Consider the following 50,493-nt stretch of genomic DNA (forward strand, 5'->3'; position numbering starts at 1 on the left):
GGACAATCAAGATCAAGATCAAGATCAAGAGCAAAGGCAAGAGCAAGAGCAAGAGCAAGAGCAAGAGCAAGAGCAAGAGCAAGAGCAAGAGCAAGAACAACGGCGGTGCTGGGGATGGGTTGTTCAATCGCCAAAAACAAAACACCCCGCCGAAGCGGGGTGTCCTGTCAATGCATCAGCACTCAACCAAGCAACTGCAAACCTGCATGCTGCACCAGGTCCAGCAACGGCTGCGGATAAACACCCAGCACGAACGCCAGAATCGCAATCGCCAGCAACATCACGCCACCGGTACGCTGCTCCCAGTTCAACGGCGCATCGTGACGACGCAGGTTCGGCTCGATCAGGTACAGGGTGACCATCACGCGCAGGTAGTAGAACACCCCGATCGCACTACCGATCACCAAGGCACCCACCAGCCACCATAGCTGCGACTCGACGCCGGTAGCAATGATGTAGAACTTGCCGATGAAGCCCGCAGTCAGCGGAATACCCGCCAGCGACAGCATCATCACGGTCAGTACCGCCGTCAGGTACGGACGACGCCAGAACAGGCCGCGGTACTCGTACAGGGCATCGGCATCACGGCCCTTGTAAGGCGAGGACATCAGGGTGATGACGCCAAACGCGCCCAGGCTGGTGATCACGTAGGTCACCAGGTACACGCCAATGGCTTCCACCGCCATGCCCTTGCTCGCCACCAGCGCAATCAGCAGGTAACCGAAGTGGGCAATCGAGGAGTAACCCAGCAGACGCTTGAGGTTGCTCTGGGTCAGCGCCAGCAGGTTGCCGACCAGAATCGAGGCCACTGCAATCATCGACAGCACGGTGGTCAGCACGCCGCTGCTGGCAGCAGGGGAGAGCATGAACAGGCGTACCACAACAGCGAATACAGCCACCTTGCTCGCGGTGGCCAGGAACGCGGCGACCGGCGCCGGAGCACCTTCGTATACGTCCGGGGTCCACAGGTGGAACGGTACCAGCGACAGCTTGAACGCCAGGCCGACCAGCATCATGCCCAGGCCCAGCTGGGCAATCAGGCTTGGCAGGCTGGTGGTGGCCAGGGCCTTGCCGATGCCGTCGAAGCTCAGGCTGCCGGCGTCGGCATACAGCAGCGCCATGCCGAACAGCAGGAACGCGGAACCGGCTGCCGACAGCACCATGTACTTGATGCCGGCTTCCAGCGAACGCTTGTTGAAGAACGCATACGCCACCAGGCCATACACCGGTACCGAGAGCAGCTCCAGGCCGATGAACAGGCCGGCCAGGTGTTGCGCGCAGACCAGCACCAGGCCGCCCAGGGCCGCCATCAGGATCAGCAGGTAGAGCTCTTCGCGGTTGCCCGGGTAGCCCTTGCCGCCGTCACCCAGGTAGGCATGCGCCAGGGTCACGCAGGCCAGGGTGGCGACCAGGATCAACGCCATGTACAGGCACGCGAAGCTGTCGACGGTCAGCAATGGGGTGACCGCCAGCGGGGCCACCTTGAGGGTCGGGATGATCGACAGCAGGGCCAGGTTCAGCCCCACGGTCGACAGCAGGAAGGTTTGCGAGTGATTGCGGCGCCAGGCGATGGCCAGCATCACCACGACGATGGTGATACTGGTGATCAGCAGTGGCGCAAGCGCAATAAAGTGTTGAATCGTCAGGTCCATAGCGCTCTTACCGGGCCGAAGCGAGTTGAGTGAAAGCGGAGCCGAGCCACTGCTGCACACCACTCATGGTGGCGGCGGAGGTATCCAGGAACGGCTGCGGGTAAACGCCCAGCACAATCAGCAGTACCGCCAGGCCCAGCACCATGATCAGTTCGCGGTTGTCCATGCCGGCCAGTACTTCGTCGGACTTGGCCGGGCCGAAGTAGGCGCGGTGGATCATGATCAGCGAGTACACCGAGCCGAACACCAGGCCGGAGGTGGCAATCGCGGTGACCCACGGGGCACTGACGAAGCTGCCGATCAGGATCAGGAACTCGCCGACGAAGTTGCCGGTACCCGGCAAGCCCAGCGAGGCCGCGGCGAAGAACAGGCTGATGGCCGGCAGGTAGGCGATGCGCGACCACAGGCCACCCATCTGACGCATGTCACGGGTGTGCAGACGCTCGTACAGCTGGCCGCTGAGGATGAACAGTGCCGCTGCCGACAGGCCGTGGGCCAGCATCTGGATCACCGCGCCCTGCAGGGCCTGCTGGCTGCCGGAGTAGATGCCGATCAGCACGAAGCCCATGTGCGAGACGCTGGAGAACGCGATCAGGCGCTTGATGTCGGTTTGCGCGAAGGCCAGGAATGCACCGTAGAAGATCCCGATCAGACCCAGGGTCATGGCGATCGGCGCGAACTCGGCCGAGGCATTCGGGAACAGCGGCAGGGCAAAACGCAGCAGGCCGTAGGCCGCGGTCTTCAGCAGGATACCGGCCAGGTCGACGGAACCGGCAGTCGGCGCCTGGGCGTGGGCATCAGGCAGCCAGGAGTGGAACGGTACCACCGGCAGCTTGACCGCGAAGGCGATGAAGAAGCCCAGCATCAGCAGGTATTCGGTACCCGCCGGCAGGTCGGCCTTGAGCAACTGGGTGTAGTCGAAGGTGATCACACCGGTGTTGCCGTAGTTGACCAGTACCAGGCCCAGGATCGCCACCAGCATGATCAGGCCGCTGGCCTGGGTGAAGATGAAGAACTTGGTGGCTGCGTAGATCCGGGTCTTCTTGCCGTCCGAGGAGCTGTGACCCCAGAGCGCGATGAGGAAATACATCGGCACCAGCATCATTTCCCAGAAGAAGAAGAACAGGAACAGGTCCAGGGCCAGGAACACACCGACCACGCCGCCCAGGATCCACATCAGGTTGAGGTGGAAGAAGCCGACGTGGCGCTGGATCTCTTTCCAGGAACACAGTACCGAGAGCACACCGAGCAGGCCGGTGAGCAGGATCATCAGCAGCGACAGGCCGTCCAGGGCCAGGTGCAGGCTGATGCCGAAGCGCTCGATCCACAGCACTTTGAACTCGTAGGCCCACTGTGGCGCGGCACCCGGCGCAGGCGCCAGGGTGTAGTCGCCGTTGGCCCACAGCCAGAGGCCGATACCAAGCAGCAGGGACATGGTCAGCAGCGCGATGTAGCGCGGCAGGGTGGCGCCGAAGCGCTCACCCAGCCAGCACAGCAGGCCGCCGATAAAGGGGATCAGGATCAGCCAAGGCAAAATCATGACGGGCTCAATTCCTTTCGCAAAGTCGCAAGGTTCATATCAGACCGCAGCCACAACAACGGCACCGAGCACAAGCACGGCACCAATGGCGATCGAGGCGGTGTACCAGCGCAGCTGACCGGTTTCGGTTTTGCTCATGGCGGCATGACCGCCCTTGGCCAAACGCGGAATCAGGCCGATGCTGCGGTCAACCGGATCCTTGCGCAGGATGTGGCTGATCAGCAGGTAAGGTTTGACGAACAGCTTGTCGTAGATCCAGTCGAAGCCCCAGGCGGCGAACCACCAGGCCGACAGCACACGACCGATACCGCTGTTGGCGATCGCGGTAACCAGGCGACGCTTGCCCAGGAACAGCATGGCGGCCAGCAGGATACCGGCGATGGCGATGGCACCCGAGGCGATTTCCAGGCTGTGCTTGGCTTCGCCACCGGCATGCCCGACGCTCTGCGGCAGCACGCCGGCCAGCGGTGGGTGGATCCAGGCGCCGACGAAGGTCGACAGCACGATCAGCACGCCCAGCGGCAGCCAGTGCGAGATGCCGTGGCCAGCGTGGGCTTCGGTCTTGGCTTCGCCGTGGAAGGCGATGAAGATCAGGCGGAAGGTGTACAGCGAGGTCATGAACGCACCCACCAGGCCGGCGTACAGCAAGCCGCTGTAGCCGCTGGCGAAGGCTTCCCAGAGGATCTCGTCCTTGGAGTAGAAGCCGGCGGTCAGCAGCGGCAGGGCAGCCAGGGCGGCACCACCGACGATGAAGCTGGCGTAGGCCAGTGGCAGTTTCTTCCACAGGCCGCCCATCTTGAAGATGTTCTGCTCGTGGTGGCAGGCAACGATCACCGCACCGGAGGCAAGGAACAGCAGGGCCTTGAAGAAGGCGTGGGTCATCAGGTGGAAGATCGCGCCGTCGAAGGCGCCCACGCCCAGGGCCAGGAACATGTAGCCGATCTGGCTCATGGTCGAGTAGGCCAGGATACGCTTGATGTCGGTCTGTACCAGCGCGGCAAAGCCGGCCAGCACCAGGGTCACGCCGCCGACCACACCCACCAGGTGCAGCACGTCGGGTGCCAGGGCGAACAGGCCGTGGGTACGTGCGATCAGGTAGACACCGGCGGTCACCATGGTGGCGGCGTGGATCAGTGCCGATACCGGAGTAGGGCCGGCCATCGCGTCTGCAAGCCAGGTCTGCAGCGGCAGCTGGGCCGATTTGCCCACGGCGCCGCCCAGCAGCATCAGGGTTGCCAGCACGATCCAGAAATCACCGGCCTGGAACTTCTGCGGCGCCAGCACCAGCAGTTGCTGGATGTTCAGGGTGCCCAGTTGCTGGAACAGGATGAACAGGCCGATGGCCATGAACACGTCGCCGATACGGGTGACGATGAAGGCCTTGAGCGCCGCGTTGCCGTTGTTGCGGTTGCTGTAGTAGAAACCGATCAACAGGTACGAGCACAGGCCCACGCCTTCCCAACCGAAGTAGATGAACAGCAGGTCGTCGCCCAGGATCAGGAACAGCATGCTGGCAATGAACAGGTTGGTGTAGGCGAAGAAGCGCGAGTAGCCGGCTTCACCACGCATGTACCACGAGGCGAACAGGTGGATCAGGAAGCCCACGCCGACCACCACGCCGAGCATGGTCACCGACAGGCCGTCCAGGTACAGGGTGAAGTTGGGCTTGAAGTCGCCCACCTGCATCCACTGCCACAGCAGCTGGCTGTACGCGCCGCCTTCAGGCGGGGCGACGTTGAACTGCCAGATCACGTAGGCGGCCACGATGGCCGAGAGGCCGATCGAACCGACACCGATCAGCGCCGACAGGTTCTCCGAGAACCGCCCGCGCGAGAACGACAGCAGCACAAAGCCGATCAGGGGGAAGACGAAGGTCAGAAAGAGTAGGTTCATCCGCGCATCTCACTGGCAGCATCGATATCGAGAGTGTGGAAGCGGCGATACAGCTGCAGCAGGATCGCCAGGCCGATACTGGCCTCGGCGGCGGCCAGGCTGATCACCAGGATGAACATGATCTGCCCGTCCGGTTGCGCCCAGCGGCTGCCCGCCACGATGAATGCCAGTGCCGAGGCGTTCATCATGATTTCCAGGCTCATCAGTACGAACAGAATGTTGCGGCGCACCATCAGCCCGACCAGGCCGAGGCAGAACAGGATGCCGGCGACGGCCAGGCCGTGTTCGAGAGGAATTGCTGACATGATTTACTCCTTCGCCTCGTTGCGGCCGAGGTGGAACGCCGTCACTGCTGCAGCCAGCAGCAGCATCGAGGCCAGTTCCACCACCAGCAGGTAAGGGCCGAACAGGCTGATGCCCACGGCCTTGGCGTCAACGGTGGTATGACCGATGGCGGCGCCGCTCGGCTGCACGAACAGCACGTACAGCAGTTCGGCCAGCAGCAGGACGGCGAGGAACACCGGCCCGCCCCAGATGCCGGGCTTGAGCCAGCCGCGCTCCTGGGCGACCGAGGCCGGCCCCAGGTTGAGCATCATCACCACGAACACGAACAGCACCATGATGGCGCCAGCGTAGGCGATCACTTCGAGCACGCCGGCAAACGGCGCGCCGAGGGCGAAGAAGGTCATCGCCACGGAAATCAGCGAAATGATCAGGTAGAGCAGGGCATGCACCGGGTTGGTGTTGGTGATCACCCGCAGGGTGGACACCACGGCGACACCGGATGCGAAATAGAAAGCGAATTCCATCTTTCTTCCTTAAGGGAGCAAGCTCTTCACGTTGATCGGCTCGGCTTCGTTCTGCGCGGCGCCCTTCGGCTTGCCGGCAACGGCCATACCTGCAACACGGTAGAAGTTGTAATCAGGGTTCTTGCCGGGGCCGGAGATCAGCAGATCTTCTTTCTCGTACACCAGGTCCTGACGTTTGAACTCGGCCATTTCGAAATCCGGGGTGAGCTGGATCGCGGTGGTCGGGCAGGCTTCCTCGCAGAGGCCGCAGAAAATGCAGCGCGAGAAGTTGATGCGGAAGAACTCGGGGTACCAGCGACCGTCTTCGGTCTCGGCCTTCTGCAGCGAGATGCAACCCACCGGGCAGGCCACGGCGCACAGGTTGCAGGCCACGCAGCGCTCCTCGCCGTCGGGGTCGCGGGTCAGCACGATGCGGCCGCGGTAGCGCGGCGGCAGGTAGACCGGCTCTTCGGGGTATTGCAGGGTGTCGCGTTTGCGGAACCCGTGGGAGAACACCATCACCAGGCTGCGCAGCTGGGTGCCAGTGCCCTTAACGATGTCGCCAATATACTTGAACATGGGTCAAATCCTCACTGGGCCGCAACAGCTGGCGTGTTGAGCAACACGAGCGCAGCGGTCACCAGCAAATTGATCAGGGTCAGCGGCAGGCAGAACTTCCAGCTGAAGTCCATCACCTGGTCATAGCGCGGGCGCGGGATCGAGGCGCGCAGCAGGATGAACAGCATGATGAAGAACGCGGTCTTCAGGGCGAACCACACGAACGACAGTTGCGGCAGGATGCCGAACGGCCCGTGCCAGCCACCGAAGAACAGGGTTACCAGCAGCGCCGAGATCAGGATGATGCCGATGTACTCGCCCACGAAGAACATGCCCCATTTCATGCCGGCATATTCGATGTGGTAGCCGTCGGCCAGTTCCTGTTCCGCTTCCGGCTGGTCGAAGGGGTGACGGTGAGTCACGGCCACGCCAGCGATGAAGAAGGTACAGAAGCCGAAGAACTGCGGAATGATGAACCACAGGTTCTGCGCCTGGTATTCGACGATGTCGCGCATGTTGAACGAGCCGACCTGGGCCACGATGCCCATCAGCGCCAGGCCCATGAACACTTCGTACGACACGGTCTGGGCCGAGGCCCGCAGGCTGCCGAGCAGGGCGTACTTGTTGTTCGACGACCAGCCGGCGAACAGGACGGCGTACACCGACAGGCCGGCCATGGCGAAGAAGAACAGCAGGCCGATGTTCAGGTCCGCGACACCCCAGGTCGGGGTGATCGGGATGATCGCGAAGGCGATCAGCAAGGCGCTCATGGCCACCACCGGTGCCAGGGTGAAGATCACCTTGTCGACGAAGGGCGGGTTCCAGTCTTCCTTGAAGAACATCTTCAGCATGTCGGCGGCAATCTGGAACATGCCGAACGGGCCGACGCGGTTAGGACCGTAACGGTCCTGCCACCAGCCCAGCAGGCGACGCTCGACGAAGCTGAGCAGCGCACCGCAGACCACCACCGCCAGCAACACCACGATGGCCTTGATGACAGTGAGGATCACATCGATCACTTCAGGGGTGAACCAGGTCATTGTGCTGCCTCCTGCAAGCCTTCGACGGATGCACCGAAGATGGCAGGCGGGATGCCGGCCAGGCCTTTGGGCAATGCAACCAGGCCTGCGCCCAGTTCCTCATTGATGCGCAGCGGCAGACGCAGGGTCTGGCCGGCCACGTTCAGGCTCAGCAGTGCGCCGTCGTTGACGCCCAGGCGGTCGGCTTCGGACTTGGCCAGTGCCACGTAGGCCTGCGGGATGCGCTCCTGCACCGGGGCGGCGCGCGAAGAGTTCTCTTCACTGCCGAACAGGTGGTAGAACGGCACGGCCTGCCAGGTGCCACGGGCCGGCGAGAACGCCGCCGGAACGCTGGCGAACCAGTTCAGCCTGTCGCCCTGGGTCTCGATCAGGCGGGTGCCCGGGTCGCCTGCACGCAGGTGACCACCGACCTCGTCCTGGAACTTGTTCCAGGCCTGCGGCGAGTTCCAGCCCGGCGACCAGGCGAACGGCACCTGCTGGCGTGGTTCGGCGGAGCCCGAGTAGCCTTCCATGGAGAAGGCGAACGCGGTGTCCGGGTCTTGCGGGGTACGTGGCTCGTGCACGCTGATGTTGGCGCGCATGGCGGTACGGCCCGAGTAGCGCAGCGGCTCGCGGGCCAGTTTCATGCCCTTGATGCGGAACGCGGCCGATGGCGCGGCGTTGACGATGCCGGCCAGTTGCGGCACCACGCCAGCCACGGCGTGGGTCACGTGGTCCAGCTGGGTCCAGTCGATCGGCTTGTTGAGCAGGGTGGCACGCAGTGCGTGCATCCAGCGCCAGCCTTCGTGCACCAGGATGCTGCTGTCCAGGTACTGCGGGTCGAACACCTGGAAGAAGCGCTGGGCGCGGCCTTCCTGGCTGACCAGGGTACCGTCGCCCTCGGCGAAGGTGGCGGCCGGCAGCACCAGGTGCGCGCGGTCGGTGGTCGGGGTTTTCTGGTGGTCGGCAACGATCACCACCTTGGCCGCGGCCAGGGCAGCGTCGACCTTGGCAGCCGGTACGCGGCTGTACAGGTCGTTTTCCAGCACCACGATGGCGTCGGCCTTGCCGGCGATCACGGCGTCCAGCGCCGCATCGATCGACTCGCCACCGAGCATGGCCAGGCCCAGGCTGTTGGCTTCGGGCACCACCAGGCTCAGCGAGCCGTTCTTCTCGCGCAGCTTGAGTGCCTTGGCGATGTTGGCGGCAGCTTCGATCAGAGCCCTGGAGGCCAGCGAAGTACCGGCAACCACCAGTGGGCGATTGGCCGCGACCAGGGCGTCGGCGATGCGCTTGGCCAGGTCCAGGGCTTCGGCGTCCAGGCCTTCGACGGCTGGGGCGCTCGGGTCGATGGCGTGGGCCACGGCGAAACCGATGCGGGCCAGGTCGTCCGGCGCGGCGTGCACGCACTCTTGCGCCACGTCGTCGAGCTTGGTCTCGCTCAGGCTGGCAATGAACAGCGGGTACATGGCGTGCTGGCCGATGTTCTTCACCGCGGCATCGAGCCACGGCTGAACGCGCATGGCATCGGCCATCGCCTCGGCCTTGCCCTTGACCGACTGACGCAGGGCCAGGGCCACGCGGGCAGCGGTCTGGGTCAGGTCTTCGCCAAGCACGAACACCGCGTCATGGTCTTCCATGTCGCGCAGGGTCGGCACCGGCAGCGGGCTGTCGTTGAGCACCTGCAAAGCCAGGCGCACGCGCTCCAGCTCACCGGCTTCCATGCCTGCATAGAAGTGTTCGGCACCCACCAGCTCGCGCAGGCCGTAGTTGCTCTCCAGGCTTGCACGGGGCGAACCGATACCCACGATGTTGCGCCCGCGCAGCATGTCGGCGGCCTTGTCCAGCGCGGCGTCCAGGCCCAGTTTCTGGCCGTCCTGGAGCAGTGGCTGGCGTGGGCGGTCGGTACGGTTGACGTAGCCGTAGCCGAAGCGGCCACGGTCGCACAGGAAGTACTGGTTCACCGAGCCGTTGAAACGGTTCTCGATGCGGCGCAGTTCACCGTAGCGCTCGCCCGGGCTGATGTTGCAGCCGCTGGAGCAGCCATGGCAGATGCTCGGGGCGAACTGCATGTCCCACTTGCGGTTGTAGCGCTCGGAGTGGGTCTTGTCGGTGAACACACCGGTCGGGCAGACCTCGGTCAGGTTGCCGGAGAACTCGCTCTCCAGGACACCGTCCTCGACGCGGCCGAAATACACGTTGTCGTGCGCACCGAACACGCCCAGGTCGGTACCGCCGGCGTAGTCCTTGTAGTAGCGCACGCAGCGGTAGCAGGCGATGCAGCGGTTCATCTCGTGGGAGATGAACGGGCCGAGCTCCTGGTTCTGGTGGGTACGCTTGGTGAAACGGTAGCGGCGCTCGTTGTGGCCGGTCATCACCGTCATGTCTTGCAGGTGGCAGTGACCGCCTTCCTCGCACACCGGGCAGTCGTGCGGGTGGTTGGTCATCAGCCATTCGACGACGCTGGCGCGGAACACGCGCGCTTCTTCGTCTTCGATGGAAATCCAGCTGCCATCGGTGGCAGGGGTCATGCAGGACATGACGATGCGACCACGGGTGTCGTTCTCGTCGGTGTACTGCTTGACCGCACACTGGCGGCAGGCACCGACGCTACCGAGCGCCGGGTGCCAGCAGAAATAGGGGATGTCGAGGCCTAGCGACAGACACGCCTGTAACAGGTTGTCTGCACCGTTGACTTCGAGCTCTTTGCCGTCTACGTGGATAGTGGCCATGGTTCAAAGTTCTTCGTTGGCCCGCGTCTGCGGGCGTGGCTAATGGAAAGCTGTATGCCTGCGGTTCGCCGTCATCCGGGCGAGCATCGCGGGCAACGGGCGGCACGGACCGCCCGTCTTCTTGTTCGTTATGCGCCAACCACAACGGGTTTGGCCAAGTCCGGGCGCGGTGCAGCAGTGGCTGCGATGCCGGCTTCGAACTCGGGGCGGAAGTATTTGATGGCACTGCCCAGCGGCTCGACCGCACCGGGTGCGTGAGCGCAGAAGGTCTTGCCTGGGCCGAGGAAACCAACCAGCCCCAGCAGCGTCTCGATGTCGCCTGGCTGACCCTGGCCTTTCTCGATGGCGCGCAGCAGCTTGACGCTCCACGGCAGGCCGTCGCGGCACGGGGTGCAGAAGCCGCACGATTCGCGGGCAAAGAACTCTTCCATGTTGCGCAGCAGCGAGACCATGTTGACGCTGTCGTCAACGGCCATGGCCAGGCCCGTACCCATCCGGGTACCGACCTTGGCGATGCCGCCGGCGTACATCTGGGCGTCGAGGTGCTCGGGCAGCAAAAAGCCGGTACCGGCGCCGCCTGGCTGCCAGCACTTGAGCTTGAAGCCGTCGCGCATGCCGCCGGCGTAGTCTTCGAACAGCTCGCGGGCGGTGACACCGAAGGGCAGTTCCCACAGGCCAGGGTTCTTCACCTTGCCGGAGAAGCCCATCAGCTTGGTGCCGTGGTCTTCGCTGCCTTCGCGGGCCAGCGACTTGTACCAGTCGATGCCGTTGCCGACGATGGCCGGCACGTTGCACAGGGTCTCGACGTTGTTCACGCAGGTCGGCTTGCCCCACACGCCCACGGCGGCAGGGAAGGGCGGCTTGGAACGCGGGTTGGCGCGGCGGCCTTCGAGGGAGTTGATCAGTGCGGTTTCTTCACCGCAGATGTAACGCCCGGCGCCGGTGTGCACGAACAGCTCGAAATCGAAACCGCTGCCCAGGATGTTCTTGCCCAGCAGGCCGGCAGCCTTGGCTTCCTCGACCGCACGGGTGAGGTTGCGCGCGGCGGTGGTGTATTCGCCACGCAGGAAGATGTAGCCGCGGTAGGCCTTGAGCGCGCGGGCACTGATCAGCATGCCTTCGATCAGCAGATGGGGCTGTTGCTCCATCAGCATGCGGTCCTTCCAGGTGTTGGGCTCCATTTCGTCCGCGTTGCACAGCAGGTAGCGGATGTTCATGGATTCGTCTTTGGGCATCAGGCCCCATTTGACGCCCGTCGGGAAGCCCGCACCGCCACGGCCCTTGAGGCCGGAGTCCTTGACGGTCTGCACGATGTCGTCCTGCGACATCTGCGCCAGTGCCTTGCGGGCAGCGGTGTAGCCGTCCTTGGCCTGGTACTCGTCGAGCCACAGTGGCTCGCCGTCGTCGCGCAGGCGCCAGGTCAGCGGATGGGTTTCGGCGGCGCGCGCGATGCGGTTGGCCGGGCCGAAGGAAGTGATGGTCATACGTAACCCTCCAGCAGTTTGGAAACGCCGGCAGGTTGCACGTCGCCAAAGGTGTCGTCGTCGATCATCAGGGCCGGGGCCTTGTCGCAGTTGCCCAGGCAGCACACCGGCAGCAGGGTGAAACGCCCGTCTGCAGTGGTCTGGCCCAGGCCGATGCCCAGCTCGCTCTGGATCTGGCTGACCACCGACTCGTGGCCGCCGATGTAGCAGACCATGCTGTCGCACACACGGATGATGTGGCGGCCGACCGGCTGGCGGAAGATCTGGCTGTAGAAGGTGGCCACGCCTTCGACGTCGCTGGCAGGGATGCCCAGCACTTCGCCGATGGCGTACACGGCGCCGTCCGGCACCCAGCCGCGTTCCTTCTGAACGATCTTCAGGGCTTCGATGGACGCCGCGCGCGGGTCCTCGTAGTGGTGCATCTCGTGCTCGATGGCCGAGCGCTCGGTTTCGCTCAGGGCGAAACGGTCGGTTTGGATAAGCGTGTTATTCATGCTTAGCGGTCCACGTCAGCCATAACGAAGTCGATACTGCCCAGGTACGCAATCAGGTCCGCGACCATGCTGCCGCGGATCACCGAAGGGATCTGCTGCAGGTGCGGGTAGCTCGGAGTGCGGATCCGGGTGCGGTAGCTCATGGTGCCGCCGTCGCTCGTCAGGTAGTAACTGTTGATGCCCTTGGTCGCTTCGATCATCTGGAAGGACTCGTTGGCCGGCATGACCGGGCCCCACGAAACCTGCAGGAAGTGCGTGATCAGGGTCTCGATGTGCTGCAGGGTGCGCTCTTTTGGCGGCGGCGTGGTCAGCGGGTGATCCGCCTTGTACGGGCCTTCCGGCATGTTGCGCATGCACTGGTCGATGATCTTGATGCTCTGGCGCATTTCTTCCACGCGCACCATGCAGCGGTCATAGGCATCGCCATTGCTGGCCAGCGGCACTTCGAACTCGAAGTTCTCGTAGCCCGAGTACGGGCGTGCCTTGCGCAGGTCGAAGTCGCAACCGGTCGAACGCAGGCCGGCACCGGTGACGCCCCATTCCAGGGCTTCCTTGGTGTTGTAGGCAGCCACGCCGATGGTACGGCCCTTGAGGATGCTGTTCTGCAGGGCGGCCTTGGTGTACTCGTCGAGGCGCTTGGGCAGCCAGTCGACGAAGTCCTTGACCAGTTTTTCCCAGCCGCGCGGCAGGTCGTGGGCCACGCCACCGATACGGTACCAGGCCGGGTGCAGACGGAAACCGGTGATGGCTTCGATCACGGTGTAGGCGCGCTGACGGTCGGTGAAGGTGAAGAACACCGGGGTCATGGCGCCGACGTCCTGGATGTAGGTACCCAGGAACAGCAGGTGGCTGGTGATGCGGAAGAACTCGGCCATCATGATGCGGATGGTGTCGACCTTCTGCGGAACCTTGATGCCGGCCAGCTTCTCGACCGCGAGCACGTAGGGCAGGTTGTTCATCACCCCGCCCAGGTAGTCGATGCGGTCGGTGTAGGGGATGAAGCTGTGCCAGGACTGGCGCTCGGCCATCTTCTCGGCACCACGGTGGTGGTAGCCGATGTCCGGGACGCAGTCGACGATCTCTTCACCGTCCAGCTGCAGCACGATACGGAACGCACCGTGAGCCGAAGGGTGGTTGGGGCCAAGGTTGAGGAACATGTAGTCCTCGTTGGCACCGGAACGCTTCATGCCCCAGGCTTCGGGGTTGAAGCGTGCGGCTTCTTCCTCGAGCTGCTGCTTGGCCAGGTTCAGGCTGTAGGGGTCGAACTCGGTGGCGCGCGCCGGGAAGTCCTTGCGCAGCGGATGGCCTTCCCAGGTGGGCGGCATCATGATGCGGGTCAGGTGCGGGTGGCCGGCAAAGTCGATGCCGAACATGTCCCAGACTTCGCGCTCGTACCAGTTGGCGTTGGGCCAGATACCGGTGACGGTGGGCAGGTTCAGGTCACCTTCGTTCAGTGCCACCTTGATCATCACGTCGCTGTTACGCTCGACGGACAGCAGGTGGTAGAACACGGTGAAGTCGGCGCCCGGCAGGCCGCGACGCTGGGTGCGCAGGCGCTCGTCCACGCCGTGCAGGTCGTACAGCATGCTGTACGGCTTGGCCACGTTGCGCAGGAAGGTCAGCACTTCTATCAGCTTGGCGCGGGCAACCCAAAGCACCGGCATGCCGGTGCGGGTGTCCTGGGCGGTGAACGCCTCGGGGCCAAAACGATTGTTCAATTCGACGACCACATCCTGGTCGTCAGCCTTGTAAGGCGGGATGTAAATAGCGGTGTCCGCTGTCATGGTCTCGATCGCTTTCGGTCAACGTAGAGAATGAAGCCAGGCCGCCTGCTCGAATGAACAGGCGGCAGGTCGCTGGATCAGACTTCGTCGGGGCTGCGCAGGTGGGTAACCTGGATACGCTGTTCACGACGCTGCTCTTTCTGCGACGGCATCTCGGCGCGGTACACGCCTTGATCGCCGACGACCCACGAAAGAGGACGCCGCTCCTTGCCGATCGATTCCTGCAGCAGCATCAGGCCTTGCAGGAACGCTTCGGGGCGAGGCGGGCAGCCAGGCACGTAGACATCCACGGGGAGGAACTTGTCGACCCCCTGAACGACCGAGTAGATGTCGTACATGCCACCGGAGTTGGCGCACGAACCCATGGAGATGACCCATTTGGGTTCGAGCATCTGCTCGTACAGGCGCTGGATGATCGGCGCCATCTTGATGAAGCAGGTGCCGGCGATGACCATGAAGTCGGCCTGACGCGGCGATGCCCGGATGACCTCGGCGCCGAAGCGGGCGATGTCGTGGGGCGCCGTGAAGGCCGTGGTCATTTCCACGTAGCAGCAGGAGAGGCCGAAGTTGTACGGCCACAGGGAATTCTTGCGCCCCCAGTTGACGGCTCCACTGAGTACATCTTCGAGCTTGCCCATGAAGATGTTCTTGTGGACCTGGTCCTCTAGCAGCGAATCGGAGACGGTTTCCCGTTCACCGATTGGATACTGCTCGTTGGGCGCATCGGGGTCGATCCTGGTGAGATTGTATTGCATTGCCAAAGCCTCATTGTTTCAGCTTCGCTTGCCGCTTGCGACGACCTTCGGGAGCCCAATCGAGGGCCCCGACGCGCCATAGGTAGACAAGACCTGCCAACAGAATTGCTATGAAAACGAGTGCTTCGACGAATCCGGTCCAGCCGCTTTCGCGGACGGACACAGACCATGCAAAGAGAAAGAGGGCTTCGATATCGAAGATCACGAACAGCATCGCGACCAGATAGAATTTGGCGGAAAGACGCAGGCGGGCACCGCCTGTTGGCAGCATGCCGGACTCGAACGGTTCGTTCTTGCTGCGGCCCCAGGCCTTGCTGCCCAGCAGGGCGGACAGGCCGAGCATGAAGGCACACAGGCCGACGACACCCAAAAGGAAGATGGCAAAGCCCCAGTTGTGGGCGATGAGTCCTGTCGAATCGGGCATGCTGAAAATCCTTAACAGAGCGCTTGGTCTCTGAGCTTGAAAAGAAGTAGAGCAGTGACGATATGTCGCAGCGAAATCTATCGCGCTGATTTTATGGGTAAACCCGTAGCAAGTAAAATTTCTGCAGCAAATTTATTCGTAGCATTAAGAACAAAAATCTTTCGTAACTCGCTGCAGGCCACGTATTCCGTGGATTGCGCGTGCTTTTGTTAATTATGTTTCTTGTATGGCGTAACGAAATGCAAGTTTCGAAATGATAATTAATATCATTTGAAGAGCTCCTGTTATTCCTACCTCCTGCGTCAACTAAAAGTTGTTGTTCAAGGGTGTGGCCGGCAAGTTTGTGCGCCCCTGTTTCGGGCAGTGTCTGCGTGCTGGCGCTGGGCTCTGGCTCAGGGTTGTGCGCGGGGGTGGCGCGTCGGTATCTGCGCTGCCACGGCCGTCCGCTGACGCCGGTGTGCACTAGCATAGCCAATCGGGGGTAATAAGGAAGCCTTGTGCCGGGCGGCTGGCCTTTTCGCCGGCAAGGCTGGCGCCTGCGCGGGGTATGAATGGCACAAGACCCGGAGCCCCATCACAGGCCCCGGGTCTTGCGTGTTACCCGAATGTCACCAATCGATCAGCCGATCAGTGGAACTGCTCTTCTTCGGTCGAGCCGGTCAGGGCGGTAACCGAAGACTTGCCACCCTGGATCACGGTGGTCATGTCGTCGAAGTAGCCAGTGCCCACTTCCTGCTGGTGCGCCACGAAGGTGTAGCCTTTGGACGCGTCGGCGAATTCCTGCTCCTGCAGCTTCACGTAGGCAGTCATGTCGTTGCGGGCGTAGTCGTGCGCCAGGTTGAACATGCCGTGCCACATGTTGTGGATGCCAGCCAGGGTGATGAACTGGTGCTTGTAGCCCATGGCCGACAGCTCGCGCTGGAACTTGGCGATGGTCGCGTCGTCCAGGTTCTTCTTCCAGTTGAAGGAAGGCGAGCAGTTGTAGGACAGGATCTGGTCCGGGTATTCCTTCTTGATGGCTTCGGCAAAGCGGCGTGCTTCGTCCAGGTCCGGCTTGGCGGTTTCGCACCAGATCAGGTCGGCATACGGTGCGTAGGCCAGGCCGCGGGCAATCGCCTGGTCCAGACCGGCACGTACCTTGTAGAAACCTTCCTGGGTGCGCTCACCCACCACGAATGGCTGGTCGTACGGGTCGCAGTCGCTGGTCAGCAGGTCGGCGGCGTTGGCGTCGGTACGGGCCAGGATGATGGTCGGTACACCGGCAACGTCGGCTGCCAGGCGGGCAGCGTTGAGCTTCTGTACGGCTTCCTGGGTCGGAACCAGTACCTTGCCGCCCATGTGGCCGCATTTTTTAACCGAGGCCAGCTGGTCTTCGAAGTGAACGCCGGCGGCGCCTGCCTCGATCATGTTCTTCATCAGCTCGTAGGCGTTGAGTACGCCGCCGAAACCGGCTTCGGCGTCAGCCACGATCGGTGCGAAGTAGTCGATGTAGCCGTCGTCGCCCGGGTTCTTGCCGGCTTTCCACTGGATCTGGTCGGCGCGACGGAACGAGTTGTTGATGCGCTTGACCACGGTTGGCACGGAGTCCACCGGGTACAGCGACTGGTCGGGGTACATGGACTCGGCCGAGTTGTTGTCGGCAGCCACTTGCCAGCCGGAGAGGTAGATAGCCTGGATACCGGCCTTGACCTGTTGAACAGCCTGGCCGCCGGTCAGGGCGCCCATGCAGTTGACGAAATCTTTTTCAGGGCGGAACGAAGGGTGGGCGCCTTTGGTTACCAGGTTCCACAGCTTCTCGGCACCCATGCGGGCCAGGGTGTGCTCAGGTTGAACCGAGCCACGCAGACGAACGACATCAGCGGCAGAGTAGGTACGGGTCACGCCTTTCCAGCGTGGGTTCTCGGCCCAATCTTTTTCGAGGGCTGCAATTTGCTGTTCGCGTGTCAGTGCCATGAAAGTAAACCTCGTCGCATAGGTCGGTAAAAAATGTTCGCTCTGTCGGCTGCGCTGTGCGTACAGGGGCAGCTCCGATTGCTCGCTGGTCAGAAGCACTGGCAGCCAGTGGTGTGGGCGAAATGGCGACGTTGAACGATGGGGCTCGAAGGGGGGAAGTGAGCAGGTCCTTGGCGTGGCTGTCGGGCAGGTTGGCTCGTGGTTGCCGTGCTGCGTCGATCAGGGTGTGCCGTCTACCGTTTGATGCGCTTCCGTCCCTCGGGACAACTTCGTTCCAGTCGCAATCTCGTCAAACCGCCTTGTGGGCTGTACAGACACGAATCGGCTCAGGTCGGGTAGGTCAGAGCGCAACTCGAAGGCCCTTGCCAGGGCCTCTGATTAGCGGGAGCGGGGCCATCATGCCTCTGCGATTCGGGGACGTCAAATGTTTTGTAGTGCTTTTTTTCATCCACTACATCTTTGGTCTAATACGACTCGTCAGTCAGTTTCGAGGCCTTTGGTCGAGGCCTTGAACGGCGCGGGGTCAGTCCAGTGCCTCGACTTTTACCCGCAAAGTCATGTTCTCACCGCGCTGGGTGGAGTAACTGAGGGTCGAAGCGCTGCGATCGGCCTGACTTTGAGCGTTGACACCTGCCAGGCTGATCCACTCGCCAAGCTTGCCGGTGACCTTCGTGTCGGTACTTTGCACCTTCACTACATCGGGACGTTCCTGGCTCATTCGGTCATTGTTGGTGCTGATGGCAAGGTGCACGGTTTCGCCGGTGACGCTGGCAGTGACGTAGAAACCCTGGGTGACGTTGCGGTACTCGGTGTTGCTCTGCACGCGTCCGTAGCTGTCGGTCTGGGTGCTGGTGATGGGAATGCTCTGGCCAACCTGGATCAGCGCCGGAGTTCCCTCGCTGGCCTGCACCTGTTGCAGCCCACCCTCGCGGTTGGCGGTGCCGTAGCGGATCACGCGGGCGTTGCCGCGGTTGTCCTGGACGTTGCTGTCGGTGTTGTCGACGCTGATCAGCAGGCGCTTGGGGGCGGTGTCCAGTTGTTGCAGCAGGGTGCGAAGTTCGTCGATCTTGCCGGGCTCGGCATTGACGATCAGCTTGTTTTCGAAGGTGCTGACACTGCCGTCCTTGCCGATGAAGGCTTGCGCGGCGGGGAGCAGTTCGGCGCTGGTGCGGTGGTTCAGCGGCAGGACTTCGGTGGCGGCCAGCGCACTGAGGCTGAACGACAGAAGCAGGGTGGCGAGCAGGGGGCGTAGCGGCATGTCCATGGTCTCCGCGGGTGGAGTGGACATGATGGCAAATTTGTAGCGGTTGTGCTGGCCTGTTCGCCGGCAAGGCCGGCTCCCGCGGGTATGGGAGCTGGTCTTGCCGGCGACAGGGCTGGCGCTTACTGCGAGTCGCGCACCATGTCCACGTGCGGCAGGCCGGCCTCGAGGAACTCCTCGCTGACGACCTTGAAGCCCAGGCGCTCGTAGAATGCGGTGGCATGCACTTGTGCGGTGAGCTTCTGCTGGCGCAGATCGCGGTTCTGCGCCTCGGCGATGGCGGCCTGCATCAGTGCGTCACCCACCTTGAGCCCGCGCCAGTCCTTGAGCACCGACACGCGCCCGATCTGGCCATCCTGCAACAGGCGGGCGGTGCCGATGGCGTAGTCACCCTCAAAGGCCAGGAAGTGCACGGCGATGTTGTCGTCGGCATCCCACTCCAGCTCTGGCGGCACGTTCTGCTCGGCAATGAACACCGATTCGCGGATACGGCGGATGTCGGCGTTGTCTTTCTGCCAATCGGCCAGGCGTACTTCGATCTTATTCATTGGCAAATCCCAGGCTTCCTTGCTTGACCAGTTCGCAGATCAGGGTAAGGCCATTTTCGTCGCCAAGCCATGGCGCGAGGTTTTCCACGTGCAGGGCGTCGGCGGCGCAGATCAGCTTGAGCAGGTCGCGCAGTTCGCCCGGCAGCAGGCGGCTCTGGCCGCTGGCGAACAGCAGCACGTTGTCGTCGACTTCCGACCAGGCCAGGCGCGCGCTCGGGTTGCGGATCAGGATCGCACCCTGTTCCAGGTTGTCGATCAGGTCTTCTTCGCTCAGTGCCTCGCCAGCCACCAGTTCCGGGTAGCGTGGTTCGGTCATGAACTGGCCGAACCAGGTCAGCAGCAGGCGCTCGTCGCTCATGTGCTCGGCCAGCAGGCCCTTGAGGCGGTCCAGGGCGTCGCGCTGGATCTGGTGCGGGTCGCTCACTGGCTGGGCGTCGGCGTCGGTGTAGCGCTCTTCGTCAGGCAGGAACTGGCTGAGGAAGTCGGTGAAGTGGGTCAGCACTTCGGCGGCGCTCGGCGCGCGGAAGCCGACCGAATAGGTCAGGCAGTCGTCTTCGGCCACACCGTAGTGGGCCAGGCGCGGTGGCAGGTAGAGCATGTCGCCCGGTTCCAGGGTCCACTCGTCGGTCTGCTCGAAGTCGGCCAGGATGCGCAGGTCGGCGTGCTCGATCAGCGGGCTGTCGCTGTCGCACATCTGGCCGATCTTCCAGTTGCGCTTGCCCTGGCCTTGCAGCAGGAACACGTCGTAGTTGTCGAAGTGCGGGCCCACGCTGCCACCCGGGGCGGCGAAGCTGATCATCACGTCGTCGATGCGCCAGCTTGGCAGAAAGCGAAAGCTCTCCAGCAGCTCGCCCACTTCCGGCACGAACTGGTCGACGGCTTGTACCAGCAGGGTCCAGTCGCGCTCAGGCAGGGTGCTGAAGGTATCGTCGTCGAACGGGCCGCGGCGCAGTTCCCACGGGCGCTCGCCATGTTCGATGACCAGGCGCGATTCGACTTCCTCTTCCAGTGCCAGGCCGGCCAGTTCATCGGCATCGATCGGGCTTTCGAAATCAGGGAAGGCCTGGCGAACCAGCAGGGGCTTCTTCTGCCAGTAGTCGCGCAGGAATTCGCGGGCAGTCAGGCCGCCCAGCAGCTGAAGTGGGGTATCAGGATTCATGTGTAACCTATTGAAAAAAAGTAATTTTCTTTCAGCAATAAAAACGCCCGGCCAAGCCGGGCGTCAAAACGCGGGGGCAATCAGATGCGTTTGGCTTGTGCCGCGGCATTACCGATGTAGTTGGCCGGGGTCAGCTTCTTCAGCTCGGCGCGGGCTTCGGCCGGCATGTCCAGGCCATCGATGAAGGTTAACAGCGCTTCAGGGCTGATACCTTTGCCGCGGGTCAGCTCTTTGAGCTTCTCGTACGGGTTTTCGATGTCGTAGCGGCGCATCACGGTCTGGATCGGCTCGGCCAGGACTTCCCAGCAGGCGTCCAGGTCTTCGGCGATGCGGGCTTCGTTGATTTCCAGCTTGCTGATGCCCTTGAGGCTGGCCTCGTAGGCGATCACGCTGTGGGCGAAACCGACGCCCAGGTTGCGCAGCACGGTGGAGTCGGTCAGGTCGCGCTGCCAGCGCGAGATCGGCAGCTTGCTGGCCAGGTGCTGGAACAGCGCGTTGGCGATGCCCAGGTTGCCTTCGGAGTTCTCGAAGTCGATCGGGTTGACCTTGTGCGGCATGGTCGAGGAACCGATTTCGCCGGCAATGGTGCGCTGCTTGAAGTAGCCCAGCGAGATGTAGCCCCAGATATCGCGATCGAAGTCGATCAGGATGGTGTTGAAGCGGGCGATCGCGTCGAACAGCTCGGCAATGTAGTCGTGCGGTTCGATCTGGGTGGTGTAGGGGTTGAACACCAGGCCCAGCTCGTCTTCGATGAAGGCGCGGGCGTTGGCTTCCCAGTCGATCTGCGGGTAGGCCGACAGGTGGGCGTTGTAGTTGCCCACGGCGCCGTTGATCTTGCCCAGCAGCGGCACGGCGGCAACCTGGGCGATCTGGCGCTCCAGGCGGTACACCACGTTGGCCAGCTCTTTGCCCAGGGTAGTCGGCGAAGCCGGCTGGCCGTGGGTGCGCGACAGCATCGGTACGTCGGCGAAGCGGTGGGCCAGTTCGCGGATCGACTCGGCGATCTGGCGCATCAGCGGCAGCAGCACGCTGTCGCGGCCTTCGCGCAGCATCAGGCCGTGGGACAGGTTGTTGATGTCCTCGCTGGTGCAGGCGAAGTGGATGAACTCGCTGACCTTGGCCAGTTCCGGCAGCTGGGCGGCCTGCTCCTTGAGCAGGTACTCGATGGCCTTGACGTCGTGGTTGGTGGTGCGCTCGATCTCTTTGACGCGCTCGGCGTGCTCGAGGGCGAAGTCGTCGGCCAGGGCGTTGAGCACGGCGTTGGCTTCGGCGGAAAACGCTGGTACTTCAGCGATTTGCGGGTGGGCGGCCAGGCGCTGGAGCCAGCGGACCTCAACCAGGGCGCGGAAACGGATCAGGCCGTATTCGCTGAAGATGGGGCGCAGGGCCTGGGTTTTGCCGGCGTAGCGGCCGTCAACAGGGGAAACCGCAGTGAGCGAGGAAAGCTGCATGGGGTGTTCTCGGACAGTCGGGCAACGAAAAGGGCGCATATCATACATGAAAAACGCGCCCGGGTTTTGAGGTTGACAAAAGGTCTTTCGGGCCTTTTCGCTGGCAAGCCAGCGAAGGCCGCGACGCGGTCAGGGTCAGCCGCGCAGCATCGGGTACAGCTCCTTGAGCAGCTTGCGCCGGCTGATCACCAGCTGCCAGCGGTGCCCGCCCAGCTGGCGCCACAGGCGCGCAGCACGGATGCCGGCCAGCAGCAGGGCGCGGATCTTCGAGGCATTGTTGGGCTGCTGCAGGTTGCGCATGTCGCCATGCACCTGGATACGCTGGCGCAGGGTGCTCAGGGTGTCCTGGTAGAGGGCGCCGCACGAAGCGATCACGTTTTCATGCACCAGGCCGAAATGATCGGCCTGGGACTGGATCTGCGGCAGGCGCTTGCCGATGGTGTCGAGCATGTCGCCACGCTTGGCCAGCTGGCGCTCCAGGCCCAGCATCGACAAGGCGTAGCGCAGCGGCTCGCGCTGCAGGCTGGCAGGGTCGCGCTCCAGCGCGCTGGCCAGGGCGCGGTAGCCATCCTTGAGGTTCAGGTCGTCACCGCCGAACACCTCCAGGGTGTCCTTGGGGTCGCGTACCAGCAGGCTGCCGAGCATGCAGCCCAGGTCGGCCTCGCTGGCCTGGCCCGTGCGGGCGATTCGGTCGACCAGCACGGCGGCCTGGAATACCCCGCCCAGGGCGACCAGTTGCTCTTGCATCTGGTTCATCAGCGGCTGCTCCAGGGCTCGGCCACTTCGATCACACCGCCCCCCAGGCATACCTCACCGTCATAGAACACCACCGACTGGCCCGGCGTCACGGCGCGCTGCGGCTCGTCGAAAACGGCGCGGTAGCCGCTTGCGGTGCGTTCCAGGGTGCACGCCTGGTCGCTCTGGCGGTAGCGCACCTTGGCCGTCAGCTGGCGCGGGCTGGAGAGGTCGACGGGGTTGACCCAGAAGATCTCCGAGGCGAGCAGGGCGCGGGAGAACAGCCACGGGTGCTCGTTGCCCTGGCCGACCACCAGCACGTTGCGGCTGAGGTCTTTCTCCAGCACGTACCACGGCTCGTCGCTGGCATCCTTGAGGCCGCCGATGCCCAGGCCCTGACGCTGGCCGATGGTGTGGTACATCAGGCCGTGGTGCTGGCCGATGACTTCACCCTCGGTGGTCTGGATTTCACCGGGCTGCGCCGGCAGGTATTGCTTGAGAAAATCGCTGAAACGGCGCTCGCCGATAAAGCAGATACCGGTGGAGTCCTTCTTCTTGGCCGTGGCCAGGCCGTTTTTTTCGGCGATGGCGCGCACCTCGGGCTTTTCCAGTTCGCCCACCGGGAACAGCGTGCGGGCGATCTGCTCGCCGCCGACGGCGTGCAGGAAGTAGCTCTGGTCCTTGTTCGGGTCCAGGCCCTTGAGCAGCTCGGTACGCCCGTCGATGTCGCGGCGGCGCACATAGTGGCCGGTGGCGATCAGGTCGGCACCGAGCATCAGGGCGTAGTCGAGGAACGCCTTGAACTTGATTTCGCGGTTGCACAGGATGTCCGGGTTCGGCGTGCGCCCGGCCTTGTACTCTTCCAGGAAGTGCTCGAACACGTGGTCCCAGTACTCGGCGGCAAAGTTGGCAGTGTGCAGCTTGATGCCGATGCGGTCGCACACGGCCTGGGCATCGGCCAGGTCTTCGCGGGCGGTGCAGTATTCGGTGCCGTCGTCCTCTTCCCAGTTCTTCATGAACAGGCCTTCCACCTGGTAGCCCTGCTCGATCAGCAGGAGGGCGGAGACGGAAGAGTCCACGCCGCCGGACATGCCGACGATGACGCGTGTCTTTTCGGGTTCGTAGAGTGCTGGACTGGTCATAGGTACCGGCTGTGTATCTGGAAAAAGACGTCGATTCTATCAGGCTGCGCCGCGCAAGGCGAAAGCCGCGGCTTCAATTGCGGATCAGGCTCAGGCTGTGCAGCGGGCCGGCCAAGTAGTCGTCGATGCATTGCGGCACCAGCTCGCTGCGCCAGCGCTCGGGGTCGGCCAGCAGTTCGTCGCGGGTGAGCCAGGTGGCGCGCACGATGTCGGTGTCCAGGGCGCGTTCGGGGTGGTGGCGAAGCGGGCGGGCAGCGAAGCAGATGCGCTGGTAGGTCACGCCGTTGCTGGGGGCGGTATAGAGGTAGATGCCGACGATGCCGGTAAGCTCGACGTCCCAGGCGGTTTCTTCGAGGGTCTCGCGCAGGGCGGCTTCGAGCAGGGTTTCGTTGGCTTCGAGGTGGCCGGCGGGCTGGTTGAAGACGTGCCGGCCGGCCTTGAATTCCTCGACCAGCAGGAAGCGGCCGTTGTCTTCGACGATGGTGGCGACGGTGATGTGGGGTTGCCAGGTCATGCGGGTGCCTTCGTAGTGGGGTGGCGTGCCTCTTCGCCGGCAAGGCCGGCTCCTACAAAGGGCTGTAGGAGCCGGCCTTGCCGGCGAAGAGGGCGCCGCCGATGTCCAGAAAGCACAAACCCCGGTGCGTGGCCGGGGTCTGTGTGTCAGCTCAAGCCAACCTTACAGCGCGGCAACCGCGTTGTTGAAGGTCTGGCTCGGGCGCATTGCCTTGGCGGTCAGCTCGGCATCGGGGTAGTAGTAACCACCGATTTCAACCGGCTTGCCCTGGACTGCGTTGAGCTCGGCGACGATGGTCGCTTCGTTCTCGGTCAGTGCCTTGGCCAGCGGTGCGAAGCGTGCTTGCAGCGCCGCGTCATCGGTCTGTGCAGCCAGTGCCTGGGCCCAGTACAGGGTCAGGTAGAAGTGGCTGCCACGGTTGTCGATGCTGCCAACCTTGCGCGCAGGGGACTTGTTGTTGTCCAGGAACTGGCCGGTGGCCTGGTCCAGGGTCGCAGCCAGTACCTTGGCCTTGGGGTTGGCGTAGGCGGTGCTCAGGTGCTCGAGCGAAGCTGCCAGGGCCAGGAACTCGCCCAGCGAATCCCAGCGCAGGAAGTTTTCTTCCACCAGCTGTTGCACGTGCTTGGGTGCCGAACCGCCGGCGCCGGTTTCGAACAGGCCGCCGTTGTTCATCAGCGGCACGATCGACAGCATCTTGGCGCTGGTGCCCAGTTCCATGATCGGGAACAGGTCGGTCAGGTAGTCACGCAGCACATTGCCGGTGACCGAGATGGTGTCTTCGCCGGCACGGATGCGCTGCAGCGAAACCTTCATGGCCTCGACAGGCGACAGGACACGGATGTCCAGGCCGGTGGTGTCGTGGTCTTTCAGGTATTTCTGGACCTTCTCGATCAGCACGCCGTCGTGGGCGCGTTGCGGGTCGAGCCAGAAGATCGCCGGGGTGGCGCTGGCGCGGGCACGGTTGACGGCCAGCTTGACCCAGTCCTGGATCGGCGCGTCCTTGGTCTGGCACATGCGGAAGATGTCGCCGGCTTCGACGTCCTGGGACAGCAGCAGGTTGCCCTTGCCGTCGACGACGCGGATCACGCCATCAGCCTTGGCCTGGAAGGTCTTGTCGTGGGAGCCGTACTCTTCGGCCTTCTGTGCCATCAGGCCGACGTTCGGCACGCTGCCCATGGTGGTAGGGTCGAAGGCGCCGTGTTGCTTGCAGTCTTCGATCACCGCCTGGTAGATGGTGGCGTAGCAGCGATCCGGGATCACTGCCTTGGTGTCCTGCAGTTGGCCTTCGGTGTTCCACATCTTGCCCGAGTCGCGGATCATCGCCGGCATCGAGGCGTCGACGATGACGTCGCTCGGCACGTGCAGGTTGGTGATGCCCTTGTCGGAGTTGACCATGGCCAGCGCCGGGCGCACGGCATACACGGCCTGCACGTCGGCTTCGATCTGGGCCTGCTGTTCGGCTGGCAGGTCCTTGATGCGGGCGTACAGGTCGCCGATGCCGTTGTTCAGGTTGAAGCCGACCTGCTCCAGTACGGCGGCGTGCTTGGTCAGCGCGTCCTTGTAGTACTCGGCGACGATCTGGCCGAACATGATCGGGTCGGAGACCTTCATCATGGTGGCTTTCAGGTGAACCGACAGCAGTACGCCCTGGGCCTTGGCTTCTTCGATCTGGGCAGCGATGAAGCTGCGCAGGGCCTTGGTGCTGAGCACGGCGCAGTCGACGATTTCGCCGGCCTTGACCGCGGTCTTTTCTTTCAGGACGGTGGTCGAACCGTCCTTGGCCAGCAGCTCGATGCGCAGGCTGTCATCGGCTTCGATCAGCGCGGCTTTTTCGCTGCCGTAGAAGTCGCCGTTGTCCATGTGCGCGACGTGCGACTTGGAGTCGGCTGCCCAGGCGCCCATCTTGTGCGGGTGCTTGCGGGCGTAGTTCTTGACCGACAGCGGTGCGCGGCGGTCGGAGTTGCCTTCGCGCAGTACCGGGTTCACGGCGCTGCCCTTGATGCGGTCGTAGCGGGCGCGGGCTTCTTTTTCCGCGTCGGTGCTGACGGTGTCCGGGTAGTCCGGGATGTTGAAGCCCTTGGCTTGCAGTTCCTTGATCGCGGCTTTCAGCTGCGGTACCGAGGCGCTGATGTTCGGCAGCTTGATGATGTTGGCTTCAGGTGTGGTTGCCAGTTGGCCCAGTTCTGCCAGGTGGTCGGCCACTTGCTTGTCGGCGCCGAGCTGTTCAGGGAAGGCAGAGAGGATACGGCCAGCGAGCGAGATGTCACGGGTTTCGACGGCGATGTCGGCAGTGGCGGTGAACGCTTCGACGATGGGCAGCAGTGAGTAGGTGGCGAGGGCGGGGGCTTCGTCGGTGAAGGTGTAGATGATCTTGGATCGGGTGGGCATATTCGGGTTAACTCTCTGTTTTGCTGAGCGTGCGCGGAATCTCGAGGGGTGCGCAGGATAGGCGCTTCGCTCAAGCGGATCCATGAGCAGAAAGTCGAGGATTCCGGGCTGTGATGGTGGGTTGCATCAGTCGAGTGTCAAACGGCTGAACTGCGGTAACAGCCCAGTCTTGTCGGGGCCGGACGTCTCTATTCGGACCGGTCGCCCCCAGTGACCCTTTGGTCACCGGCGGAGTATATCAAACCCTTGGTCGTAATCATCAAGGTCAACATGTCGGATGGCCACTTTTAGACCAAAGACGTAGAGCGTTTTACGCTGGTATGACGGTTTTTTCGGCGAGGTTTGCGTCTGCGTTCAACTGGGTTAGGCTCTGGGGATTGCATGAAGTCCTATCAACCAGAAAAAAGCGGAGTGCAGCATGGGATACCAGAAAATCAAGGTTCCGGCAGTCGGTGACAAAATCACCGTCAACGCAGACCATTCTCTCAATGTTCCCGACAATCCGATCATCCCCTTCATTGAAGGTGACGGTATTGGCGTCGATGTCAGCCCGGTGATGATCAAGGTGGTCGATGCTGCAGTCGAAAAGGCTTATGGCGGCAAGCGCAAGATCTCCTGGATGGAGGTGTACGCCGGCGAGAAGGCCACCCAGGTCTACGACCAGGACACCTGGCTGCCTCAGGAAACCCTGGATGCGGTGAAAGACTACGTGGTATCGATCAAGGGCCCGCTGACCACCCCGGTCGGCGGCGGCATCCGTTCGCTGAACGTCGCCCTGCGCCAGCAACTGGACCTGTACGTGTGCCTGCGTCCGGTGGTGTGGTTCGAGGGTGTGCCCAGCCCGGTGAAAAAACCTGGCGATGTCGACATGGTGATCTTTCGCGAGAACTCCGAGGACATCTATGCCGGCATCGAGTGGAAGGCCGGCTCGCCCGAGGCGAACAAGGTCATCAAGTTCCTCAAGGAGGAAATGGGTGTCACCAAGATCCGCTTCGACCAGGATTGCGGCATCGGCATCAAGCCGGTTTCCAAGGAAGGCACCCAGCGCCTGGTGCGCAAGGCCCTGCAGTATGTGGTGGATAACGACCGCGAGTCGCTGACCATCGTGCACAAGGGCAACATCATGAAATTCACCGAGGGGGCCTTCAAGGACTGGGGCTACGAGGTGGCCAAGAACGAATTCGGCGCCGAGCTGCTCGATGGCGGCCCGTGGATGAAATTCAAGAACCCCAAGACCGGGCGTGAAGTGATCGTCAAGGACGCCATTGCCGACGCCATGCTCCAGCAGATCCTGCTGCGTCCGGCCGAGTACGACGTGATCGCCACCCTCAACCTGAACGGTGACTACCTGTCCGACGCCCTGGCGGCGGAAGTGGGCGGTATCGGTATCGCGCCGGGTGCCAACCTGTCGGACACCGTGGCCATGTTCGAGGCCACCCACGGCACGGCGCCCAAGTACGCCGGCAAGGATCAGGTCAACCCTGGTTCGGTGATCCTGTCGGCCGAGATGATGCTGCGTCACCTGGGCTGGACAGAGGCGGCGGACCTGATCATCAAGGGCACCAACGGGGCTATCAAGGCCAAGACCGTGACCTACGACTTCGAACGCCTGATGGAAGGCGCGACGCTGGTGTCGAGCTCGGGCTTCGGTGAGGCGCTGATCAAGCACATGTAAGCGGGCAGCAAAAGGCCGGCCTGTCCGAGAGGGCAGGCCGGCCCTGGTGTTCCTGGGGTGTTCAGGCGTCGATCGTGGTCGCGCTGCTGGCGGGCTCGCTCTGGGCGCTGGTGACGACGGGTCTTATGTTCTGCGCATGAAACCCCTTGGGTGCCTGAATGATATCGAATGTGACGACTTGTCCGGCCTTCAGGGTCTTGTAACCTTCCATGTTAATGGCAGAGAAGTGGGCAAACAGGTCCTCATCCTTGCCATCCTCGTTGATGAATCCGAATCCCTTGGCATTGTTGAACCACTTGACTTTGCCGGTTGCCATCCTCATATCCCTCTGCAAAGGACTCCATCACTGGAGTATCATCCACTCCATCCGCCTATGAACCTGCGAAAATTCTGGTTGACTGCGCGGATCTTTATCGACCACGGTGGGCTCTTATTGGTTGTAACACCGATTTGCCGATAGTCAAGGTCAGGCGACGGCCGTTCCGGCGTGTGGCCAGGCGGTCCACATTCAACCTTAACCTGTCGAAATGATGAATTTCTTTCCATGCATGCACATAGCCAGATTCGACTAACATTCAATCAGGATCGCCCGCAGCAGGATGAGGACGATGGCTCTGGTCTGGCGGTACAGGAAGCCAAGCCCGCGCTGCAGGCACCACCGATGTACAAGGTGGTTTTGTTCAACGATGACTACACACCGATGGATTTCGTCGTCGAAGTGCTCGAGGTGTTTTTTAACCTGAATCGCGAGCTGGCGACCAAGGTCATGCTGGCCGTCCATACAGAAGGGCGGGCAGTGTGCGGATTGTTTACCCGCGACATCGCCGAGACCAAGGCCATGCAGGTCAACCAATACGCCCGGGAAAGCCAGCATCCGCTACTCTGTGAAATCGAGAAGGACGGTTAATCGCCGACCACTTGGGTATGAGGTGAAGCTATGTTAAACCGCGAGCTCGAAGTCACCCTCAATCTGGCCTTCAAGGAGGCCCGTTCGAAGCGTCATGAGTTCATGACCGTCGAACACCTTCTGCTGGCGCTTTTGGATAATGAGGCCGCCGCAACCGTTTTGCGTGCCTGTGGAGCCAACCTCGACAAGCTCAAGCACGACCTGCAGGAGTTCATCGACTCCACCACGCCACTGATCCCCGTGCATGATGAAGACCGCGAGACCCAGCCAACCCTGGGCTTCCAGCGGGTGCTTCAGCGTGCCGTGTTCCATGTACAGAGCTCGGGTAAACGTGAAGTCACCGGCGCCAATGTGCTGGTGGCGATCTTCAGCGAGCAGGAAAGCCAGGCGGTGTTCCTGCTCAAACAGCAAAGTGTCGCGCGAATCGACGTGGTCAACTACATCGCCCACGGCATCTCCAAGGTGCCGGGCCATGGCGAACACCAGGACGGCGAGCAGGACATGCAGGACGAAGACGGCGGCGAAGCCTCGTCCTCGAGCAATCCGCTGGATGCCTATGCCAGCAACCTCAACGAACTGGCACGCCAGGGGCGTATCGACCCGCTGGTGGGGCGCGAGACCGAGGTCGAGCGCGTGGCGCAGATCCTTGCGCGTCGGCGCAAGAACAACCCGCTGCTGGTGGGCGAGGCCGGGGTGGGCAAGACCGCCATCGCCGAAGGCCTGGCCAAGCGTATCGTCGACGGTCAGGTGCCTGACCTGCTGGCCCAGAGCGTGGTCTATTCGCTGGACCTGGGCGCCTTGCTGGCCGGTACGAAGTACCGTGGCGACTTCGAGAAGCGCTTCAAGGCGCTGCTCGGCGAACTGCGCAAGCGTCCGCAGGCGATCCTGTTCATCGACGAAATCCACACCATCATCGGCGCCGGTGCGGCATCGGGCGGGGTGATGGATGCGTCCAACCTGCTCAAGCCGCTGCTGTCTTCGGGTGATATCCGTTGCATCGGCTCGACTACGTTCCAGGAGTTCCGCGGCATCTTCGAGAAGGACCGGGCCCTGGCGCGGCGCTTCCAGAAGGTGGATGTCAGCGAGCCGTCGGTGGAAGACACCATCGGCATCCTGCGCGGCCTCAAGGGGCGTTTCGAGTCCCATCACAGCATCGAGTACAGCGATGAGTCGCTGCGTGCCGCAGCGGAGCTTGCAGCGCGCTACATCAATGACCGTCACATGCCGGACAAGGCCATCGACGTGATCGACGAGGCGGGGGCGTACCAGCGCCTGCAGCCGGTCGAGAAGCGCGTCAAGCGCATCGATGTGCAGCAGGTGGAAGACATCGTCGCCAAGATTGCGCGCATTCCGCCAAAGCACGTCACCAGTTCCGACAAGGAGCTGCTGCGCAACCTGGAGCGCGACCTGAAGCTGACCGTGTTTGGCCAGGATGCCGCGATCGATTCGCTGGCCACCGCCATCAAGCTGTCGCGTGCGGGCCTGAAGGCGCCGGACAAGCCGGTGGGCTCGTTCCTGTTTGCAGGCCCTACCGGGGTCGGCAAGACCGAGGCGGCGCGTCAGCTGGCCAAGGCGCTGGGGGTCGAGCTGGTGCGTTTCGACATGTCCGAGTACATGGAGCGTCACACCGTGTCGCGCCTGATCGGTGCGCCTCCGGGCTATGTCGGTTTCGACCAGGGCGGCCTGTTGACCGAAGCCATCACCAAGCAGCCGCATTGCGTGCTGCTGCTCGATGAAATCGAGAAGGCTCACCCGGAAGTCTTCAACCTGCTGCTGCAGGTGATGGACCACGGTACCCTGACCGACAACAACGGGCGCAAGGCGGACTTTCGCAACGTCATCGTGATCATGACCACCAACGCCGGCGCCGAGACTGCGGCACGGGCCTCGATCGGGTTTACCCATCAGGACCACTCGTCCGACGCGATGGAAGTGATCAAGAAGAGCTTCACGCCGGAGTTCCGCAACCGCCTGGACACCATCATCCAGTTTGGTCGCCTGAGCCACGAAGTGATCAAGAGCGTGGTCGACAAGTTCCTCACCGAACTGCAGGCCCAGCTGGAAGACAAGCGCGTACTGCTGGAGGTGTCGGATGCTGCTCGCAGCTACCTGGCAGCCGGTGGCTACGATGCGCAGATGGGTGCGCGGCCCATGGCCCGGCTTATCCAGGACAAGATCAAGCGGCCGCTGGCCGAAGAGATCCTGTTTGGCGAGCTGGCCGAGCATGGCGGCGTGGTGCACATCGACCTGCGCGATGGCGAGCTGGTGTTCGACTTCGAGACCACGGCCGAGATGGCCTGATCGCGTTCGCCGGCACGGCCGGCTCCTGCGGGGTGATGCAGCCCTGCTAGGAGTCGGCCCTGCCGGCGAGGCTTTTCAGGCAGGCACGCAAAAACGCCCGGCACTGGCCGGGCGTTCTTGTGTGTAGCGTTTAGCGGGCGCGGTAGGTGATGCGCCCTTTGCTCAGGTCATAAGGCGTCAGTTCGACGCGGACCTTGTCGCCGGTGAGAATACGGATGTAGTTCTTGCGCATCTTGCCGGAGATATGCGCGGTAACGACGTGCCCATTTTCCAACTCCACGCGGAACATGGTGTTGGGCAGGGTGTCGACGACAGTGCCTTCCATTTCGAAGCTGTCTTCTTTCGACATGCAGTAAAGCCCTCGGTGTCCAGTTGCCGGCCCGGTGCAACTGCGCCAGGCTAAAAAGTGGCGTGCATTGTGCCCGAAAAATGGGGTTCAAGCCAAGGGTTTCAGTTAAGCGTGACCCATCGTTGATTGATCAGCAGCTCGATGGGGCGGTACTGGGTCTTGTAATTCATCTTTTTGCAGTTCTTGATCCAGTACCCGAGATAGACCGCTTCAAGCCCCAGGCGCAGGGTTTCGCTGATCTGCCAGAGGATCGCGAAACGTCCCAGGCTGCGCCGTTCTTCCTGGGGTTCGTAGAAGGTGTACACCGCCGATACGCCGTTGGGCAGCAGGTCGGTGACCGCCACCGCCAGCAGCTTGCCGTCCAGGCGAAACTCGTAGAAGCGTGAAAACGGCAGGTCGCGGACCAGGAAGGTGGAGAACTGGTCGCGGCTGGGCGGGTACATGTCGCCGTCGGCATGGCGCTGCTCGATGTAGCGGCGGTACAGCTCGAAGTATTCTTCGTTGAACCGAGGGCGTGCGGGGGTCACCACCAGGTCGGCGTTGCGCTTGATGATGCGCTTCTGTTGGCGATTGGGCGTAAAGCGAGCCGCCGGAATGCGCGCAGGTACGCACGCATTGCAGTTCTGGCAATGCGGGCGGTACAGGTGGTCGCCGCTGCGACGAAAGCCCATTTCCGACAGGTCTGCGTAGACGTTGGCGTCCATTGGCTGGCTCGGGTCGAGAAACAGCGTGGTGGCTTGCTCGTCTGGCAGGTAGCTGCAGGCATGGGGTTGAGTGGCATAAAACTTCAACCGCGCCAGCTCTGTCATGATCAACCCCTCGGGAGGTGCGTTTGGATTAAGTGTAAGCCAGCTGTGAAAACTCGCCTAGCAAACGCCAGGACGTCAGGCCCAGCTGACGTTGGCCGGCTGGTCGAGGTAGTTGCGCAGGTACTCGGCAAAGGCGCTGCGGGCGATGGCGCGGGCGCCGAGGCTGTGCAGGTGGTTGGTGGGCATCTGGCAGTCGATGAGCACGAAGCCGGCCGCCTTGAGGTGTTCCACCAGGTGCACGAAGCCCACCTTGGAGGCGTTGTCGGCGCGGCTGAACATCGATTCGCCAAAGAACAGGCGGCCCATGGCCAGGCCGTAGAGCCCGCCCACCAGCTCGCCGTTTTCGCGCACTTCCACCGAGTGGGCGAAGCCCTGCTGGTGCAGCGTGAGGTAGGCAGCTTGCATGGGGGCGGTGATCCAGGTGCCGTCGGCATAGTCGCGAGGCGCCGCACAGGCACTGATCACGCTGGCAAAGTCCTGGTCGAAGCTGACGTGATAGCGGCCCTGGCGAATGACCTTGCGCAGCGAGCGCGACACGTGCAGCTCGTCCGGGAACAACACGGTGCGCGGGTCGGGCGACCACCACAGGATCGGCTGGCCCTCCTGGTACCAGGGGAAGCAGCCATGGCGATAGGCCTGCACCAGGCGCTCGGCACTCAGGTCGCCGCCGGCGGCGAGCAGGCCGTTGGGTTCGTGCAGGGCCTTTTCCAGGGGCGGGAAGTCCAGGTTGTTGCGGCTCAGCCAGGTCAGCATGGAGGTGGGTCGCCGTGCGGTGGAGGAGGGGAGGGGAAGGATCGCCGCAAAAGGCTTCGTCGGCAAGGCCGGCGCCTGCCGTTGCCCCGCCGGCGTTGGCGGGCGGCGCAACTTAACCTGCACTATGCTGTCCCAACTACGCAAAAACCCCGCATAAGCCTTTGTCACAAAAGAGAATGCGTGCTCAAATTGCCGTATAGGAAATTGGCCCCCGTTTACGCCTCGTTCCGGCGTGCCGTCATGGCGGCAGGCGGGCAGTAATGTTAAAAGTAGTGGTTTGTTGACCCGGTCGCCCGGTCGACCCCTGTTGGACGCGCATTGAGCGCAGGAATAGACGCGTTTTGAAGAAATCCACCGCAACACCCAACCCCGAGCCGATCTGGCGCCAGCAGCTGCACTACCGGCTCAAGGAAGGTGCGCTGATCGCCATGGGCGCGCTGTGCCTGTACCTGTGGATGGCCCTGCTCACCTACGACCAGGCCGACCCGGGCTTCAGCCATACCAGCAATGTCGAGCAGGTGCAGAACGCCGCCGGTCGCGCCGGGGCGTTCTTTGCCGACGTGTTGTTCATGGTGCTGGGCTATTTCGCCTATATCTTCCCGTTGCTGCTGGCGATCAAGACCTGGCAGATCTTCCGCGAACGTCATCAGCCCTGGCAGTGGAGCGGCTGGCTGTTCTCCTGGCGTTTGATCGGCCTGGTGTTCCTGGTGCTGTCGGGCGCCGCGCTGGCGCATATCCATTTCCATTCGGCCCCGAGCCTGCCGGCCTCGGCGGGCGGCGCGCTGGGCGAAAGTCTGGGTGACCTGGCCAAGAACGCGCTGAACGTGCAGGGCAGCACCCTGATGTTCATCGCGCTGTTCCTGTTCGGCCTGACCGTGTTCACCGACCTGTCGTGGTTCAAGGTGATGGACATCACCGGGAAGATCACCCTTGACCTGTTCGAACTGTTCCAGGGCGCGGCCAACCGCTGGTGGGCCGGGCGCAACGAGCGCAAGCGCCTGGTTGCCCAACTGCGTGAAGTCGACGAGCAGGTGCACGACGTGGTGGCGCCTGTGGTGCCCGACCGCCGCGAGCAGCTCAAGGCCAAGGAACGCATCATCGAGCGCGATACCGCGCTGAGCAAGCATGTGGCCGAACGCGAGCAGCATGTGCCACCGGTGATCATGCCGGCGCCGGCCAAGGCGCCAGAGCCGAGCAAGCGCGTGCAGAAGGAAAAGCAGGCGCCGTTGTTCGTGGACAGCGCCATCGAAGGCACGCTGCCACCGATTTCGATTCTCGACCCGGCCGAGAAGAAGAAGGTCAACTATTCGCCAGAGTCCCTGGCGGGCGTGGGCCATCTGCTGGAAATCAAGCTCAAGGAGTTCGGGGTTGAAGTGTCGGTGGACTCGATCCACCCCGGCCCTGTGATCACCCGCTACGAAATCCAGCCGGCCGCCGGGGTCAAGGTCAGCCGCATCGCCAACCTGGCCAAGGACCTGGCGCGCTCGCTGGCGGTAACCAGCGTGCGCGTGGTCGAAGTGATCCCGGGCAAGACCACGGTGGGTATCGAGATCCCCAACGAAGACCGCCAGATCGTGCGCTTCTCCGAGGTGCTGTCGTCGCCGCAGTATGACGAGGCCAAGTCGCCTGTGACCATGGCCCTGGGGCACGATATCGGCGGCAAGCCGGTGATCACCGACCTGGCCAAGATGCCGCACCTGCTGGTGGCCGGTACCACAGGTTCCGGTAAATCGGTGGGCGTGAACGCGATGATCCTGTCGATCCTGTTCAAGTCCGGCCCCGAAGACGCCAAATTGATCATGATCGACCCGAAGATGCTCGAGCTGTCGATCTACGAAGGCATCCCGCACCTGCTGTGCCCGGTGGTCACCGACATGAAGGACGCCGCCAATGCCCTGCGCTGGAGCGTGGCCGAGATGGAGCGCCGCTACAAGCTGATGGCGGCCATGGGCGTGCGCAACCTGGCCGGCTTCAACCGCAAGATCAAGGACGCCGAAGAGGCGGGCGAGCCGATCTACGACCCGATGTTCAAGCGCGAAAGCATGGATGACGTGCCGCCGCTGCTCAAGACCCTGCCGACCATCGTGGTGGTGGTGGACGAATTCGCCGACATGATGATGATCGTCGGCAAGAAGGTCGAAGAACTGATCGCCCGTATCGCGCAGAAGGCGCGGGCTGCCGGTATCCACCTGATCCTGGCCACCCAGCGTCCGTCGGTGGACGTGATCACCGGCCTGATCAAGGCCAACATCCCGACCCGCATGGCGTTCCAGGTATCGAGCAAGATCGACTCGCGCACCATCATCGACCAGGGCGGCGCCGAACAACTGCTGGGCCATGGTGACATGCTGTACATGCCGCCGGGCACCAGCCTGCCGATTCGCGTGCACGGCGCCTTCGTGTCCGACGAAGAGGTTCACCGCGTGGTCGAGGCCTGGAAGCTGCGCGGCGCCCCGGACTACAACGACGACATCCTCAGCGGTGTCGAAGAGGCCGGCAGCGGCTTCGATGGGGGCGGTGGTGGTGGCGGTGACGATGACGCCGAAACCGACGCGCTGTACGACGAGGCCGTGCAGTTCGTGCTCGAAAGCCGTCGTGCCTCCATTTCCGCGGTACAGCGCAAGCTCAAGATCGGCTACAACCGCGCCGCCCGCATGATCGAGGCGATGGAAATGGCCGGTGTGGTCACTGCCATGAACACCAACGGTTCGCGTGAAGTGATTGCGCCCGGACCGATGCGCGACTGATGATTCCTTATCTGCCGGCGGCCATTGACGGACGCCGGCCCACCCCTACTGCAACGAGGATTTCCATGCGCCTGATTCGCATGCTGTTGGTTTCCGCCATGGCCCTGTCCAGCGCTTCGGTTTTCGCCGCAGAGGCGGACGTCAAAAGCCTGACCCAATTGCTGGAGACGTCCAAGACCATTTCTGCCGGTTTCTCGCAACTGACCCTCGATGGCAGCGGCACCCAGTTGCAGGAAACCACCGGTCAGATGGCGGTACAGCGCCCTGGTCTGTTCTACTGGCACACCGATGCGCCTGCCGAGCAGGTGGTGGTGTCGGACGGCAAGAAGGTGACCCTGTGGGACCCGGACCTGGAGCAGGCGACCATCAAGAAGCTCGACGAGCGTCTGACCGAAACGCCGGCCTTGCTGTTGTCGGGTGATATCTCGAAAATCAGCCAGAGCTTCGATATCACCTCCAAGCAACAGGGTGACGTGATCGATTTCACGCTCAAGCCCAAAACCAAGGACACCCTGTTCGACTCGCTGCGCCTGTCCTTCCGCAAGGGGCTGGTGAACGATATGCAACTGATCGACAGCGTCGGCCAGCGCACCAATATCCTGTTCAGCGGGGTCAAGGCCAATGAGCCGATCCCGGCGAGCAAATTCAAGTTCGTCGTGCCTGAAGGCGCCGACGTGATTCAAGAGTAAAGAGGTCAAGCCCGCGTCCATGGACCTGTTTCGAAGTGACCCTGTTGCCCAGCCCTTGGCCGCGCGCCTGCGCCCGGCCAACCTGGACGAATACGTCGGCCAGCAGCACCTGCTGGCGCGCGGCAAGCCGCTGCGCGAGGCACTGGAGCAGGGCGCGCTGCACTCGATGATCTTCTGGGGCCCGCCCGGGGTGGGCAAGACCACCCTGGCGCGTTTGCTGGCACAGTTCTGCGAGGCGCACTTCGAGACCGTCTCGGCCGTACTGGCCGGGGTCAAGGAGATCCGCCAGGCGGTGGAGATCGCCAAGCAGCAGGCCGCCCAGTACGGGCGGCGCACCATCCTGTTCGTCGACGAAGTGCACCGCTTCAACAAGTCGCAGCAGGACGCCTTTCTGCCGTATGTGGAAGACGGCACGCTGATCTTCATCGGCGCCACCACCGAAAACCCCTCGTTCGAACTCAACAACGCCCTGCTGTCGCGGGCGCGCGTATATGTGCTCAAGAGCCTGGACGAAGCCGCGTTGCACCGCCTGGTGGAGCGCGCACTGACCGAGGAGCGCGGCCTGGGCAAGCGCAACCTGAGCCTGGGCGACGAAGCCTTCAAGATGCTGCTGGCTGCCGCCGATGGCGATGGCCGGCGCCTGCTCAACCTGCTGGAGAATGCCTCGGACCTGGCCGAAGACGGCAGCGAGATCGGGGTGGAGCTGCTGCAAAGCCTGCTTGGCGATACCCGTCGACGTTTCGACAAGGGCGGCGAGGCCTTCTACGACCAGATTTCCGCATTGCACAAGTCGGTGCGTGGCTCCAACCCCGATGGGGCGCTGTACTGGTTCGCACGCATGCTCGATGGCGGCTGCGACCCGTTGTACCTGGCGCGGCGCGTGGTGCGCATGGCCAGCGAAGACATCGGCAACGCCGACCCGCGTGCGCTGAGCCTGTGTCTGGCCGCGTGGGACGTGCAGGAGCGCCTGGGCAGCCCCGAGGGCGAGCTGGCGGTGGCCCAGGCCATTACGTACCTGGCCTGTGCACCCAAGAGCAACGCGGTGTACATGGGCTTCAAGACCGCCCTGCGCGAAGCCGCCGAGCATGGTTCGCTGGAAGTGCCGCTGCACCTGCGCAACGCACCCACCAAGCTGATGAAGCAACTGGGCTACGGCGACGAGTACCGTTATGCCCACGACGAGCCCGATGCCTATGCGGCGGGCGAAGACTACTTTCCCGACGACCTCGCGCCGCGCCAGTACTACCAGCCGGTGCCTCGCGGCCTGGAACTGAAGATCGGCGAGAAGCTGCGCCACCTGGCCGAACTCGATCGCCTGAGCCCGCGCCAGCGGAGGAAGCCATGATTGCCCTGGTGGCCGCAGTCAGCGCCGGGGGCATTGCCGGCACGCTGCTGCGCTTTGCCGCGGGAAATTGGGTCAATGCCCACTGGCCACGCCACTTCTATCTCGGTACGCTGGCGGTCAACCTGATTGGCTGCCTGCTGATCGGCTTGCTCTACGGGCTGTTTCTGCATCGCCCGCTGGTGCCGGTCGAGCTGCGCGCAGGCCTGATCGTCGGCTTCCTTGGCGGCCTGACGACCTTTTCATCCTTTTCCATGGACACCGTACGCCTGCTCGAAAGCGGGCAAGCGCCCCTGGCGTTCGGCTATGCCAGCCTCAGTGTAGTGGGTGGCCTGCTCGCCACCTGGGCCGGTTTGTCCTTGACCAAATTCTGAACCAGCGAGAAAACGATATGCTCGATTCCCAACTGTTACGCGGCCAACTTCAGGAAGTGGCGGATCGCCTGGCTTCCCGTGGCTTCAGCCTGGATGTCGCGCGCATCGAAGCACTTGAAGAGCGCCGCAAGTCTGTGCAGACCCGCACCGAACAGCTGCAGGCCGAGCGTAACGCCCGTTCCAAATCCATCGGCCAGGCCAAGGCCAAGGGTGAGGACATTGCCCCGCTGATGGCCGACGTCGAGCGCATGGCCAACGAACTGGCTGCCGGCAAGGTGGAGCTGGAAGGTATCCGCGAAGAGCTGGACGCTATCCTGCTGACCATCCCCAACCTGCCGGACGCCAGCGTACCGGTGGGCGCCGATGAAGACGACAACGTCGAAGTGCGCCGCTGGGGCACCCCGCGCAGCTTCGATTTTGCGATCCAGGACCACGTCGCCCTGGGCGAGCGCAACGGCTACCTCGACTTCGAGACCGCAGCCAAGCTGTCGGGTGCGCGGTTTGCCCTGCTGCGCGGCCCGATCGCCCGTCTGCACCGTGCCCTGGCGCAGTTCATGATCAACCTGCACACCGCCGAGCATGGCTACGAGGAAGCCTACACCCCGTACCTGGTACAGGCCCCGGCGCTGCAAGGTACCGGCCAGCTGCCCAAGTTCGAGGAAGACCTGTTCAAGATCAGCCGCGAAGGCGAGGCCGACTTCTACCTGATCCCGACGGCCGAAGTGTCGCTGACCAACATCGTGGCCGGCGAAATCGTCGATGCCAAGCAACTGCCGATCAAGTTCGTCGCCCACACCCCGTGCTTTCGTAGCGAAGCCGGTGCGTCGGGTCGCGATACCCGCGGCATGATCCGCCAGCACCAGTTCGACAAGGTCGAGATGGTCCAGGTGGTCGAGCCGGGCAAGTCGATGGAAGCCCTCGAAGGCCTGACTGCCAACGCCGAGCGCGTGCTGCAACTGCTGGAGCTGCCTTACCGCGTACTGTCGCTGTGCACCGGCGACATGGGCTTCAGTGCCGTGAAGACCTACGACCTGGAAGTGTGGGTGCCGAGCCAGGACAAGTACCGCGAAATTTCCTCGTGCTCCAACTGCGGCGACTTCCAGGCGCGCCGCATGCAGGCCCGCTGGCGCAACCCGGAAACCGGCAAGCCGGAGCTGGTGCATACCCTCAACGGCTCGGGCCTGGCTGTAGGCCGTACCCTGGTGGCAGTGTTGGAGAACTACCAGCAGGCTGATGGCAGCATCCGTGTACCGGAAGTGCTCAAGCCTTACATGGGTGGCCTGGAGATCATCGGTTAAATGGAGTTCCTGCCGCTGTTCCACAACCTGCGGGGCAGCCAGGTGCTGGTCGTGGGTGGAGGCGAGATTGCCTTGCGCAAGTCTCGCCTGCTGGCCGATGCAGGTGCCGTGCTGCGGGTGGTTGCCCCTGAAATCGAGGGGCAGCTGGCCGAACTGGCACGCTCCAGTGGCGGCCAGACCCTGGCCCGCGGCTATCACGAAAGCGACCTCGACGGTTGCCAACTGATCATCGCCGCCACCGACGACCAGGCGCTCAACGCCCAGGTATCGGCCGATGCGCGCCAGCGCTGTGTGCCGGTCAACGTGGTGGATGCGCCGGCCTTGTGCACGGTGATCTTCCCGGCGATCGTCGACCGTTCGCCACTGGTGGTAGCGGTGTCCAGCGGCGGCGATGCGCCGGTGCTGGCACGCCTGATCCGCGCCAAGCTGGAAACCTGGATTCCTGCCGCCTATGGCGAACTGGCCGGCCTGGCCGCGCGCTTTCGCCATCGGGTCAAGGAGCTGTACCCCGACGTGAACCAGCGTCGTGGGTTCTGGGAAGACGTGTTCCAGGGCCCGATTGCCGAGCGCCAGCTGGCCGGGCAGGGCGCCGAAGCCGAACGCCTGCTGCAGGCCAAGGTGGACGGCGCGCTGCCGCAGACCTCGGGTGAGGTGTACCTGGTGGGGGCGGGGCCGGGTGATCCGGACTTGCTGACCTTCCGTGCGCTGCGCCTGATGCAGCAGGCCGATGTGGTGCTGTACGACCGCCTGGTGGCGCCCGCCATCATCGAGTTGTGCCGGCGCGACGCCGAGCGCATCTACGTGGGCAAGCGCCGCGCCGATCACAGTGTGCCGCAGGACCAGATCAACCAGCTGCTGGTGACCCTGGCCAAGCAAGGCAAGCGCGTGCTGCGCCTCAAGGGCGGCGATCCGTTCATCTTCGGCCGGGGTGGCGAGGAGATCGAAGAGCTGGCCGAGCATGGCATACCCTTCCAGGTGGTGCCGGGCATCACTGCGGCCAGCGGCTGCTCGGCGTATGCCGGCATCCCGCTGACCCATCGCGATTATGCCCAGTCGGTGCGCTTCGTGACCGGCCACCTCAAGGACGGTACCAGCAACCTGCCGTGGAATGACCTGGTGGCGCCTGCGCAGACCCTGGTGTTCTACATGGGGCTGGTGGGCTTGCCGACCATCTGTGCCGAGCTGATTCGTCACGGTCGTGCGGCTAGTACGCCGGCGGCGCTGGTGCAGCAGGGCACTACCACCAACCAGCGGGTGTTTACCGGCACCCTGGCCGACCTGCCGCAACTGGTGGCGGAGCATGAAGTGCATGCGCCGACGCTGGTGATCGTGGGCGAGGTGGTGCAGCTTCGCGAGAAGCTGGCATGGTTCGAAGGGGCTCAGTAACAACAGCTTCGCCAGCAAGGCTGGCTCCTGCAGGTACACGCGACCCACTGCAGGGGCCAGCCTTGCTGGCGAAGGGCCCCTTCAACCCCTGATCAAAAACTGGTCTTGTCCCAAATCCCCCGGCCCACCAGCCGCTCCCGATCATGTCGCGCCGCAAAGTCCTGCAATGGCCCCTTGGGCACGATCCCGTTCGGGTTGATGGTTTTGTGGCTCATGTAATAGTGATGCTGGATATGCTCCATGTTCACCGTCTCGGCCACTCCCGGCCACTGGTACAGCTCCCTCAGCCAGTTCGACAGGTTCGGATAATCGGCGATGCGCCGCAGGTTGCACTTGAAGTGCCCGTGATACACCGCATCGAACCGAATCAGCGTGGTGAACAGCCGCCAGTCAGCTTCGGTCAGGTATTCGCCGGCCAGGTAGCGCTGGTCGTTCAGTAGCTTTTCCAGTGCATCCAGCTCGGCAAACAGCTCGTCGAACGCCTGCTCGTAGGCTTTTTGCGTAGTCGCAAAGCCTGCGCGGTACACGCCGTTGTTCACGGCAGGGTAGATCCGCTCGTTCAGTGCATCGATGCTTGCGCGCAGCGGCTCGGGGTAAAGGTCCAGGCGATTGCTGGTCAGCCCGTCGAAGGCTGTGTTGAAGATACGGATGATCTCTGCCGACTCGTTGTTGACGATGCGTTGTTCCTGCTTGTCCCACAGCACCGGCACCGTGACCCGGCCGGTGTAATGCGGGTCGTCGCGGGTGTAGCGCTGATGCAGGAATTCAAGCTGGTCGAGCTTGTCGCCCGTCGAACCCAGGGCTGCGTCGAAGGTCCAGCCGTTCTCGCCCATCAGCCAGCTGACCACCGACACGTCGATCAGCTTGTCCAGGCCCTTGAGCGTGCGAAAGATCAGCGTGCGGTGCGCCCAGGGGCAGGCCAGCGACACATACAGGTGATAGCGCCCGGCGTCGGCTGCGGGCAGCTGATTGCGCCGCTGCGCGTTCTCGCGCTGGAAGGTGCCGTCTTTGCTGCTTTCATACCACTGGTCATGCCAGCGGCCATCGATCAACAGGCCCATGGTGGTCTCCTTGGCGATTCGTTCAACTTGGAGCCCAGTGTACGGGCTCAAGTTCGAACCAATGGCGCAAAGCATCGGCCTGTTTGATCGAAAACCTCGATCAATCGCCTAGCTCAGGCGTTGATCCCACCAGTGCTGCGCCTGCGTGAAGGCGTCCTCTCGGGTTTGCCCCAAGCCGCGTAGCGCCAGCGCCATGCTCGATACAAGAGCCAGTTCACCGTAGCTGTCGCGGGCCTCGCCGCGCCATACCGCCAGCAGGTGCTGCAGGTCGAGGCTGGCCGGCTTCACATGGCGCTGGGCCGACAGCTGCGGCCATTCTTCATCCCAGTCTTGGCCATGGGCAGTGCCGTACAGGTGGCTGGTGGCATCCGGATTGATCTCGATCTCACCGCCGTCACCCTTGACCACAATCGCCGTATCGCCCAGCAGCCGACTGGCTTCGCGGTGTACGGCCTGGTAGCCGGGGTGGAAGATACTCTGCAGGCCGCACCGCGCCCCCAGCGGGTTGAGCACCCGTGCCAGGGAGTGAATGGGCGAGCGCAGCCCCAGGGTGTTGCGCAGGTCGATCATGTGCTGCAGGCGCGGCGCCCAGTCCTGCAGGGGGATGAACGCGATGCAGTGCTCGTCCAGGGCACTGGCGACGCTGGCCCAGTCGCGGCACAGCGGGATCTGCACCTGTTCCAGCACCTGCTCGGTATACAGGCGCCCGGCGGTGTGAGCGCCGCCGCCGTGCAGCAGGATGCGCACGCCGTTTTTCGCAAGGCACTTGGCCGCCAGCAGAAACCACGGCAGGTGGCGCTTCTTGCCCGCATAGCTCGGCCAGTCCAGGTCGACCGCGATGGGCGGTGCCTGTACACGCTGGCGCACGGCTTCGGTGAAGCCAGCCAGCTCCTCGGGGCTCTCCTCCTTGTGACGCAGCAGCATCAGGAAGGCGCCCAGCTGCGTCTGCTCGACCTTGCCGTCCAGCAGCATGCCCATGGCCTCGCGGGCTTCTTCCCGGGTCAGGCCGCGGGCGCCGCGTTTGCCTTTGCCCAAAATGCGCACGAACTGAGCGAAGGGGTGTTCGGCGGGCGTTTCGAGGGTGAGCGGGGTAGGGGCAGTCATATGCAGTTGGTCGGCTTTGGCAGGCCCGCGAGCTTCGCGGCAAGTTTGGCGGGGGTGCCGTTGAACAGGCGGTTCAGGTGCAGGCTGTTGCCTTTGTCCGGGCCCAGCTTCAAGGCGGTGTACTTGATCAGCGGGCGCGTGGCCGGCGACAGCTCGAACTCCTGGTAGAACTGGCGCAGCAGCTCCAGTACCTCCCAGTGTTCGGGAGTCAGTTCCAGGCCTTCGCGCTCGGCCAGGGCTTGTGCCACGGGCTTTGACCAGTCCTTCAGGTCGACCAGGAAGCCGTCCTTGTCCAGGGCAATGTCGCGGTTGTCGAGGCTCAGGGTGCTCATAGCCAGCTGTTGACCTTGTCGTGGTCCAGCGACAGCTGCACGAACGCCGGGTAGTCGATGGCCCGGGCCGCGTCGCTGGAGATACCGCGGGCTTGCAGGTCTTCTTCCAGCGCAAACAGCCTTGCGCCCAGGTTGGCTTGTTGCAGCGCCTTCAGCGGCTCGCTGCCGGGCTGCAGCGCGTACACCGCGTCGCCGCACAGCAGCAGGCCGTCGTTGCTGCCCAGCAGGCGCAGACAACTGCTCAGGCGATTATCGCCGAAGGGCGAGTGGGAAATGACGTGCAGGGTGCTCATCAGAGGGTTACCACCTGGTCAAAACGGTCGATCAGGGCTGCCAGTGCAGCGTCGTCGAGTACCTCGACGTCCAGTGTCAGGTGTTCAGCGTCCAGGCCGCGCTCGAGCAGGCTGCGGGCGTCGGCGAACAGGGCCTCCACGCCGAACATCGGCAGCGCCTGGAGGTTGGCCGCCAGGTTCTTCTGTTGCAGCTGTGCCGGTTGCTGTGCAGGTGCCAGCTGAAACACGCCGTCATCCAGAAACAGCATGCCCAGCGGCAAGTCGAAGGCGCCGCCGGCCAGGGCGATATCCAGTGCCTCGCGGGCCGACGGGCCGGCCCAGGGGGCCTGGCGGCTGATAATCAGCAATGACTTGGCCATTTCAGTCGCCTCCAAAGCAGACCAGGCGGTCGGCGGTTTGTGCAGCCTCGTGCAACTGACCCAGGCCCGACAGCTCCCACGGCGCGGGCAGGTTCACGGCAGGGCGCTGATAACGCTGGGCTTCTTCGGCGTTCAACACGCCACGGCGCAGGGCGGCGGCGATGCACACCACCGCATCGAGCTGGTGCTCGGTGACGAAGGCACGCCATTGCGCCGGCACGTCCAGCTCATCCTGCGGCGCGACCACGTTGGCCGAGGCGCTGTGCACGCCATCCTGATAGAAAAACAGCCGCACGATCTCGTGCCCGCTGGCCAGGGCAGCCTGGGCGAACAGCAGTGCACGGCGCGAGGAGGGCGCATGGCCGGGGGAAAATACCGCGAGGGCGAACTTCATGGCAGGCTCTGTCAGCAAAACTGCGCCCATGATAAAGCAAAAAGCCCGCGCCTTGTGGGCGCGGGCCTGGTTGGGGCAGCTTGGCAAGCGGCCTCAGTTCTGCGCTTTGGACTCGGGCAGGAACCAGTTCAGCACCAGCGCACAGATGCCGCCGGTCGCCACGCCAGACTCCAGCACATTGCGCAGTGCCGATGGCATGTGCGCCAGGAATTCCGGCACCTGCGCCACGCCCAGGCCCAGCGCCAGGGACACCGCGATGATCAGCAGGGCGCGACGGTCCAGGCTGATGCTGGCCAGAATGTTGATACCCGAGGCCGCTACGGCACCGAACATCACCATCGCAGCGCCACCCAGCACCGGCTCCGGCACCGCCTGGATCACCCCGGCCACGCTTGGGAACAGCCCCAGAATCACCAGCATTGCGGCAATCCAGATACCGATATGGCGGCTGGCGATACCGGTCAGCTGGATCACGCCGTTGTTCTGCGCGAACACCGAGCTGGGGAAGGTGTTGAATACACCGGCCAGCAGCGAGTTGGCGCCGTTGACCAGCACGCCGCCCTTGATGCGTTGCATCCACAGCGGGCCTTCGACCGGCTGGCGCGATACCTTGCTGGTGGCGGTAACGTCGCCGATGGCTTCCAGCGAAGTCACGAGGTAGATCACCAGCATCGGAATGAACAGCGCCCAGGAGAAACTCAGGCCGAAGTGCAATGGCACCGGCACCTGGAATACGGCGGCTTCATGCATGCCGGTGAAGTCCAGGCGGCCCAGGTAGCCGGCCAGTGCGTAGCCGACGGCCAGCGCGATCACGATCGCGCAACTGCGCATCCACACCACCGGGATGCGGTTGAGTACCACGATGATGGCCAGCACCACGCCGGACAGCAGCAGGTTTTCGCCGTTGGCGAAGGTACCGTTGGCCATGGCGCCGAAGCCGCCGCCCATGCTGATCAGGCCCACCTTGATCAGCGTGAGGCCGATCATCAGCACTACTATGCCGGTGACCAGGGGGGTGATCAGGCGTTTCACGAACGGCAGAATGCGCGAAATGCCCATCTCAACGAACGAGCCGGCAATCACCACACCAAAGATCGCCGCCATCACGCCTTCTACCGGGGTACCTTGCTTGACCATCAGTGCGCCGCCGGCGATCAGCGGGCCAACGAAGTTGAAGCTGGTGCCTTGCACGATCAACAGCCCGGCGCCGAAGGGCCCGAAGCGTCGGCATTGCACGAAGGTGGCGATCCCGGAGATCACCAGCGACATCGACACGATCAGGTTGGTATCGCGGGCCGATACGCCGAGTGCCTGGCAGATCAGCAGGCCGGGGGTAACGATGGGCACGATGATCGCTAGCAGGTGCTGCAGGGCAGCGAGCAGGGCGATCAGCGGCCGGGGCCGGTCTTCCAGGCCTAGAACCAGTTCATTGGCCTGTTCGGGCGCTTGTTCGAGTGAGCTCATGGGTGTTGCTGCCCCGGGCAGAAAAAAAGGAGCGCATTCTACGGCGCGCGCGGGGATTGGGGTAGTCCAGTTTGCCAGCATTATCTGGCGCTACAGCCCGCAGGGCGTAGGAGTCGGCCTTGCCAGTGAACGAGCGCGAAGCCAGCGCCCCTCAAACGCCACCCACAAAAAAGCCCGCCGAAGCGGGCTTTTTCAACACTCAACCAACCAAGCTCGGATCAGTCATCCCGACCCATCAGCCCGAACAGTTGCAGCAGGCTGACGAACAGGTTGTAGATCGATACATACAGGCTGATGGTCGCCATGATGTAGTTACGCTCACCGCCGTGGATGATTGCGCTGGTCTGGAACAGGATGCACACCGACGAGAACAGCACGAAACCTGCGCTGATCGCCAGTTGCAGGCCGCTGATCTGGAAGAAGAAGCTTGCCAGCACAGCGCCCAGCAGCACGAAGAAGCCTGCGGTGATGAAGCCGCCCAGGAAGCTCATGTCCTTGCGGGTGATCAGCACGTAGGCCGACAGACCACCGAATACCAGTGCGGTCATGGCGAATGCCGAGCTGACCACTTCAGCGCCGCCGGCCATGCCCAGGTAGCGGTTGAGGATAGGGCCGAGCAGGAAGCCCATGAAACCGGTCAGCGCGAAGGTGGACACCAGGCCCCATACCGAATCACGCAGCTTGTTGGTGAGGAAGAACAGGCCGTAGAAGCCGATCAGCACCACGAAAATGTTCGGGTAGCCGACGCGCATCTGTTGGGCTACATAGGCCATGACACCACTGAAAGCGAGGGTGATGGCCAGCAGGCCATAGGTGTTGCGCAGGACGCGGCTGACCTCTTGCTGTTCGACCTGCAGGCCGTGGTTGACGGCGTAATCCTGTTCGCGCATGGCGACACTCCTGTGGGTTTGAAACGTTCAGATGCAAAGATCATAACAGAGGCACGCAGACCAGCCACCTAGAGAGTTTGACAGCTTGTTTCATTTCGGTATTATGGCGCCCGCAATACGAGGAAGCGTGGCCGAGTGGTTTAAGGCAACGGTCTTGAAAACCGTCGATGGGCAACTATCCTAGAGTTCGAATCTCTACGCTTCCGCCACATTCAAAGCCCTGATTAGTCAGGGCTTTTTGCGTTTTTGGGGCATAGTAAAACCACCCATGGGAGCACCCTCGGGAATGGTTTGTTTCGGAAGCGCTTCCGATACTTTCCTTATTTGGTCGGTTTCGCCAGCGCCCCGACGCGGCGATAAACCCGCTCAGTAATGTCGCCCTTGGTATGGCCCAGCAGCAGACTGGCGTGGTCGATATCGGTGATTTCGGAAGCCGCCTTCGGACGGATATCGCGGAACTGGAACTGCCCGATCCGGCCGGCCAGCACCTGGTCGCCGCCGGCGACTGCCTCCTTCACCGCTTCCTCTCTGGCGTCATCCCAACGATGACGGAGCATGGGCGCCGTCACCCGTTTGCCGTTGTCGGTTAGCAGCAGGTATGGCGACCCATGCGAAGCGTTGCGCTCCATAATCTTCCTGATTAGGGCGCCCAGGCTGCTCTCCACGCCATCGACCTCCAGCATGATCCGCAGCTTCTTTTGGGTCTTCTTCTGCTTCACGCCGAGCGTGTTGCCCTCGATGTCGTCCCGCCTCATCACCAGCACGTCCGCCGGACGCTGGCCCGTCAGATACGCCAAGTCCATGGCGTCCTTGAGTTCACTCACTGCTTTCGCATATACCGCGCTCCAGATTGCGTCATTGGCATAGAAGTCTCGCGGTAGCTCCTTGTTCTTGCGCACGCCCTGGCACGGGTTCTCGTTGGTGGTGAGGCCCCATTCCCGGGCGATGTTGAAGATGTGCGACAGGGTGGCGATCTCGCGGTTCGCTCTTACCGGCGCCGTCCTAGCATCGCGATACTTCGCCACATGAGCAGGCGTGATCCCGTCGATTGGCGCCTTTTCGAAGTAATTGCGCAGCTGGCGTATCTCGGCCAGGTTGTCTTTCTGGGTGCGCGCCGCCTTCTTCGGGATTATGTCGCGCTCGTACCGATCGAAGATCGCGCCCATGGTGACCAGGTCCTTCGGTTTTTCTTTCGCCTCCAGTTCAGCCCACTTCAGCCGGGCAAGGCTCAAGTCGGTGCCCAGCGGTATTTCCTTCCCATCCTTATCGCGGTAGTAGTAGCTGATCCAAGCCTTTCCCGGGTTCTTCTTGCTCTTGCTGGTGCGCTTGCGCCGGTAAACACCCGGCGGCAAGTCCCTGTTCTCGGTGCTCCTAGGGCGCATTTCACCTCACCTTTGAAATGTCTGGTGTCCATGCGGGGGTAGCGGGTGGAGGCGGCGCAATCGGCACCACTTCAAGCGTCACACCCAGCTTCATGCGGACGTAGTGGCGACCAACCAGCGGTCTGCCGCTTCGGGTTTCAACAAACACCCAGCCTCGCTCTTCGAGCCAGCGGCGCTGATAGCCCCTGGCTTTGTAGCCGGTCAGTTCGGCCAGCTCTTCATCCGAAAGAATTTCGGTTTCCATGGGTAGGCTCCAAGCCGCAGATTGGCGGCAATAGCTCTCCATGCCCGCGCATGTCGGCGGGCTTGAGTTGTAGGGGGGGTTAGGCTGAAGCGGGGCGCTTCATGAAGGTGATCCAGTGCGTCTTTTCGCGCTTGCCGGACTTGTGGCCAAACAGGGGCTTTTCATCGGTGAGGGCCAACAGTTCGCTGACCAGCACCTGGGTTTCGTTCCACTTGAAGATCAGGATTCCTTCAGGTTCCAGTACCCTGAAACACTCGGCGAACCCCTGCCGGATGTCTTCGCGCCAGTCGCTGGTGAGCAGACCGTACTTGGCGCGCATCCAACTGTCGACACCGGCGCGGGTGAGGTGCGGCGGATCGAACACCACCAGGCGGAAGGCCGAATCCTCGAAGGGCAACTGCCGGAAGTCCATCAGCACATCCGGCTCAACCTTGAGCACCCGGCCGTCGCAGAGCAGGTGCTCCTCGTCGCGGATGTCGCCGAACAAAGCGCGCTGGTCTTGCTTGTCGAACCACATCATGCGGCTGGCGCTGCACGGATCGAGTACTTTGGCTGCGGCGCTCATCGCGGCCCCCTGTAGATCAGGTAGGCCATATAGGCGAGGGCGATCATGGCATCAGCTCCTTCGGCACCTGGACTGTCCAGCCGGTGATTTTGGTTATGACGGCTCTGCAGATGGCGACGAGTGGAGTCGGGCCCATCAGCCAGTCGGTGGGCTCATTCGGCCGGCTGGGGTAGGCCGTCCAGCCACCCCGCACTGGGCCATCGCCGATCTGATGCTTTGTCTTCAGCGGCCCTCCAAGCACCCAGTTCTCTTGCGGGTTGTACCGCTCGCAGCGTTCGGTTGCTTCGCCGCGGTAGTAGACGAACACCCTGATCGGTGCGCCGTAGTGCGGCTTTGCCACATGCACATCCAGCCCCTCGGCCTTGGCGACCGCCCAGGCCAACTGCTCGCCCACCAGGTCGGCCGTCTTCAGTTCGATCAGGTCGGTCATGGCGTCACCACTCTACGACCCCACCAGCACACCGGACCGTCGTCGGTGTCGTGGATTGCCAGGCAGAACCAGCCATCACCATCGGGCCGGTAGGGTTCCCAGTAGCTGCAGTCCGGGTCGTGGCTTTCGAAGTACCTGTCAGCTATAGCCTCGTCGGCGTATTCCAGGCTGACCTTGCCGACCTCCAGGCCCTGCTCAGCAATCCAGGCCTTGCACTTGTCGCCATCACCCTCGTCGAAGTCGGGTAGGTCCGGGTGCTGGAACATTCCGTATTCGTCGCGCACGACCGGCGCTGGCTGAATCAGTTTGATTTCTTCAGGCATGACTCTCTCCTGCCGCAGGCCGCAGCAAATGATTGAAGTTGTACGTTTATTTGTAGTTGTACAGGTTATGTAGAAGTTACTTAGCCGGTCGTCTGAAATACAAAAAAGAGCTCCCTAACAGGCTGGCCAGACTCACCATTTTGAATACGATCAAGTGCTAACAACCGGAAAAAGGAGTCCGAAATGAGACATCGTGGGGAGTGTTACTGGGCGTGGGCGGATCCTCGATTGCACACCAGAACTCACGACGAAATGCTCGACGACGGTACAACCATCGACGTTCAAGTGAGGCTGTCGAGGACGGGCGCCACACAAATGTTTATCGGTGTGTATGCGGCATGTGGTGTGGCCATTCTCGAAGAGGCTTACGATTCACGCCCGCAAGAATCAATGACACGCGCCTTGGCATGGGGCGTAGGTAGAGCTCGCCGCATTGCAGTTGAGCAGGAACCAGCTCGGGCAGTTGCGAAGCAGGCCTAAATCTCAAGGGGTGCGAACCCACCAACTCTGGGCGTAAGCAACGCCTTCGATGATCTCGATTCCTGTGAACGTCGCGCCCAGAGTGGACATACCAGTCATGACTGCTTCATACAAGGGTGGCAAATCAGGCTCGCCCGGGTGAACTTTAAGGATCGACGCCGAGTTCGAAGCCCGACCCAGCGGCGCGAACTCATCCAGGCGCAAATGCACGTCACCGCGGATCGGGTTGAATGCGCGGATCTCTTTCTGGCTACGCGGCACGCCGCGC

The 50,493-nt window shown here is 62.9% G+C and carries 50 protein-coding genes and 1 tRNA gene; 11 read left to right on the forward strand and 40 right to left on the reverse strand.

From position 1 onward, the window contains the following. Nucleotides 1–182: 182 nt before the first annotated feature. The 22 genes from nuoN to DN387_RS21745 form a co-directional block, all read right to left on the reverse strand. Nucleotides 183–1,652, reverse strand: a complete 1,470-nt coding sequence (gene nuoN / locus DN387_RS21640) for an NADH-quinone oxidoreductase subunit NuoN (RefSeq protein WP_054915107.1) — start codon at nt 1,650–1,652, stop codon at nt 183–185. A 7-nt stretch (nt 1,653–1,659) separates the two neighbouring features. After that, nucleotides 1,660–3,192, reverse strand: coding sequence for an NADH-quinone oxidoreductase subunit M (nuoM, locus tag DN387_RS21645; protein ID WP_043860873.1), 1,533 nt, complete (start codon nt 3,190–3,192; stop codon nt 1,660–1,662). A 39-nt stretch (nt 3,193–3,231) separates the two neighbouring features. Then, on the reverse strand, nt 3,232–5,085 hold the full coding sequence (gene nuoL, locus DN387_RS21650) for an NADH-quinone oxidoreductase subunit L (RefSeq protein WP_054915106.1): 1,854 nt from the start codon (nt 5,083–5,085) through the stop codon (nt 3,232–3,234). Beyond that, entirely contained in the window at nt 5,082–5,390 is a 309-nt protein-coding gene (gene nuoK, locus DN387_RS21655; RefSeq protein WP_010220409.1) for an NADH-quinone oxidoreductase subunit NuoK, read from the reverse strand. The genes nuoL and nuoK overlap by 4 nt, the downstream gene beginning before the upstream one ends. A 3-nt stretch (nt 5,391–5,393) precedes the next feature. Next, nucleotides 5,394–5,894: an NADH-quinone oxidoreductase subunit J gene (gene nuoJ / locus DN387_RS21660; RefSeq protein WP_043860871.1), complete on the reverse strand. Its 501-nt coding sequence runs from the start codon at nt 5,892–5,894 to the stop codon at nt 5,394–5,396. A 9-nt stretch (nt 5,895–5,903) separates the two neighbouring features. Beyond that, entirely contained in the window at nt 5,904–6,452 is a 549-nt protein-coding gene (gene nuoI / locus DN387_RS21665; RefSeq protein ID WP_009400993.1) for an NADH-quinone oxidoreductase subunit NuoI, read from the reverse strand. A gap of 11 nt (nt 6,453–6,463) precedes the next feature. Next, entirely contained in the window at nt 6,464–7,471 is a 1,008-nt protein-coding gene (gene nuoH, locus DN387_RS21670; protein ID WP_054915105.1) for an NADH-quinone oxidoreductase subunit NuoH, read from the reverse strand. Beyond that, nucleotides 7,468–10,182: an NADH-quinone oxidoreductase subunit NuoG gene (gene nuoG / locus DN387_RS21675; RefSeq protein ID WP_054915104.1), complete on the reverse strand. Its 2,715-nt coding sequence runs from the start codon at nt 10,180–10,182 to the stop codon at nt 7,468–7,470. Before nuoG ends, nuoH begins: the two co-directional genes overlap by 4 nt. 128 nt (nt 10,183–10,310) lie before the next feature. After that, on the reverse strand, nt 10,311–11,666 hold the full coding sequence (nuoF, locus tag DN387_RS21680; RefSeq protein ID WP_043860868.1) for an NADH-quinone oxidoreductase subunit NuoF: 1,356 nt from the start codon (nt 11,664–11,666) through the stop codon (nt 10,311–10,313). Then, entirely contained in the window at nt 11,663–12,160 is a 498-nt protein-coding gene (gene nuoE, locus DN387_RS21685) for an NADH-quinone oxidoreductase subunit NuoE (RefSeq protein WP_043860867.1), read from the reverse strand. The genes nuoF and nuoE overlap by 4 nt, the downstream gene beginning before the upstream one ends. A 2-nt stretch (nt 12,161–12,162) precedes the next feature. Beyond that, complete coding sequence (gene nuoC / locus DN387_RS21690; protein WP_043860866.1) at nt 12,163–13,944, reverse strand: NADH-quinone oxidoreductase subunit C/D; 1,782 nt, start codon at nt 13,942–13,944, stop codon at nt 12,163–12,165. A 77-nt stretch (nt 13,945–14,021) separates the two neighbouring features. Further along, the gene (locus tag DN387_RS21695; protein WP_043860865.1) at nt 14,022–14,699 is read right to left on the reverse strand and encodes an NADH-quinone oxidoreductase subunit B; all 678 of its coding nucleotides are present in this window, start codon (nt 14,697–14,699) and stop codon (nt 14,022–14,024) included. Between the two features lie 10 nt (nt 14,700–14,709). Further along, nucleotides 14,710–15,123, reverse strand: coding sequence for an NADH-quinone oxidoreductase subunit A (locus DN387_RS21700; RefSeq protein WP_010220397.1), 414 nt, complete (start codon nt 15,121–15,123; stop codon nt 14,710–14,712). 627 nt (nt 15,124–15,750) lie between these two features. After that, nucleotides 15,751–17,076: an isocitrate lyase gene (gene aceA, locus DN387_RS21705; RefSeq protein WP_054915103.1), complete on the reverse strand. Its 1,326-nt coding sequence runs from the start codon at nt 17,074–17,076 to the stop codon at nt 15,751–15,753. 523 nt (nt 17,077–17,599) lie between these two features. Continuing rightward, nucleotides 17,600–18,334 (reverse strand): secretin N-terminal domain-containing protein, encoded by a 735-nt coding sequence (locus DN387_RS21710; protein WP_231390883.1) that lies wholly within the window; start codon nt 18,332–18,334, stop codon nt 17,600–17,602. Nucleotides 18,335–18,459: 125 nt separating this feature from the next. After that, nucleotides 18,460–18,885 carry a GNAT family N-acetyltransferase gene (locus DN387_RS21715; protein WP_043860862.1) on the reverse strand — a complete coding sequence of 142 codons (426 nt, stop codon included), beginning with the start codon at nt 18,883–18,885 and terminating at the stop codon, nt 18,460–18,462. Further along, the gene (locus DN387_RS21720) at nt 18,878–20,044 is read right to left on the reverse strand and encodes a cupin domain-containing protein (RefSeq protein ID WP_254506300.1); all 1,167 of its coding nucleotides are present in this window, start codon (nt 20,042–20,044) and stop codon (nt 18,878–18,880) included. Before DN387_RS21720 ends, DN387_RS21715 begins: the two co-directional genes overlap by 8 nt. A gap of 80 nt (nt 20,045–20,124) precedes the next feature. Continuing rightward, nucleotides 20,125–21,495, reverse strand: a complete 1,371-nt coding sequence (gene purB / locus DN387_RS21725; RefSeq protein WP_043860860.1) for an adenylosuccinate lyase — start codon at nt 21,493–21,495, stop codon at nt 20,125–20,127. A gap of 135 nt (nt 21,496–21,630) precedes the next feature. After that, nucleotides 21,631–22,251, reverse strand: a complete 621-nt coding sequence (gene hflD / locus DN387_RS21730) for a high frequency lysogenization protein HflD (protein WP_043860859.1) — start codon at nt 22,249–22,251, stop codon at nt 21,631–21,633. After that, a complete protein-coding gene (gene mnmA, locus DN387_RS21735) occupies nt 22,251–23,372 on the reverse strand; it encodes a tRNA 2-thiouridine(34) synthase MnmA (protein WP_043860858.1) in 1,122 nt (373 codons plus the stop codon). The genes hflD and mnmA overlap by 1 nt, the downstream gene beginning before the upstream one ends. Nucleotides 23,373–23,445: 73 nt before the next feature. Further along, nucleotides 23,446–23,886 (reverse strand): NUDIX hydrolase, encoded by a 441-nt coding sequence (locus DN387_RS21740; protein ID WP_054915102.1) that lies wholly within the window; start codon nt 23,884–23,886, stop codon nt 23,446–23,448. A gap of 162 nt (nt 23,887–24,048) precedes the next feature. Further along, nucleotides 24,049–26,274, reverse strand: a complete 2,226-nt coding sequence (locus DN387_RS21745) for an NADP-dependent isocitrate dehydrogenase (protein WP_054915101.1) — start codon at nt 26,272–26,274, stop codon at nt 24,049–24,051. A gap of 418 nt (nt 26,275–26,692) precedes the next feature. On the opposite strand from DN387_RS21745, the gene icd reads away from it, so the two are divergent. Beyond that, a complete protein-coding gene (icd, locus tag DN387_RS21750; RefSeq protein ID WP_043860855.1) occupies nt 26,693–27,949 on the forward strand; it encodes an NADP-dependent isocitrate dehydrogenase in 1,257 nt (418 codons plus the stop codon). Between the two features lie 61 nt (nt 27,950–28,010). On the opposite strand, the gene cspD is transcribed toward icd, so the two are convergent. Beyond that, the gene (gene cspD, locus DN387_RS21755; RefSeq protein WP_152644099.1) at nt 28,011–28,265 is read right to left on the reverse strand and encodes a cold shock domain-containing protein CspD; all 255 of its coding nucleotides are present in this window, start codon (nt 28,263–28,265) and stop codon (nt 28,011–28,013) included. Between the two features lie 228 nt (nt 28,266–28,493). Between cspD and clpS the strand changes: the two genes are divergently transcribed. Together clpS and clpA are read left to right on the forward strand one after the other, a co-directional pair. Beyond that, complete coding sequence (gene clpS / locus DN387_RS21760) at nt 28,494–28,856, forward strand: ATP-dependent Clp protease adapter ClpS (RefSeq protein WP_043860853.1); 363 nt, start codon at nt 28,494–28,496, stop codon at nt 28,854–28,856. A 30-nt stretch (nt 28,857–28,886) separates the two neighbouring features. Further along, nucleotides 28,887–31,157, forward strand: coding sequence for an ATP-dependent Clp protease ATP-binding subunit ClpA (gene clpA, locus DN387_RS21765; RefSeq protein ID WP_043860852.1), 2,271 nt, complete (start codon nt 28,887–28,889; stop codon nt 31,155–31,157). A gap of 130 nt (nt 31,158–31,287) precedes the next feature. Here clpA and infA read toward each other — a convergent pair whose 3' ends face one another. From infA to aat, 3 genes are all read right to left on the reverse strand, one after another. Next, entirely contained in the window at nt 31,288–31,506 is a 219-nt protein-coding gene (infA, locus tag DN387_RS21770) for a translation initiation factor IF-1 (RefSeq protein WP_002553999.1), read from the reverse strand. 101 nt (nt 31,507–31,607) lie between these two features. After that, the gene (locus DN387_RS21775; RefSeq protein ID WP_043860851.1) at nt 31,608–32,315 is read right to left on the reverse strand and encodes an arginyltransferase; all 708 of its coding nucleotides are present in this window, start codon (nt 32,313–32,315) and stop codon (nt 31,608–31,610) included. A 75-nt stretch (nt 32,316–32,390) separates the two neighbouring features. Continuing rightward, entirely contained in the window at nt 32,391–33,068 is a 678-nt protein-coding gene (aat, locus tag DN387_RS21780; protein WP_054915100.1) for a leucyl/phenylalanyl-tRNA--protein transferase, read from the reverse strand. 341 nt (nt 33,069–33,409) lie between these two features. Between aat and ftsK the strand changes: the two genes are divergently transcribed. The 6 genes from ftsK (at nt 33,410) to cysG (ending at nt 40,904) form a co-directional block, all read left to right on the forward strand. Further along, nucleotides 33,410–35,815 (forward strand): DNA translocase FtsK, encoded by a 2,406-nt coding sequence (gene ftsK, locus DN387_RS21785; protein WP_043860849.1) that lies wholly within the window; start codon nt 33,410–33,412, stop codon nt 35,813–35,815. Between the two features lie 65 nt (nt 35,816–35,880). After that, nucleotides 35,881–36,504, forward strand: a complete 624-nt coding sequence (gene lolA / locus DN387_RS21790; protein WP_043860848.1) for an outer membrane lipoprotein chaperone LolA — start codon at nt 35,881–35,883, stop codon at nt 36,502–36,504. A 19-nt stretch (nt 36,505–36,523) separates the two neighbouring features. After that, nucleotides 36,524–37,849 carry a replication-associated recombination protein A gene (locus DN387_RS21795; protein ID WP_043860847.1) on the forward strand — a complete coding sequence of 442 codons (1,326 nt, stop codon included), beginning with the start codon at nt 36,524–36,526 and terminating at the stop codon, nt 37,847–37,849. Beyond that, nucleotides 37,846–38,220 carry a fluoride efflux transporter CrcB gene (crcB, locus tag DN387_RS21800; protein WP_043860846.1) on the forward strand — a complete coding sequence of 125 codons (375 nt, stop codon included), beginning with the start codon at nt 37,846–37,848 and terminating at the stop codon, nt 38,218–38,220. The genes DN387_RS21795 and crcB overlap by 4 nt, the downstream gene beginning before the upstream one ends. A 17-nt stretch (nt 38,221–38,237) precedes the next feature. Beyond that, complete coding sequence (gene serS / locus DN387_RS21805; protein ID WP_054915099.1) at nt 38,238–39,518, forward strand: serine--tRNA ligase; 1,281 nt, start codon at nt 38,238–38,240, stop codon at nt 39,516–39,518. Next, nucleotides 39,519–40,904, forward strand: coding sequence for a siroheme synthase CysG (cysG, locus tag DN387_RS21810; RefSeq protein WP_043860844.1), 1,386 nt, complete (start codon nt 39,519–39,521; stop codon nt 40,902–40,904). A 92-nt stretch (nt 40,905–40,996) separates the two neighbouring features. Here cysG and DN387_RS21815 read toward each other — a convergent pair whose 3' ends face one another. The 8 genes from DN387_RS21815 to DN387_RS21850 all read right to left on the reverse strand — a co-directional run bounded on the left by DN387_RS21815 (nt 40,997) and on the right by DN387_RS21850 (nt 46,801). Continuing rightward, on the reverse strand, nt 40,997–41,965 hold the full coding sequence (locus DN387_RS21815; protein ID WP_054915098.1) for a glutathione S-transferase family protein: 969 nt from the start codon (nt 41,963–41,965) through the stop codon (nt 40,997–40,999). A 108-nt stretch (nt 41,966–42,073) separates the two neighbouring features. Beyond that, nucleotides 42,074–43,069, reverse strand: coding sequence for a glycosyl transferase family protein (locus DN387_RS21820; protein ID WP_054915097.1), 996 nt, complete (start codon nt 43,067–43,069; stop codon nt 42,074–42,076). Then, nucleotides 43,066–43,401, reverse strand: a complete 336-nt coding sequence (locus DN387_RS21825) for a TusE/DsrC/DsvC family sulfur relay protein (RefSeq protein ID WP_043860841.1) — start codon at nt 43,399–43,401, stop codon at nt 43,066–43,068. The genes DN387_RS21820 and DN387_RS21825 overlap by 4 nt, the downstream gene beginning before the upstream one ends. After that, nucleotides 43,398–43,694 carry a sulfurtransferase complex subunit TusB gene (gene tusB, locus DN387_RS21830; RefSeq protein ID WP_043860840.1) on the reverse strand — a complete coding sequence of 99 codons (297 nt, stop codon included), beginning with the start codon at nt 43,692–43,694 and terminating at the stop codon, nt 43,398–43,400. Before tusB ends, DN387_RS21825 begins: the two co-directional genes overlap by 4 nt. Continuing rightward, entirely contained in the window at nt 43,694–44,053 is a 360-nt protein-coding gene (gene tusC / locus DN387_RS21835) for a sulfurtransferase complex subunit TusC (RefSeq protein WP_043860839.1), read from the reverse strand. The genes tusB and tusC overlap by 1 nt, the downstream gene beginning before the upstream one ends. Before the next feature lies 1 nt (nt 44,054). After that, nucleotides 44,055–44,447: a sulfurtransferase complex subunit TusD gene (tusD, locus tag DN387_RS21840; RefSeq protein WP_043860838.1), complete on the reverse strand. Its 393-nt coding sequence runs from the start codon at nt 44,445–44,447 to the stop codon at nt 44,055–44,057. Between the two features lie 93 nt (nt 44,448–44,540). After that, nucleotides 44,541–45,911, reverse strand: a complete 1,371-nt coding sequence (locus DN387_RS21845; RefSeq protein ID WP_043860837.1) for a nucleobase:cation symporter-2 family protein — start codon at nt 45,909–45,911, stop codon at nt 44,541–44,543. Nucleotides 45,912–46,129: 218 nt separating this feature from the next. Next, nucleotides 46,130–46,801, reverse strand: coding sequence for a Bax inhibitor-1/YccA family protein (locus DN387_RS21850; protein WP_043860836.1), 672 nt, complete (start codon nt 46,799–46,801; stop codon nt 46,130–46,132). A 121-nt stretch (nt 46,802–46,922) separates the two neighbouring features. Between DN387_RS21850 and DN387_RS21855 the strand changes: the two genes are divergently transcribed. Continuing rightward, a tRNA-Ser gene (locus DN387_RS21855) sits at nt 46,923–47,010 on the forward strand. 111 nt (nt 47,011–47,121) lie between these two features. Here DN387_RS21855 and DN387_RS21860 read toward each other — a convergent pair. The 5 genes from DN387_RS21860 to DN387_RS21880 all read right to left on the reverse strand — a co-directional run bounded on the left by DN387_RS21860 (nt 47,122) and on the right by DN387_RS21880 (nt 49,745). Then, nucleotides 47,122–48,183 carry a tyrosine-type recombinase/integrase gene (locus tag DN387_RS21860; protein ID WP_254506302.1) on the reverse strand — a complete coding sequence of 354 codons (1,062 nt, stop codon included), beginning with the start codon at nt 48,181–48,183 and terminating at the stop codon, nt 47,122–47,124. A 1-nt stretch (nt 48,184) separates the two neighbouring features. After that, nucleotides 48,185–48,427: a DUF4224 domain-containing protein gene (locus DN387_RS21865; RefSeq protein WP_081315162.1), complete on the reverse strand. Its 243-nt coding sequence runs from the start codon at nt 48,425–48,427 to the stop codon at nt 48,185–48,187. Nucleotides 48,428–48,506: 79 nt separating this feature from the next. Continuing rightward, entirely contained in the window at nt 48,507–48,992 is a 486-nt protein-coding gene (locus DN387_RS21870; RefSeq protein ID WP_229589442.1) for a class I SAM-dependent methyltransferase, read from the reverse strand. Nucleotides 48,993–49,035: 43 nt separating this feature from the next. Further along, nucleotides 49,036–49,422 carry a phage protein NinX family protein gene (locus DN387_RS21875; protein ID WP_254506304.1) on the reverse strand — a complete coding sequence of 129 codons (387 nt, stop codon included), beginning with the start codon at nt 49,420–49,422 and terminating at the stop codon, nt 49,036–49,038. Beyond that, nucleotides 49,419–49,745 (reverse strand): hypothetical protein, encoded by a 327-nt coding sequence (locus DN387_RS21880; RefSeq protein WP_058541205.1) that lies wholly within the window; start codon nt 49,743–49,745, stop codon nt 49,419–49,421. Before DN387_RS21880 ends, DN387_RS21875 begins: the two co-directional genes overlap by 4 nt. Nucleotides 49,746–49,928: 183 nt before the next feature. Here DN387_RS21880 and DN387_RS21885 point away from each other — a divergent pair, with 183 nt between their 5' ends. Next, nucleotides 49,929–50,225, forward strand: a complete 297-nt coding sequence (locus tag DN387_RS21885) for a hypothetical protein (RefSeq protein ID WP_116054764.1) — start codon at nt 49,929–49,931, stop codon at nt 50,223–50,225. A 3-nt stretch (nt 50,226–50,228) separates the two neighbouring features. Here DN387_RS21885 and DN387_RS21890 read toward each other — a convergent pair. Next, on the reverse strand, nt 50,229–50,493 hold a 265-nt coding region (locus tag DN387_RS21890), incomplete at its 5' end, for a hypothetical protein (RefSeq protein WP_254506306.1).

It is taken from the genome of Pseudomonas sp. FBF18 (assembly GCF_024261405.1).
Classification (GTDB): domain Bacteria; phylum Pseudomonadota; class Gammaproteobacteria; order Pseudomonadales; family Pseudomonadaceae; genus Aquipseudomonas; species Aquipseudomonas palmensis.

Bases quoted from the DNA above. Each gene is read 5' to 3' on its own strand.
- DN387_RS21710 (WP_231390883.1), bottom strand. From the start codon at position 18,334: ATGCCGCTACGCCCCCTGCTCGCCACCCTGCTTCTGTCGTTCAGCCTC.
- serS (WP_054915099.1), top strand. From the start codon at position 38,238: ATGCTCGATTCCCAACTGTTACGCGGCCAACTTCAGGAAGTGGCGGAT.
- DN387_RS21720 (WP_254506300.1), bottom strand. From the start codon at position 20,044: ATGAATCCTGATACCCCACTTCAGCTGCTGGGCGGCCTGACTGCCCGC.
- DN387_RS21845 (WP_043860837.1), bottom strand. From the start codon at position 45,911: ATGAGCTCACTCGAACAAGCGCCCGAACAGGCCAATGAACTGGTTCTA.
- DN387_RS21715 (WP_043860862.1), bottom strand. From the start codon at position 18,885: ATGAATAAGATCGAAGTACGCCTGGCCGATTGGCAGAAAGACAACGCC.
- icd (WP_043860855.1), top strand. From the start codon at position 26,693: ATGGGATACCAGAAAATCAAGGTTCCGGCAGTCGGTGACAAAATCACC.
- nuoG (WP_054915104.1), bottom strand. From the start codon at position 10,182: ATGGCCACTATCCACGTAGACGGCAAAGAGCTCGAAGTCAACGGTGCA.
- clpA (WP_043860852.1), top strand. From the start codon at position 28,887: ATGTTAAACCGCGAGCTCGAAGTCACCCTCAATCTGGCCTTCAAGGAG.
- nuoF (WP_043860868.1), bottom strand. From the start codon at position 11,666: ATGACCATCACTTCCTTCGGCCCGGCCAACCGCATCGCGCGCGCCGCC.
- DN387_RS21740 (WP_054915102.1), bottom strand. From the start codon at position 23,886: ATGACCTGGCAACCCCACATCACCGTCGCCACCATCGTCGAAGACAAC.
- DN387_RS21870 (WP_229589442.1), bottom strand. From the start codon at position 48,992: ATGAGCGCCGCAGCCAAAGTACTCGATCCGTGCAGCGCCAGCCGCATG.
- nuoK (WP_010220409.1), bottom strand. From the start codon at position 5,390: ATGTCAGCAATTCCTCTCGAACACGGCCTGGCCGTCGCCGGCATCCTG.
- nuoM (WP_043860873.1), bottom strand. From the start codon at position 3,192: ATGATTTTGCCTTGGCTGATCCTGATCCCCTTTATCGGCGGCCTGCTG.
- DN387_RS21795 (WP_043860847.1), top strand. From the start codon at position 36,524: ATGGACCTGTTTCGAAGTGACCCTGTTGCCCAGCCCTTGGCCGCGCGC.
- cspD (WP_152644099.1), bottom strand. From the start codon at position 28,265: ATGGCAACCGGCAAAGTCAAGTGGTTCAACAATGCCAAGGGATTCGGA.
- nuoJ (WP_043860871.1), bottom strand. From the start codon at position 5,894: ATGGAATTCGCTTTCTATTTCGCATCCGGTGTCGCCGTGGTGTCCACC.
- DN387_RS21850 (WP_043860836.1), bottom strand. From the start codon at position 46,801: ATGCGCGAACAGGATTACGCCGTCAACCACGGCCTGCAGGTCGAACAG.
- DN387_RS21700 (WP_010220397.1), bottom strand. From the start codon at position 15,123: ATGCCCGATTCGACAGGACTCATCGCCCACAACTGGGGCTTTGCCATC.
- cysG (WP_043860844.1), top strand. From the start codon at position 39,519: ATGGAGTTCCTGCCGCTGTTCCACAACCTGCGGGGCAGCCAGGTGCTG.
- nuoL (WP_054915106.1), bottom strand. From the start codon at position 5,085: ATGAACCTACTCTTTCTGACCTTCGTCTTCCCCCTGATCGGCTTTGTG.
- infA (WP_002553999.1), bottom strand. From the start codon at position 31,506: ATGTCGAAAGAAGACAGCTTCGAAATGGAAGGCACTGTCGTCGACACC.
- DN387_RS21875 (WP_254506304.1), bottom strand. From the start codon at position 49,422: ATGACCGACCTGATCGAACTGAAGACGGCCGACCTGGTGGGCGAGCAG.
- crcB (WP_043860846.1), top strand. From the start codon at position 37,846: ATGATTGCCCTGGTGGCCGCAGTCAGCGCCGGGGGCATTGCCGGCACG.
- mnmA (WP_043860858.1), bottom strand. From the start codon at position 23,372: ATGACCAGTCCAGCACTCTACGAACCCGAAAAGACACGCGTCATCGTC.
- DN387_RS21695 (WP_043860865.1), bottom strand. From the start codon at position 14,699: ATGCAATACAATCTCACCAGGATCGACCCCGATGCGCCCAACGAGCAG.
- DN387_RS21865 (WP_081315162.1), bottom strand. From the start codon at position 48,427: ATGGAAACCGAAATTCTTTCGGATGAAGAGCTGGCCGAACTGACCGGC.
- DN387_RS21825 (WP_043860841.1), bottom strand. From the start codon at position 43,401: ATGAGCACCCTGAGCCTCGACAACCGCGACATTGCCCTGGACAAGGAC.
- DN387_RS21880 (WP_058541205.1), bottom strand. From the start codon at position 49,745: ATGCCTGAAGAAATCAAACTGATTCAGCCAGCGCCGGTCGTGCGCGAC.
- DN387_RS21860 (WP_254506302.1), bottom strand. From the start codon at position 48,183: ATGCGCCCTAGGAGCACCGAGAACAGGGACTTGCCGCCGGGTGTTTAC.
- clpS (WP_043860853.1), top strand. From the start codon at position 28,494: ATGCATGCACATAGCCAGATTCGACTAACATTCAATCAGGATCGCCCG.
- hflD (WP_043860859.1), bottom strand. From the start codon at position 22,251: ATGAACCAGATGCAAGAGCAACTGGTCGCCCTGGGCGGGGTATTCCAG.
- lolA (WP_043860848.1), top strand. From the start codon at position 35,881: ATGCGCCTGATTCGCATGCTGTTGGTTTCCGCCATGGCCCTGTCCAGC.
- aceA (WP_054915103.1), bottom strand. From the start codon at position 17,076: ATGGCACTGACACGCGAACAGCAAATTGCAGCCCTCGAAAAAGATTGG.
- DN387_RS21815 (WP_054915098.1), bottom strand. From the start codon at position 41,965: ATGGGCCTGTTGATCGATGGCCGCTGGCATGACCAGTGGTATGAAAGC.
- tusC (WP_043860839.1), bottom strand. From the start codon at position 44,053: ATGGCCAAGTCATTGCTGATTATCAGCCGCCAGGCCCCCTGGGCCGGC.
- DN387_RS21885 (WP_116054764.1), top strand. From the start codon at position 49,929: ATGAGACATCGTGGGGAGTGTTACTGGGCGTGGGCGGATCCTCGATTG.
- aat (WP_054915100.1), bottom strand. From the start codon at position 33,068: ATGCTGACCTGGCTGAGCCGCAACAACCTGGACTTCCCGCCCCTGGAA.
- nuoN (WP_054915107.1), bottom strand. From the start codon at position 1,652: ATGGACCTGACGATTCAACACTTTATTGCGCTTGCGCCACTGCTGATC.
- DN387_RS21820 (WP_054915097.1), bottom strand. From the start codon at position 43,069: ATGACTGCCCCTACCCCGCTCACCCTCGAAACGCCCGCCGAACACCCC.
- nuoH (WP_054915105.1), bottom strand. From the start codon at position 7,471: ATGACCTGGTTCACCCCTGAAGTGATCGATGTGATCCTCACTGTCATC.
- nuoE (WP_043860867.1), bottom strand. From the start codon at position 12,160: ATGAATAACACGCTTATCCAAACCGACCGTTTCGCCCTGAGCGAAACC.
- purB (WP_043860860.1), bottom strand. From the start codon at position 21,495: ATGCAGCTTTCCTCGCTCACTGCGGTTTCCCCTGTTGACGGCCGCTAC.
- nuoC (WP_043860866.1), bottom strand. From the start codon at position 13,944: ATGACAGCGGACACCGCTATTTACATCCCGCCTTACAAGGCTGACGAC.
- DN387_RS21775 (WP_043860851.1), bottom strand. From the start codon at position 32,315: ATGACAGAGCTGGCGCGGTTGAAGTTTTATGCCACTCAACCCCATGCC.
- tusB (WP_043860840.1), bottom strand. From the start codon at position 43,694: ATGAGCACCCTGCACGTCATTTCCCACTCGCCCTTCGGCGATAATCGC.
- tusD (WP_043860838.1), bottom strand. From the start codon at position 44,447: ATGAAGTTCGCCCTCGCGGTATTTTCCCCCGGCCATGCGCCCTCCTCG.
- DN387_RS21745 (WP_054915101.1), bottom strand. From the start codon at position 26,274: ATGCCCACCCGATCCAAGATCATCTACACCTTCACCGACGAAGCCCCC.
- nuoI (WP_009400993.1), bottom strand. From the start codon at position 6,452: ATGTTCAAGTATATTGGCGACATCGTTAAGGGCACTGGCACCCAGCTG.